This is a genomic window from Flavobacterium sp. IB48 (assembly GCF_016405855.1).
Classification (GTDB): Bacteria; Bacteroidota; Bacteroidia; order Flavobacteriales; family Flavobacteriaceae; genus Flavobacterium; species Flavobacterium ginsengisoli.
This window is the reverse complement of record NZ_JAEFCA010000010.1, coordinates 57,672-115,342: the sequence shown is the minus strand read 5'-3', so window position 1 is coordinate 115,342 and position 57,671 is coordinate 57,672. Positions and strand designations below refer to the sequence as shown.

Annotated in this window: 54 protein-coding genes and 1 riboswitch (2 of these 55 cut by a window edge); of the genes, 21 read left to right on the top strand and 33 right to left on the bottom strand. The window is 32.8% G+C overall.

The window, feature by feature from the left end:
* Positions 1 to 690, top strand: partial view of an aminotransferase class IV gene (locus tag JC605_RS21945; RefSeq protein ID WP_198858223.1) — the 3' portion only. The gene continues 147 nt to the left of window position 1, outside the view; 690 of the gene's 837 nt are visible here — the last part of the coding sequence; its start codon lies beyond the left edge, outside the window; it ends in the stop codon at positions 688 to 690.
* Here JC605_RS21945 and JC605_RS21940 read toward each other — a convergent pair.
* The 7 genes from JC605_RS21940 to JC605_RS21910 all read right to left on the bottom strand — a co-directional run bounded on the left by JC605_RS21940 (position 687) and on the right by JC605_RS21910 (position 7,217).
* A complete protein-coding gene (locus JC605_RS21940) occupies positions 687 to 1,247 on the bottom strand; it encodes a YqgE/AlgH family protein (RefSeq protein ID WP_008464759.1) in 561 nt (186 codons plus the stop codon). The genes JC605_RS21945 and JC605_RS21940 overlap by 4 nt on opposite strands.
* A 128-nt stretch (positions 1,248 to 1,375) precedes the next feature.
* Positions 1,376 to 1,648 carry an HU family DNA-binding protein gene (locus JC605_RS21935; protein ID WP_008464760.1) on the bottom strand — a complete coding sequence of 91 codons (273 nt, stop codon included), beginning with the start codon at positions 1,646 to 1,648 and terminating at the stop codon, positions 1,376 to 1,378.
* Positions 1,649 to 1,828: 180 nt separating this feature from the next.
* Positions 1,829 to 2,776, bottom strand: coding sequence for a methionyl-tRNA formyltransferase (gene fmt / locus JC605_RS21930; protein ID WP_198858222.1), 948 nt, complete (start codon positions 2,774 to 2,776; stop codon positions 1,829 to 1,831).
* Positions 2,776 to 4,671: an ATP-dependent DNA helicase RecQ gene (locus JC605_RS21925; protein ID WP_198858221.1), complete on the bottom strand. Its 1,896-nt coding sequence runs from the start codon at positions 4,669 to 4,671 to the stop codon at positions 2,776 to 2,778. The genes fmt and JC605_RS21925 overlap by 1 nt, the downstream gene beginning before the upstream one ends.
* A gap of 66 nt (positions 4,672 to 4,737) precedes the next feature.
* On the bottom strand, positions 4,738 to 5,271 hold the full coding sequence (locus JC605_RS21920; protein WP_198858220.1) for an ATP-binding protein: 534 nt from the start codon (positions 5,269 to 5,271) through the stop codon (positions 4,738 to 4,740).
* 451 nt (positions 5,272 to 5,722) lie between these two features.
* A complete protein-coding gene (locus tag JC605_RS21915; protein ID WP_198858219.1) occupies positions 5,723 to 6,289 on the bottom strand; it encodes a hypothetical protein in 567 nt (188 codons plus the stop codon).
* Positions 6,290 to 6,305: 16 nt separating this feature from the next.
* Entirely contained in the window at positions 6,306 to 7,217 is a 912-nt protein-coding gene (locus tag JC605_RS21910; RefSeq protein WP_198858218.1) for a S9 family peptidase, read from the bottom strand.
* A gap of 398 nt (positions 7,218 to 7,615) precedes the next feature.
* Here JC605_RS21910 and JC605_RS21905 point away from each other — a divergent pair, with 398 nt between their 5' ends.
* The 4 genes from JC605_RS21905 to JC605_RS21890 all read left to right on the top strand — a co-directional run bounded on the left by JC605_RS21905 (position 7,616) and on the right by JC605_RS21890 (position 11,152).
* Complete coding sequence (locus JC605_RS21905) at positions 7,616 to 7,912, top strand: DUF493 family protein (protein ID WP_111285800.1); 297 nt, start codon at positions 7,616 to 7,618, stop codon at positions 7,910 to 7,912.
* Between the two features lie 4 nt (positions 7,913 to 7,916).
* Entirely contained in the window at positions 7,917 to 8,639 is a 723-nt protein-coding gene (locus JC605_RS21900) for a DUF4290 domain-containing protein (RefSeq protein ID WP_198858217.1), read from the top strand.
* A gap of 188 nt (positions 8,640 to 8,827) precedes the next feature.
* Positions 8,828 to 10,141 carry a UDP-N-acetylglucosamine 1-carboxyvinyltransferase gene (gene murA, locus JC605_RS21895; RefSeq protein ID WP_144338813.1) on the top strand — a complete coding sequence of 438 codons (1,314 nt, stop codon included), beginning with the start codon at positions 8,828 to 8,830 and terminating at the stop codon, positions 10,139 to 10,141.
* Positions 10,142 to 10,276: 135 nt separating this feature from the next.
* Positions 10,277 to 11,152, top strand: coding sequence for a cation diffusion facilitator family transporter (locus tag JC605_RS21890; RefSeq protein WP_198858216.1), 876 nt, complete (start codon positions 10,277 to 10,279; stop codon positions 11,150 to 11,152).
* 246 nt (positions 11,153 to 11,398) lie between these two features.
* Here JC605_RS21890 and JC605_RS21885 read toward each other — a convergent pair whose 3' ends face one another.
* The 3 genes from JC605_RS21885 to JC605_RS21875 all read right to left on the bottom strand — a co-directional run bounded on the left by JC605_RS21885 (position 11,399) and on the right by JC605_RS21875 (position 15,157).
* Positions 11,399 to 13,888, bottom strand: coding sequence for a DUF5686 and carboxypeptidase regulatory-like domain-containing protein (locus JC605_RS21885; RefSeq protein ID WP_198858215.1), 2,490 nt, complete (start codon positions 13,886 to 13,888; stop codon positions 11,399 to 11,401).
* A 158-nt stretch (positions 13,889 to 14,046) separates the two neighbouring features.
* Positions 14,047 to 14,460, bottom strand: coding sequence for a type II 3-dehydroquinate dehydratase (aroQ, locus tag JC605_RS21880; protein ID WP_198858214.1), 414 nt, complete (start codon positions 14,458 to 14,460; stop codon positions 14,047 to 14,049).
* Positions 14,461 to 14,596: 136 nt separating this feature from the next.
* Complete coding sequence (locus JC605_RS21875) at positions 14,597 to 15,157, bottom strand: porin family protein (RefSeq protein WP_198858213.1); 561 nt, start codon at positions 15,155 to 15,157, stop codon at positions 14,597 to 14,599.
* Between the two features lie 289 nt (positions 15,158 to 15,446).
* Here JC605_RS21875 and JC605_RS21870 point away from each other — a divergent pair, with 289 nt between their 5' ends.
* The 4 genes from JC605_RS21870 to JC605_RS21855 all read left to right on the top strand — a co-directional run bounded on the left by JC605_RS21870 (position 15,447) and on the right by JC605_RS21855 (position 19,373).
* Entirely contained in the window at positions 15,447 to 15,962 is a 516-nt protein-coding gene (locus JC605_RS21870) for a hypothetical protein (protein ID WP_198858212.1), read from the top strand.
* A 190-nt stretch (positions 15,963 to 16,152) separates the two neighbouring features.
* Positions 16,153 to 16,731, top strand: a complete 579-nt coding sequence (locus JC605_RS21865; RefSeq protein ID WP_198858211.1) for a porin family protein — start codon at positions 16,153 to 16,155, stop codon at positions 16,729 to 16,731.
* A gap of 78 nt (positions 16,732 to 16,809) precedes the next feature.
* Positions 16,810 to 17,706, top strand: a complete 897-nt coding sequence (gene xerD / locus JC605_RS21860; protein ID WP_198858210.1) for a site-specific tyrosine recombinase XerD — start codon at positions 16,810 to 16,812, stop codon at positions 17,704 to 17,706.
* A gap of 218 nt (positions 17,707 to 17,924) precedes the next feature.
* Positions 17,925 to 19,373, top strand: a complete 1,449-nt coding sequence (locus tag JC605_RS21855; RefSeq protein ID WP_233074203.1) for a PAS domain-containing protein — start codon at positions 17,925 to 17,927, stop codon at positions 19,371 to 19,373.
* 70 nt (positions 19,374 to 19,443) lie between these two features.
* Here JC605_RS21855 and rny read toward each other — a convergent pair whose 3' ends face one another.
* The 3 genes from rny to JC605_RS21840 form a co-directional block, all read right to left on the bottom strand.
* The gene (gene rny, locus JC605_RS21850) at positions 19,444 to 21,003 is read right to left on the bottom strand and encodes a ribonuclease Y (RefSeq protein WP_198858208.1); all 1,560 of its coding nucleotides are present in this window, start codon (positions 21,001 to 21,003) and stop codon (positions 19,444 to 19,446) included.
* Positions 21,004 to 21,212: 209 nt separating this feature from the next.
* Positions 21,213 to 21,506, bottom strand: a complete 294-nt coding sequence (locus JC605_RS21845) for a cell division protein ZapA (RefSeq protein WP_198858207.1) — start codon at positions 21,504 to 21,506, stop codon at positions 21,213 to 21,215.
* Positions 21,507 to 21,510: 4 nt separating this feature from the next.
* Entirely contained in the window at positions 21,511 to 21,801 is a 291-nt protein-coding gene (locus tag JC605_RS21840; protein ID WP_198858206.1) for a hypothetical protein, read from the bottom strand.
* 180 nt (positions 21,802 to 21,981) lie between these two features.
* On the opposite strand from JC605_RS21840, the gene JC605_RS21835 reads away from it, so the two are divergent.
* The 3 genes from JC605_RS21835 (at position 21,982) to JC605_RS21825 (ending at position 26,956) form a co-directional block, all read left to right on the top strand.
* Entirely contained in the window at positions 21,982 to 23,664 is a 1,683-nt protein-coding gene (locus tag JC605_RS21835; protein WP_198858205.1) for a M23 family metallopeptidase, read from the top strand.
* A 12-nt stretch (positions 23,665 to 23,676) separates the two neighbouring features.
* Positions 23,677 to 26,142 (top strand): TonB-dependent receptor plug domain-containing protein, encoded by a 2,466-nt coding sequence (locus JC605_RS21830; RefSeq protein ID WP_198858204.1) that lies wholly within the window; start codon positions 23,677 to 23,679, stop codon positions 26,140 to 26,142.
* 88 nt (positions 26,143 to 26,230) lie between these two features.
* The gene (locus JC605_RS21825; protein ID WP_198858203.1) at positions 26,231 to 26,956 is read left to right on the top strand and encodes a hypothetical protein; all 726 of its coding nucleotides are present in this window, start codon (positions 26,231 to 26,233) and stop codon (positions 26,954 to 26,956) included.
* A 440-nt stretch (positions 26,957 to 27,396) separates the two neighbouring features.
* On the opposite strand, the gene JC605_RS21820 is transcribed toward JC605_RS21825, so the two are convergent.
* The 5 genes from JC605_RS21820 to JC605_RS21800 form a co-directional block, all read right to left on the bottom strand.
* A complete protein-coding gene (locus JC605_RS21820; RefSeq protein ID WP_111380149.1) occupies positions 27,397 to 28,098 on the bottom strand; it encodes a DUF2971 domain-containing protein in 702 nt (233 codons plus the stop codon).
* Positions 28,099 to 28,228: 130 nt separating this feature from the next.
* Complete coding sequence (locus JC605_RS21815) at positions 28,229 to 30,058, bottom strand: ABC transporter ATP-binding protein (RefSeq protein ID WP_198858202.1); 1,830 nt, start codon at positions 30,056 to 30,058, stop codon at positions 28,229 to 28,231.
* A gap of 241 nt (positions 30,059 to 30,299) precedes the next feature.
* Positions 30,300 to 32,027, bottom strand: a complete 1,728-nt coding sequence (locus tag JC605_RS21810; RefSeq protein WP_198858201.1) for a phospho-sugar mutase — start codon at positions 32,025 to 32,027, stop codon at positions 30,300 to 30,302.
* Between the two features lie 53 nt (positions 32,028 to 32,080).
* Positions 32,081 to 33,037 carry a glycosyltransferase family 2 protein gene (locus tag JC605_RS21805; protein WP_198858200.1) on the bottom strand — a complete coding sequence of 319 codons (957 nt, stop codon included), beginning with the start codon at positions 33,035 to 33,037 and terminating at the stop codon, positions 32,081 to 32,083.
* An 18-nt stretch (positions 33,038 to 33,055) separates the two neighbouring features.
* Complete coding sequence (locus JC605_RS21800; RefSeq protein ID WP_198858199.1) at positions 33,056 to 33,589, bottom strand: DUF4199 domain-containing protein; 534 nt, start codon at positions 33,587 to 33,589, stop codon at positions 33,056 to 33,058.
* A gap of 245 nt (positions 33,590 to 33,834) precedes the next feature.
* Here JC605_RS21800 and JC605_RS21795 point away from each other — a divergent pair, with 245 nt between their 5' ends.
* The gene (locus JC605_RS21795; RefSeq protein WP_111363726.1) at positions 33,835 to 34,089 is read left to right on the top strand and encodes a type B 50S ribosomal protein L31; all 255 of its coding nucleotides are present in this window, start codon (positions 33,835 to 33,837) and stop codon (positions 34,087 to 34,089) included.
* A gap of 161 nt (positions 34,090 to 34,250) precedes the next feature.
* Positions 34,251 to 35,426, top strand: coding sequence for a GlmU family protein (locus tag JC605_RS21790; RefSeq protein ID WP_198858198.1), 1,176 nt, complete (start codon positions 34,251 to 34,253; stop codon positions 35,424 to 35,426).
* Positions 35,427 to 35,569: 143 nt separating this feature from the next.
* Here the strand turns inward: JC605_RS21790 and JC605_RS21785 are convergent, their stop codons facing one another.
* The gene (locus JC605_RS21785; protein ID WP_198858197.1) at positions 35,570 to 36,013 is read right to left on the bottom strand and encodes a PepSY-like domain-containing protein; all 444 of its coding nucleotides are present in this window, start codon (positions 36,011 to 36,013) and stop codon (positions 35,570 to 35,572) included.
* Between the two features lie 245 nt (positions 36,014 to 36,258).
* Here JC605_RS21785 and JC605_RS21780 point away from each other — a divergent pair, with 245 nt between their 5' ends.
* The 3 genes from JC605_RS21780 to JC605_RS21770 all read left to right on the top strand — a co-directional run bounded on the left by JC605_RS21780 (position 36,259) and on the right by JC605_RS21770 (position 40,734).
* Positions 36,259 to 37,893, top strand: coding sequence for an ABC-F family ATP-binding cassette domain-containing protein (locus JC605_RS21780; RefSeq protein ID WP_198858196.1), 1,635 nt, complete (start codon positions 36,259 to 36,261; stop codon positions 37,891 to 37,893).
* Positions 37,894 to 38,128: 235 nt separating this feature from the next.
* Positions 38,129 to 39,283: a porin gene (locus tag JC605_RS21775; protein ID WP_233074201.1), complete on the top strand. Its 1,155-nt coding sequence runs from the start codon at positions 38,129 to 38,131 to the stop codon at positions 39,281 to 39,283.
* A 20-nt stretch (positions 39,284 to 39,303) separates the two neighbouring features.
* Positions 39,304 to 40,734 (top strand): anion permease, encoded by a 1,431-nt coding sequence (locus JC605_RS21770; RefSeq protein ID WP_198858195.1) that lies wholly within the window; start codon positions 39,304 to 39,306, stop codon positions 40,732 to 40,734.
* Here JC605_RS21770 and JC605_RS21765 read toward each other — a convergent pair.
* Positions 40,731 to 41,033, bottom strand: a complete 303-nt coding sequence (locus tag JC605_RS21765; RefSeq protein ID WP_233074199.1) for a GNAT family N-acetyltransferase — start codon at positions 41,031 to 41,033, stop codon at positions 40,731 to 40,733. The genes JC605_RS21770 and JC605_RS21765 overlap by 4 nt on opposite strands.
* Positions 41,034 to 41,325: 292 nt before the next feature.
* Here JC605_RS21765 and JC605_RS21760 point away from each other — a divergent pair, with 292 nt between their 5' ends.
* A complete protein-coding gene (locus JC605_RS21760; protein ID WP_198858194.1) occupies positions 41,326 to 41,985 on the top strand; it encodes an alpha/beta hydrolase in 660 nt (219 codons plus the stop codon).
* Between the two features lie 173 nt (positions 41,986 to 42,158).
* Here JC605_RS21760 and JC605_RS21755 read toward each other — a convergent pair whose 3' ends face one another.
* Positions 42,159 to 42,674 carry a DUF2892 domain-containing protein gene (locus JC605_RS21755; RefSeq protein WP_198858193.1) on the bottom strand — a complete coding sequence of 172 codons (516 nt, stop codon included), beginning with the start codon at positions 42,672 to 42,674 and terminating at the stop codon, positions 42,159 to 42,161.
* 169 nt (positions 42,675 to 42,843) lie between these two features.
* Between JC605_RS21755 and rpmH the strand changes: the two genes are divergently transcribed.
* Positions 42,844 to 43,005: a 50S ribosomal protein L34 gene (gene rpmH / locus JC605_RS21750; RefSeq protein WP_008464848.1), complete on the top strand. Its 162-nt coding sequence runs from the start codon at positions 42,844 to 42,846 to the stop codon at positions 43,003 to 43,005.
* Positions 43,006 to 43,150: 145 nt separating this feature from the next.
* Positions 43,151 to 46,006: a carbamoyl-phosphate synthase large subunit gene (gene carB / locus JC605_RS21745; RefSeq protein ID WP_198858192.1), complete on the top strand. Its 2,856-nt coding sequence runs from the start codon at positions 43,151 to 43,153 to the stop codon at positions 46,004 to 46,006.
* A gap of 71 nt (positions 46,007 to 46,077) precedes the next feature.
* On the opposite strand, the gene yiaA is transcribed toward carB, so the two are convergent.
* From yiaA to JC605_RS21720, 5 genes are all read right to left on the bottom strand, one after another.
* Positions 46,078 to 46,476, bottom strand: a complete 399-nt coding sequence (gene yiaA / locus JC605_RS21740) for an inner membrane protein YiaA (protein ID WP_095929516.1) — start codon at positions 46,474 to 46,476, stop codon at positions 46,078 to 46,080.
* A 149-nt stretch (positions 46,477 to 46,625) separates the two neighbouring features.
* The gene (locus JC605_RS21735) at positions 46,626 to 47,165 is read right to left on the bottom strand and encodes a DUF4252 domain-containing protein (protein WP_198858191.1); all 540 of its coding nucleotides are present in this window, start codon (positions 47,163 to 47,165) and stop codon (positions 46,626 to 46,628) included.
* A 1-nt stretch (position 47,166) separates the two neighbouring features.
* The gene (locus JC605_RS21730; protein WP_198858190.1) at positions 47,167 to 47,694 is read right to left on the bottom strand and encodes a DUF4252 domain-containing protein; all 528 of its coding nucleotides are present in this window, start codon (positions 47,692 to 47,694) and stop codon (positions 47,167 to 47,169) included.
* 17 nt (positions 47,695 to 47,711) lie between these two features.
* Positions 47,712 to 48,173, bottom strand: coding sequence for a hypothetical protein (locus tag JC605_RS21725; protein ID WP_198858189.1), 462 nt, complete (start codon positions 48,171 to 48,173; stop codon positions 47,712 to 47,714).
* A complete protein-coding gene (locus JC605_RS21720; protein ID WP_198858188.1) occupies positions 48,160 to 48,669 on the bottom strand; it encodes an RNA polymerase sigma factor in 510 nt (169 codons plus the stop codon). The genes JC605_RS21725 and JC605_RS21720 overlap by 14 nt, the downstream gene beginning before the upstream one ends.
* A gap of 167 nt (positions 48,670 to 48,836) precedes the next feature.
* On the opposite strand from JC605_RS21720, the gene JC605_RS21715 reads away from it, so the two are divergent.
* A complete protein-coding gene (locus JC605_RS21715; protein ID WP_198858187.1) occupies positions 48,837 to 50,297 on the top strand; it encodes a S41 family peptidase in 1,461 nt (486 codons plus the stop codon).
* Positions 50,298 to 50,377: 80 nt separating this feature from the next.
* On the opposite strand, the gene JC605_RS21710 is transcribed toward JC605_RS21715, so the two are convergent.
* From JC605_RS21710 to JC605_RS21680, 7 genes are all read right to left on the bottom strand, one after another.
* Positions 50,378 to 51,403: a YncE family protein gene (locus tag JC605_RS21710; RefSeq protein WP_198858186.1), complete on the bottom strand. Its 1,026-nt coding sequence runs from the start codon at positions 51,401 to 51,403 to the stop codon at positions 50,378 to 50,380.
* Positions 51,404 to 51,406: 3 nt separating this feature from the next.
* On the bottom strand, positions 51,407 to 53,260 hold the full coding sequence (locus tag JC605_RS21705; RefSeq protein ID WP_198858185.1) for a TonB-dependent siderophore receptor: 1,854 nt from the start codon (positions 53,258 to 53,260) through the stop codon (positions 51,407 to 51,409).
* Positions 53,261 to 53,286: 26 nt separating this feature from the next.
* A riboswitch (cobalamin riboswitch) is annotated at positions 53,287 to 53,497 on the bottom strand.
* Between the two features lie 65 nt (positions 53,498 to 53,562).
* The gene (gene cobC / locus JC605_RS21700) at positions 53,563 to 54,096 is read right to left on the bottom strand and encodes an alpha-ribazole phosphatase (RefSeq protein WP_198858184.1); all 534 of its coding nucleotides are present in this window, start codon (positions 54,094 to 54,096) and stop codon (positions 53,563 to 53,565) included.
* Entirely contained in the window at positions 54,081 to 54,866 is a 786-nt protein-coding gene (locus JC605_RS21695; RefSeq protein ID WP_198858183.1) for an adenosylcobinamide-GDP ribazoletransferase, read from the bottom strand. The genes cobC and JC605_RS21695 overlap by 16 nt, the downstream gene beginning before the upstream one ends.
* 137 nt (positions 54,867 to 55,003) lie before the next feature.
* Entirely contained in the window at positions 55,004 to 56,683 is a 1,680-nt protein-coding gene (gene cobT / locus JC605_RS21690) for a nicotinate-nucleotide--dimethylbenzimidazole phosphoribosyltransferase (protein WP_198858182.1), read from the bottom strand.
* 113 nt (positions 56,684 to 56,796) lie between these two features.
* Complete coding sequence (gene cobU, locus JC605_RS21685) at positions 56,797 to 57,306, bottom strand: bifunctional adenosylcobinamide kinase/adenosylcobinamide-phosphate guanylyltransferase (protein WP_198858181.1); 510 nt, start codon at positions 57,304 to 57,306, stop codon at positions 56,797 to 56,799.
* 96 nt (positions 57,307 to 57,402) lie between these two features.
* A protein-coding gene (locus JC605_RS21680; protein ID WP_198858180.1) for a DUF5522 domain-containing protein crosses the window boundary here: on the bottom strand, positions 57,403 to 57,671 show its 3' portion. It continues 94 nt past the right edge of the window; only the last 269 of its 363 coding nucleotides appear in the window; its start codon lies beyond the right edge, outside the window — the gene reads right to left on this strand; it ends in the stop codon at positions 57,403 to 57,405.

Below are 57,671 nucleotides of genomic sequence, written 5' to 3'. Positions count from 1 at the left end.
GCTTCTATGCGAGTAGTGAGAATGATGATTCCGATGGATTTTACAATGGAATATTTTGAAGAGCAAATTCTGAACTTGGTAAAAGAACAAGGAATTGCATCTTCAGCTCGCGCAAGAATAACAGTTTTTAGAAATGATGGTGGTTTGTATCTTCCGAAAACTAATGATATCTCATTCTTAATCAATGCAACTCCAATTGAGGGTGTTTCTTATATTATAAATTCAAACGAATACGAAGTAGATTTGTATAAGGATTTCTATGTGACAAAACAGTTATTGTCGTCTCTTAAAACGACTAATAAAATGATTAATGTTACTGGAAGCATCTATGCGCACGAAAATGACCTTGCCAATTGCATTTTGCTAAATGACAGTAAAAATGTAGTAGAGGCGCTTCAGGGAAATATTTTCATGCTAACAGGTAAAAAGCTTATTACCCCTCCAGTTTCAGAAGGAGCTTTAAACGGAATTATGCGTAAACAAATTTTAGCGATTGCTAAAAAAATAGAAGGCATAGAAGTGCTAGAAGAAATAATTTCGCCATTTGATCTTCAAAAAGCAGACGAATTATTTCTGACTAATGTAATCATGGGAATACAGCCGATAACTAAATATCGAAAAAAAGAGTTTACAACAAATCTGGCTCATTTATTAGTGCAGAAACTAAATGAATCCATAGCAGAAAATTAATTCAGATATGGATTTTCTGGTGCGTTAGACCAAATAAGATAATCACCGCCTAGCTCAATAATCTGCTCTTTCCAAAAGTGAGTGGTAGATTTTCCGATAATTTTATTTTTATAATTATTATCAGCAATAATCCAAGAGTTTCCTTGCATCTCATTCTCAAGCTGATTTTCTTCCCAACCGGTATAACCTAAGAAAAAACGAATATTATTTTTGCTAATAGATCCGTTGTTTATAAGGTCTTTGGTGGACTCAAAATCGCCTCCCCAATAAATTCCATTTGAAATCTCCACACTGTTTGGAATTAACTCAGGAATATTATGGATAAAATAAAGGTTGTCTTGTTCTACAGGGCCTCCGTTATATATCTTAAAGTTAGCATCAATCTCAGGGATTAAGTCATTAATAGTATATTTTAATGGCTTATTAATTATAAAACCTATTGATCCTTCTTTGTTATGGTCTGCTAATAAAATTACCGATCTGTTAAAAGATAAATCTCCAATTATTGAAGGCTCGGCAATAAGCAGGTGTCCTTTTTTTAATTTTTCTGAAATCATACGGTTACAATTTTTATTAAATTTAATCATAAAAAAATTAAAATCACAAAAAAAATCGTTAAACCGCATAAAAAAACCTCCCATATGGAAGGTTTTAATTATATTATAAGTTTAGAGAACTTTCTTACTTAGTTCACTGCACCTTCTAATTCAGCTCCAGCTTTGAATTTTACAACGTTTTTAGCTGCGATTTTGATAGTTTTTCCTGTTTGAGGGTTTCTACCGTCTCTAGCAGCTCTTGAAGATACTGACCATGATCCGAAACCTACTAATGAAACTCTTCCACCTTTTTTCAAAGTAGTTCCTACATTACCTAAAAAAGACTCTAAAGCTAATTTCGCCGCAGCTTTTGTAATTCCTGCATCAGCAGCGATAGCATCGATTAATTCTGATTTGTTCATAATAATTAGTTATTAATTGTTGGTTAAAAAAAATTGTTAATACACAAATTTAGTAGGAAATCCGTTGCGTGCAAGTGTTTTCTTTATTTTTAGCAAAAATTGTTAATAACTTGCTTTTTTTGTTCATAAAGAGTGTTGTTTATCGATAAAAAGTAGGTGCAAACCCCTGTTTTACTGACCTTAATACACTTTTGCAGACTCCGAAAAACTCACTCCATTTAATAATTCTGAAGCAAGCATTCTCTTTTTTCCTGGAAATTGTAGACTTAATAACTGAATAAAGCCATCTTTTATTGCAATCTTGATTTCTTTTTTAGTACTAATTAGCTTTCCAATCTCATAAGAGTGTGATTCTGAGACTAGTTTTGCTTCATAAATTTTGATGTTTAATTCTTCATTTTGGTCTTTCAAAAAGCACCAAGAAGCGGGATAAGGACTTAAACCTCGAATTAAGTTGTTGATTTCTGTCCCAGATTTGGTCCAATCAATTTTGCAGTTTTCTTTATTTAGTTTGTAAGCCGTTTTAATATCGTCATTATCTTCTTGAATTGTTGTGGTAACATTTCCGTTTTCAATAACCTTTAAAGTGTCAATTACAGTTGTGCTTCCTAATTCCATTAAACGATCATGCAGTTGTCCTGCCGTTTCTTCTGGTTCAATATTGATTTCAGAATTTAAAATCATTGCACCAGTATCAATTTTATCATCTATAAAAAAAGTGGTAACTCCAGTTTTAGTTTCACCATTAATAATTGCCCAGTTAATTGGAGCGGCTCCACGATAATTTGGAAGCAATGAAGCATGAAGATTAAAAGTTCCTAAACTTGGCATTTCCCAAACCACTTTTGGTAGCATTCTAAAAGCAACTACGATTTGTAAATTAGCATTTAACGCTTTTAATTCTGCTAAGAAACTTTCATCTTTTAAATTGGTTGGCTGTAATAAAGTAAGATTGTTTGCAAGCGCATATTCTTTTACTGCAGAATATTTTATTTTTTGTCCGCGACCTGCTGGTTTATCTGCAGCAGTAATTACGCCCACGACTTCGTAGTTATTTTTGATAATGGTATCCAAAATGCCAACAGCAAATTCTGGCGTTCCCATAAATATAATTCTCAATTTCTCCATTATGATTTTAAAGTGTATTTATTATTCGCTTGTATAATGATATGATTATTTTCGAGTAATTCCTGAAGAACCGATAGAATATCTTTGCTATTCATTTTTATCTGGTTTTCAATTTCTCTCGAAGTCAGCGAAGCGTTTTTCAATAGAGATAAAATCCTATCTGCAATCGAATCGGCTTCGGTAATTTTTCCTTTTAGTGTAATGCAGTACGAACAAATGCCGCAATTTTCTCTGGTTTCTTCTCCAAAATAGTTTAAAACCAATCTGTTTTTGCAGGTTTTATTGTCTTTTATATAATGTAAAACAGACAAAAGCTGTTCTTTTTTAACTTCATTTTGTTTTTCTAAATACTTTGAAACCCTATTTATAGTAAGGTCGTCTTCACGGACTTCATTAAATAAAATGGTAGCGTCGTTGTTTTTAGATTTGTATTCTATAATTTCTTTTTCTTTCAGTTTTTCTAAAACCGCAATAATTTGTTCTTCAGACCGATTTGATTTTTTTGCAATTAATCCTAAATTCAAATTAGCTTTTACATCGTAAATGCCTGGATAAGTTCTTAAAATTGCCAAAATAATTTCTTCATCATTCGGATTCAAGCTCATATATCGAATCACTTCTTTAGACTCAATCAAAAATTGTACGCTAATTTTTTCTGAAAATTCCTGAGACATTGTAATAATTCCTTGCTGGCTCAAAAACTGCAAAGCATTGTATGTTTTGAGAGTAGGGAATTCGTATTTATTGCAAAAATGATTCAATTTGAACGAGAAAGTTTCGTCTAAACCTTCTCCGTATGCAATCTGAAAATAATTGCAGAGTTTGATGTACATCGTTTTTAAAAACTTCTTATCAGGAAGAATATTTATAAACTGCTGTTCGGTCTGGATCATGTCTGAATTATTGTAAAGCAAGACCGAAAAAGCTTTTTCGCCATTTCGTCCAGCCCTGCCAGACTCTTGATAATAATTTTCTATATTTTCTGGAAGCTGTGTATGAATAACAGTTTTAACATTGTCTTTGTCAATTCCCATTCCAAAAGCATTTGTTGCCACAATAACCTGAGCTTGTTGTGACATCCATAATTGCATGTTTTTGTCTTTTTCTTTAGCCGAAAGACCACCGTGATAATAAGTCGAAGTGAATCCTAAAGATTGCAATTGAGAAGACATGTTTAAACACGCTTTACGATTTCGTACATATATAATAGAAGGCTGCGGATTTTTTTTAAGAATTTGTTCAGTTCTATAAAGTTTATCTTCAACTTCAAAAACCATATAAGCAATGTTTTTTCGCTCAAACGATTGTTGAAAATGTCTTGGATTTTTTAATTCTAATTGTGTTCTGATATCTTCAATAACTCTCGGAGTTGCCGTTGCTGTTAAAGCCAAAAAAGGAATTTTCGGAAAGTGTTTTTTAAGTTCTGAAATTTTAAGATAAGCAGGTCTAAAATCATGACCCCATTGCGAAACACAGTGCGCTTCGTCAATAGCAATTAAATTTATGGGTAAATTTTTAATACGCTCCAAAATCCAGTCCGATTGTAATCTTTCTGGAGATAGATATAAGAATTTGTAATTTCCGTATTGGCAATTGTCTAGAAGATCGATCAATTCTTCGGTATGAATTCCGCCTGTAAGAGCAATTGCTTTAATGTCTCTTTTTTGCAGATTAGCAACCTGATCTTTCATTAAAGCAATTAAAGGAGAAATAACAAGACAGATTCCTTCCTGCATCATGGCGGGAACCTGAAAACAAATCGATTTTCCGCCGCCCGTAGGAAGTACGGCAAAAGTATCCTGTCCTTCAAGAACAGAGTCAATAATTTCTTTTTGCAACGGTCTAAAACTGTCGTGTTTCCAGTATTTTAGAAGAATATCCTGCGCTCCGAGCATTGCTTTAGTTTTAAAGTTAAAAATTTAGAAAAACAGTTTCTAGTTTTACAACTTTAAACCATACCGCTAAATTTTGTCTAAGATATAAAGAATTCTGTTTTCAACCGTATCTTTAGGAACTTCAATCAGTTCGTAACCGTATTTTTTATAGGTTTCAATAAGATGATCTTGAATTTTTACTGCCTGATCAAAATTTTCATAACGTTCAGAATCACTTTGGTAAATCTCTTCCCAAGGCGGTAAAATAAAGGTTTTAGAATATTTGAAATCTTCGCAAGCTTTTGTAAAGTGCTCCGGATATTCATCGCCAATATAATCCATATAAGCTACAACATCTGGAATTCCTCTATCAATAAAAACTACATTATCAGGTTCTTCAAGAGCATTTTTATATTGTTCAATACGACCTTCCAATAACATTTCGCTAAACAAAAGAGGTTGTTCTAGAAACAACTGTTCAATGCCTTGTTCTTGCGCTTTCATGGTAACCTGTCTAGAGATTTCAGGATAGCAGCAAAAGCCACGAGCTACCAATTCGTTAATAAGTGTTGATTTTCCAGTACCAGGTCCGCCAAGCAAGACTATAATTTCTTTTTGCACTATTCTAAAAATAAAGCGCAAATTTACCTAAACTTATTTATAATTAAAAAGAATATTTGCTTGAAGCGAAAGATTTAGCATTTTTAGCAGTCATGGGTTCCTGCTGTCCGCTGCAATCTTTTGCTTTTTAAAGGAAAAAGCAAAAGGATTTCCGCTTCCATCAGGGCTAAAAAGGAGAGATGGTTTTGTTTTTGGAATTATTTTGTATTTTTTTCTCCTGCAAGGTTTTCAAAACCTTGTAGGTATTATTTTTTCTCTTTTCACCTAATTAATAATTCGTATTTAGAAACCTACAAGGTTTTGAAAACCTTGCAGGAAACCAAACTCTAAATGTAATATTTTGCTCCAGCGGAGCAAATTTTATTTGAATTGCCGTTGGTTTTAACTAACGGATTTAAATGGTTTTAAAATCTTGGCTTTAGCCAAATATCTGTAGCTATTTCTTTTTTTATTATTTTGAGATGTCTTCTAATAAATTTCCATCAAAATCAAGAATGTATCTGTTCGATTCAAAATCTACTAAAAGTATAACATTATCTTTAATAATAAGTTCTTCACTGCCTTCAGAATTTACCCAAATATCTCTTCCTCCAAAACGCCAAATAATCTCTCCATTTTTTGTTATTCTGAAAATTTCTAATTCTCCATGAATAAGAAAATCTTCTTCAAGTTTGTAAAAGCAAAAGTTAGTGAATTGATCAAACTCTTTTTGCCATATAATTTCTAATGAAGGAATTTTTAAACAGTAAATTTTATTGGAGACTCGAATCCATATTTTATCATTTTCAATGATGTATGAGTTTTCATATATTCCTGTTGCGCCCTCAGTTTCACAAATTATTGCATTTGAAATCTCGATTCCATGTTCTTTAATAATGACAGCGTGCTTACTACTACAGTGAAATTCACTTTCTTCATAATAAACTTTTTGATATTGACGTAAATTATTGCTTGAATTCAAAATGTAATTTTTATCATCAATAACTTCAATTTCAAAATTTTTATAATCAACTTTCATTGTTTTACTTTAAGAATTATTCACAAAATGAATACTTCCCAGAATTTTTGCCATTTTTAGAAGGAACAATCAAATGCGATTGGAATTTTTTACCATTCAAAACATCATTCACAAAATCCAAAACATACTGCTGTCCTTCATGAAAAAGATAACCCGAGAATTCATGTCCGCCACCGCAGAAAGTAATCAGTTCGATGTCCTTATGTAAATCGTTCATTTGATTGTAGACTGCATAAGAGCCAAAAAGAATCAGCCAGCCAGAAGCATTTGTCGGGCAAGAACGATGTGAACCTGCAGCGTACGGAACTGTATCATCATTGCTTCCATGAGCCAACAACATCGGAATTGCTTTTTCTTTTGTAATCAGATTAATATCCTGAATCGCTCCTGAGCCTCCAATGAAACCTTTGTATTTAAAGTTTTCTGGGAGATTTTTTTTGTATAAATTCATTAATTTATAATCCCAAAACGAAGCATGGAAACCAATTTCGGCTCCCGCACTAATTCCAGAAATGAAGATTTTTGAAGTGTCAAGATTATATTTATCTGCATTTTCAATTAAGAAAGCCGTTGCTTGCCACATATCGCTCACGCCAATTTGTATTGCTTTTATTTTTTCGGTTAAAGTTCCTTTACAGCCAAAATCTTTTCCTTTCATGTATAGGCTGTACGAAATGCTTGCAACTGCATAACCATTTTTAGCCATGAATAAACCAAAATCTTTTTCGCTTGTACGCTCTCCGCCAGAAAATCCGCCACCGAAAGCGAACATAATCAACGGGATTTTTTCACCAGCTTTTTTCTTTGGCAGATATAAATCTAAATCAAGTTTTAAAGTGTCGTTTTGGAAATAAGTCAGTGTTTTGACTTCTTGTGCTTGAATCGAATTTAAGGTAAGAACGATAAAAAGTAAAAGGAGTTTTTTCATTGTAATGTGTTTTTAATCTCGCAAAGTCACAGAGACGTAAAGTTTTTCCACAATATTGTCATTTCGACGAAGGAGAAATCTCCACGAGAAGCTCGACAAAGGTTGGCGAAATACCGTGAGGAGTTACTTACGGAGATTTCTCCTTCGTCGAAATGACAAACAGTACGTTGTATGAGTCCTTCTAGTAAACTTTTTGAGAAATATTTTAAGGATTATTTTCTCAAATATAAGCGTAAATTTTACAAAGAAATAATCTTCGATTGCTTTTTTCTCTGCACCTTTGCGCCTTTGTAACTTTGTCCCTTTAAAACAAAGTTTTAAGTACAGAAAAAATCTAAAATCGAAACTCAAAAATCTAAATTCAAAAACCGTATATTTGCGTTTATTTTTAATTACGAATGGAGAACGATAAAGAAAAAAACACCGCCGAATTTTACGAAAGATTAAAAGTAGAACTTGATAACGCAAACACTTGGCCAGCAGAATATTTGTATAAGTTTATTGTGCCTTCTGTAGGTGATAATGTAGAGCGTGTTGAAAAAGCTTTTGATAGAATGGGAGCGGTTATTAAAACAACAAAATCTAAAACAGGTAAATTTACCAGTGTTTCTGTAGATGTTACGATGCACAGCTCAGACGATGTGATTAGTAAATACAAAGAAGTTTCTACAATAGAAGGTATAGTTTCATTATAAACTTATGATCGAAAAATATAAAAGAGAAGCCGCAAGTGACGTTGTGTATAATTTGGAATACAATTCTGAAAGACAACGTTTAATTATCCCAGAATATGGGCGTCATTTACAAAAATTGATCGATCAGGCAACTGCAATCGAAGATGATGAAACGCGCAATAAAGCCGCGAAATATATCATTCAGGTTATGGGAAGCCTAAATCCGCATTTGCGTGACGTACCAGATTTTCAGCATAAACTTTGGGATCAGCTTTTTATTATGTCTGATTTCAAACTGAATGTAGAATCGCCATACCCAATTCCGTCTCGCGATGTATTGCAGTTAAAACCTGAAACTTTGCAATATCCGCAGAACTTTCCAAAATATAGATTTTATGGCAATAACATCAAATATATGATTGAAGTTGCTAATAAATGGGAAGAAGGCGAAATGAAAAATGCGCTGATAATGGTAATTGCCAATCACATGAAAAAGTCGTTTTTAAGCTGGAACAAAGACACAGTAAAAGATGATGTGATTTTTGAGCATTTATATGAATTATCTGGCGGTAAAATTAATTTACTACACAGTACAGAAGAATTGTTGAATACAACAGATTTAATGCGCACTAATAAACGCATGTCTAATAAAACAGCTTCTGGAACACAGCCAAAAACGCAGAATAACAAAAACAATAACAAAGGCGGTCAAAAAAAGACATTTCAAAAAAACAATAATCAAAAGTAAGAAAAAGCGACTAAGAGGCTAAGCTCCTAAGTTGCTAAGTTTTTTTTACTTAGATGCTTAAAAAATAAACAAAAACAAAAATAAAAAAAAGCTGCTAAGCTGCTAAGCTACTAAGTTGCTGAGTTTTTTTACTTAGAATCTTAGAATCTCAGAATCTTAGAAACTTTGAAAGAACCTAAACAAGATCTATGGGAATTTTTAAAATCGAAGGAGGAACTCCTTTAAAAGGAGAAATCACTCCGCAAGGAGCAAAGAATGAGGCATTACAAATTTTATGTGCCGTGCTTCTAACAGGAGAGAAAGTAAAAATTAATAACATTCCTGATATTATAGACATCAATAAATTAATCACTTTGTTGGGGAATTTAGGGGTGAAAATTCAACGTAACGAACCAGGTTCAATTACTTTTCAAGCTGATGAAGTTAATGTTGGATATTTAGAAACTGAAGCTTTCAAGAAAGAAGGAGGAGCGCTTCGTGGTTCTATTATGATTGTTGGCCCTCTTTTGGCTCGTTTCGGAAAAGGATATATTCCAAAACCAGGTGGAGATAAAATCGGTCGCCGTAGATTAGATACTCACTTTGAAGGTTTTATTAATCTTGGAGCAAAATTTAGATATAACAGAGAAGATCATTTTTATGGAGTAGAAACTCCAAAAGAAGGTCTTAAAGGAACAGATATGCTTTTGGATGAAGCATCTGTAACTGGAACTGCAAATATTGTAATGGCTGCAGTTTTAGCAAAAGGAACAACTACAGTTTACAATGCAGCTTGCGAACCATACTTACAGCAATTGTGTAAAATGCTGAACTCTATGGGAGCTAAAATCACTGGAGTTGGATCTAACTTATTGACTATCGAAGGTGTTGAAAGTCTTGGAGGTTGTGAGCATAGAATTCTTCCAGATATGATCGAAATTGGTTCTTGGATTGGTCTTGCAGCTATGACAAAAAGCGAAATTACTATCAAAAATGTAAGTTGGGAAAACTTAGGTTTGATTCCAAATACTTTTAGAAAACTTGGAATTACAGTTGAAAAACGTAATGATGATATTTATATTCCTGCTCACAAAGACGGGTATGAAGTAAAAACCGATATTGACGGTTCTATCTTAACTATTGCCGATGCGCCATGGCCAGGATTTACGCCAGATTTATTAAGTATCGTTTTGGTTGTGGCAACTCAAGCAAAAGGAGATGTTTTAATTCACCAAAAAATGTTCGAAAGCCGTTTATTCTTCGTGGATAAATTGATCGATATGGGAGCAAAAATCATGTTATGTGATCCGCACAGAGCTGTGGTTATGGGACATAATTTCGAATCTCAATTAAAAGCAACTACAATGTCTTCTCCTGATATTCGTGCGGGAATCTCATTGTTGATTGCTGCGCTTTCTGCAAAAGGAACTAGTACAATTCAGAATATTGAACAAATCGATCGTGGATACGAGCGTATCGACGAGCGTTTGAGAGCAATTGGAGCTAAAATCGTGAGAGCTTAAAAGTTTATAGCCACGAATTACACGAATTGCACTAATTTTTATTTTGCGAATTTAATTTTTAAAAATTAGTAAAATAAAACACAAAGCTAATCTTCGTGTAATTTGTGTAATTCGTGGCTAAAAAAAATAGTCTAAATGACAAACGAACAAAAAGCTATAAAAGCTACTATTTTTAGTATAATAGGAAATACCTGCCTGGCCATTATAAAAGGTCTCGCAGGTTTTTTTGGCAATTCTTATGCCTTGATTGCCGATGCAATAGAATCAACGACAGATATATTTTCGTCTTTTTTGGTACTTTTTGGAATCAAATATTCGAATAAACCAGCAGATGAAAATCATCCTTATGGACACGGTCGTGCAGAACCTTTAATAACATTTTTAGTTGTTGGTTTCCTAATTACTTCAGCAACAATTATTGGATATGAAAGTATTGCCAATATTGGAAGTGATCATGATTTGCCAAAATCTTGGACGCTTTATGTTTTGGGAGCTATTATAATTTGGAAAGAGTATTCATTCCGTTTGGTTATGAAGCGAAGCAAGCAAACCAATAGTACCTCTCTTGCTGCTGATGCTTGGCATCATCGTAGTGATGCTATAACCTCTGTTGCAGCGTTTATCGGAATTTCGATTGCACTGATTATGGGAAAAGGTTATGAATCTGCAGATGATTGGGCAGCGCTTTTTGCAGCTTTTTTTATTCTCTATAATAGTTATAAAATCTTTAGACCTGCGCTTGGTGAAATTATGGACGAAAATCTTCATGAAGATTTAGTTGAAGAAATTCGTGTAAAAGCTTTATTGGTTCCAGGAATTCTTGGAACAGAAAAATGTTTTATTCGTAAAGCAGGAATGAAATACCACGTAGATCTTCACGCAATTGTTTCTGCAAAAATTTCAGTAAAAGAAGGACATGATTTAGCACACGAATTAAAAGACACTTTGAGAAAAGAAATCCCAGAACTTGGGCACGTTTTAATACATGTTGAGCCAGATGATTATTCTTAAGACACTAAGGTTCTGAGGTGCTAAGATTCTGAGCTTTTCCTTTGTTAAAGTTCTAAAGTTTGACAAAGTTTAATTTAAAATCCGCTTAATTTATGATCTGCTTGAAACCAGATTTTAAATTAAGCTTTTTTTTTAAGATTGAAAATCTTTGCTCGGTCTTCTCCTGAAGTCTGTAGATTGCTCAGCCTGATCAAGTATTAAAAGAAAAACTTAGAAGCTTAGCATCTAAGAATCTTAAAACCTTTTTTAATCTAACGCATTTAAAATCTTCAATCCAAATACAACGCCATTTTGTTGGATGCCACCTTGGTAAGAATGAATATAATCGATTCTGAATAATTTGAATTTTCCGAAACCTAAATTGTCTAAACCAATTGTAAATTCAGAATATGGTTTTTTGTCTGGAATTGCCAAAGCATGAAATCCGATATTCATAGTTGATTTTAAAAGATTCAATAACGGAATTTTATTCATAATAAAGCCCGTATCATTGTATTCGGTATGCATTTCAAAATAACTATCGTTTGTGCTATTAGAATAATATGGCATCATGTTGAAAACATTTAGATAGCGTTCACTTGTTCCAATATGAGTTTGGTTTCCGTTAAAATGTCTGTAATCAATAAACGAAATATTCTCAGCATTGAAGAATTTTCCTCCTCTAAAATTGGTTCCTAAAAGACCTTTATTACCAAGCGATAAATCATATTGAACGGAAGCTCCAATTCGTTCATATTCGTACTTTTTTTCGCTTGCCGCAAATGTTTTCTCGAATGCTAAATAAACCGTCGGATATCTATCGTCTTTAAAATTAAATCTTCCGTCAGGTCTTGAAATATATTTGTTTCCAAAATTGATCTTCGTCGTTAGAAGCGCTTTAAACAAATGATGCTGATCAAAAGCTGGAGTTGTAAAATCGTTTGGCGCTAACGGATTATTTGAGGAGTAAATATCATCTTTTTTAAAGAATGAATAGTCGGTTGTATTCAAAAGCGGTTTTCGCTGCTCGTAACCAATTTTTCCAGTAAGATTTATTCCATTAGCAATATCTTGTCCGTAATTAATTTCAGCAAATTCTAAGTTATAAAGCTTCATGTAGTTGTCTTTAAAAAATAGAGAGCTTATAGAATTAATAAATTTTGAAATTGGTTCGGCACTATTAAATTGAGCAGTTTTTGTTCCTCCAGAACCCCAAATTGTAGCATAATTAATAGTGTTGAATCGATGACTGAATTCTCCAATTGCGCGAAAACGTTCGTCAGAAAATCCATAATTAAAAGTAGTACTTATCGAAGTGCTTTTTCCTTCTTCTTCATTCCATTTTTTAAAAGAGAAGCCAGAATCCAAATTAAAACCTTGAACAGTATTGAAACTTAATGAAGAAATATTCAATAAGCCTTTATAATCAAAAGAATATTTCTTAAAAGTATTTTTATAATCGTAACCCATTAAAATATCCCAAACCTTGAATTTGTTGTTTTTTGCATCAATAGAATCGGTATATTTTTTTGATTTTCTAATAGTCTGTAAACTATCTTTTTTTGCATAATCACTGCTTTCTTCAATCGTTAACGGAATGGGACGAATTTCATTCCAGAAAGTATCATCTTTTTTATTGGCATTTAGATCAAAAGCTACGAGCTCGTTTCCAAAAGTTTTCTTTTCAAATGAGGCAGGAAATTCATAATTAGAATAAACATAATTGAAATTTCCAGAGAACTTTACGCCAAAAATTCCAGCATTAAAAGAAAGTGTCTGTGCATTTTTTGACCAGATTTTATTTTTGGTGTTGTAGCTGAAACTCTGTTTTAAAGTCATTATTTCTGTAAATTCATTTTTCATTCGATACCCTTTGATGTCTAAATCAATGGCATAAATGGCAAAACTATCATCTACAATATAAATGTATCCTTCAAAAACAGGTTCTTTATCTCGTTTCGGAATGACTTTGATTTTATAAATCTGCTGATTGTTGTCGTCGTAAAAAGTGCTTTCTAATTTGTATTTGTAATAATTGAAAGCATTGTCAGCGATAGGTGAGATGAGTTTTACATCAAAATCTAAAGTGTTGTCATAAAAGTCGTAATTTGACAATGCTGCTGTATTATAACTATAACCACGATTGTTTCCAGAAACTTTAGAAGCAATAATGTTTTCTTTAAACTTGTTTGGTTTTTCAAGGCTAACTTTAGATATCGTTTCAGATAAATATAAGATTCCAGTTCCCGTAGAATCTAAATTTGAAGCCATATCATCGCCAAGTTCTACTTTTTTGCCCAGTATTTTTTTGGGAAGATCTTTTACTTTAAACATTCCTTTTGAATAAAAATCGGCTGTATATCTTTCAGTTTTATCCGAGTTTTCTTTTTTATGAGCTATTGCATTTTTTATGATGGCATTTGCTGGATTGTTTTTAGGATCGATAATTACTTCATTTAAAGCAAAACTTTCTTCTTGGAGCTGAATGTCTAAAGTAACGGTTTTGCTTCCGGCAGCGACGGCTATTTTTTGAGTTTTGAATCCTAAATATTGAAAAGTAATTTTGTTTTTTCCAATTTCTTTTACATTAAGCTGATATTTTCCCTGCTCATTTGAAGTGGTTCCTGCATAAGTGTTTTCTTCAAAAACGGATACAAAAGGAAGCGGATTTCCTTTGTCATCTGTTATAGTTCCTTTAATTTGTGAAAAGGTGGTAATAGAAAAAAATAAGAAGGAAAATAAAGTAAAGTTTCTCATGTAGTATGGCTTGTCTTACAAAAATATAATAAGTTAAATCTGAGCTTATTAATAATTTGTTAAATTCTAAGACATTAGATGAGATAACATATCAAGTTGAACGAAGTTGAAATTCTTTAGTTTTTGGTAATTCCAACTTCGTGCAATAAAATTGTTTTTTATAGAAAGGATTGAATAGCCAATTCGTAACTTTTAAGTCCGAAACCTAAAATAACACCTTTTGCATTTCCAGATAAATAAGATTGGTGTCTGAAGCTTTCTCTAGCATAAGTATTAGAAATATGCACTTCGATTACAGGAGTTGTAACGGCTTTCATAGCATCTCCTAAACCAATAGAAGTATGTGTATAAGCACCTGCATTCAAAATGATTCCGTCAAAAGTAAAACCGCATTCTTGAATTTTTCCAATCAGTTCACCTTCAATATTACTTTGATAATAGGAAAGTTCAATATTTGGAAATTTTTGTTTCAACGTTTCAAAATAATCTTCGAAAGTTTGGCTTCCATAAACTTCAGGTTCTCTTTTTCCTAAAAGATTCAAATTTGGTCCGTTGATAATGCAGATTTTCATAAAGTAATTTGTTTTTTAATTAAGCGATGTGAATGCATTTTACATTTTTACAAATGACATTTCACATGTAAGTGTAAAAATAAAAAAAACCGCACTAATAAATAGGGCGGTTTTTGTAAAAGTATGTGATATATTTTTAGAACATGTATCCAGCTGAAAGTTGGAATACAGAGTTTTTAAAATCAGCTTCTTTTGAAATTTCTGTCAAACCAATACCATAACGAGCTTGAACGAAAAGACCTCCAACAACTTTTAATCCTAAACCTGCGTTAAGAGAAAAGTCAAATGTTTTTGGATCTGCAACATCAAATTCTTTTTTATTGCTAACAAGGAATGATGCCTGTGGACCAAGTTCTAAACTAAGAGATTTAGTCATATAGATTTTTGCCATTACTGGAATAGCAATATATCCCATTTCATTTTTAAATTCTGAAACAGCATTTTTATAAGTTGCTCCTTGAGTAGTATATAAAAGTTCTGGCTGAATTGAGAATTTTTCTAATAATTTAAGTTCTGCTACAAGACCTGCGTGGTAACTTGTAATTCCTTCTTTGTCAACAGAAATTCCATTAAAGTCAGAACCTCCAGTTTGATTAGCAAAGTTAACCCCTGCTTTTACCCCGATTTGTACAAATTGTGCGTTTACTGCCGCTGATGTTGCGATAAACATAACAGCTGCTAAAAATATTTTCTTCATAAAAAGGTTTTTAAAAATTGGTATTTTAAATGTTATTTATAGATCAAAACTACATATTTAGCATTTTATTGCATTATATTTTCGATTAAATAATTAATAAAATTCCCACCGAAAAGTAAATTTTAAGGTTTTAAAGCGGTTTATAATCTTTTACTAATCTGAAAATCAGCTCTTTTTTTGGTAATTTTTTTCTGTCTTATTTTAATACTTTTTAAGCTTGTTGTGGAGTTTATTTTGTAAGTGTAATCTTAGTTTTGCGAAGTATTAATCAAATAATATTTTAAAAATTATGAAAAAAATTGTTTTAGCTGCTATTGCAGTATTATCTTTTGGATGGGCTAATGCTCAAGAACAGACAGCAAAAGGAAAATGGTTAATTGAAGCTAATACAGCTTTCGGTGGTGCTGATGCAAATGTTGGCAATACTAGTTTTCATTTGTCATCTAGAGATGGAGAGACTGAATGGGGTTTAGGAGCTGAAGCTGGTTACTTTGTTGCCAATAATTTAGCTGTTAAAGCTGGTTTAGGTTATAATGACTTTGGTCATAGCTCAAATGCATTTTCTTATAAAGTGGGAGCGAAATATTATTTATTAAATAAATTTCCTCTTGAAGCTTCTTACACAGGAGCAAGTATTAAAGATGCTAATGAAAATCCTTCTTACTTAGGTTTACAAGGAGGATATGCTTGGTTTGTTGGAAAAAACATATCTATTGAACCAGGTCTTCGTTACAATATTACTTTAAATGAAGATTACGGAAAAGATGTTTTCCAATTAAACATCGGTTTTGCATTACACTTCTAATATTTAGTTAATAGTGTTTTTTAAGAGCCTTTCCAGAAATGGAAGGGCTTTTGCTTTTATTTTAGTTTGCTTAATCTAAAATTAACAAATAATGTAATAGTTACTATTTTATTTGTTAAATTCCTAATATAGATTTATGAAGAATATTTTTATATTTGGCTAATTAAATTTAACCCAAAACAAATTTAGAATGAAAAAAATTATTTTATCTGCCATTGCAATTATGGCTTTTACATTTGCAAATGCTCAGTCAACAAGATTTGGAGTAAAAGGAGGTCTTAATATCACAACTTTTGCTGGTGGAAATTATTGGGATGCTAGCTCTTTAGTAGGTTTTCAAGTTGGAGGTTTCGCTGAGATTAAAGTTATTGAAAGATTAGCTATTCAGCCAGAGGTTTTGTTTTCTACGCAAGGTGCTAAATTGAAATTTGCTGGTGATAAGTATGATACTAAATTAAATTATATTAACGTTCCTGTTTTAGCGAAGTTTTATATAACAAAACAATTTACTGCTGAGGCGGGTCCACAAATAGGATTTTTAGTTTCTGCGAAAAGTGATGGAGAAGATGTTAAAGATGGTTTCAAATCTGTTGATACAGGATTTAACTTTGGATTAGGATATAACTTTACAGATAATTTCTCAGTTGGTGCACGTTACACAGTAGGTTTGTCTAATATAGCAGATAACAATGCAGACACTTGGGATGAATATTATGATAGCCCAAAAAATAGTGTTTTTGCTATAACTGCAGCTTATAAATTTAATTAAGAAATTAAAAAATATTTGAAGAACCTTCCTTTTTTAAGGAAGGTTTTTTTATGCCAAAAAATCACTTACTTTGTAGATATGAATTGGAGTAGATATATAAAAGATTATCAATCATACTTAAGGATTGAGAGAGGTTTGTCTAAAAATACGATCGAAAACTACGGCTTTGATATTGAACGTTTATGTCTGTTTTTAGAAACCAATCAGATTGATGTTTCTCCAATAAAAATTTCCGACGAAACTTTACAGCAATTTATTTATTCGGTAGCCAAAGAAGTTAATCCGAGGTCGCAGGCAAGGATTATTTCTGGACTTAAAAGTTTTTTTAATTATCTGGTTTTTGAAGATTATAGAAACGATAATCCGTTAGAATTAATTGAAGCTCCAAAGACTGGCCGTAAGCTACCAGATACTTTATCACTTCAGGAAATTGATGCTTTGATTGAAACCATCGACTTAAGTACTAACGAGGGCGAACGAAATAGAGCGATGCTCGAAACTTTATATGGCTGTGGCTTACGTGTTTCTGAATTGATTTCGCTTAAAATTTCTGATCTCTTTTTTGATGAAGGATTTATTAAAATTACTGGAAAAGGAAATAAAGAAAGATTTGTTCCAATTGGACCTCTAACTCAAAAATATATTGATATATATAGAAATGCGATTCGTTGCAATCTCATTATAAAAAAAGGAGCCGAAGATACTTTATTCTTAAACAGAAGAGGAAATCAGTTAACACGTGCAATGGTTTTTACTATAATAAAAGATCTTGCAGAGAAAGTGGGGCTTAAAAAGAATATAAGTCCGCATACGTTAAGGCATTCTTTTGCTACACATTTGCTTGAGAATGGTGCAGACTTAAGATCTATTCAATTAATGTTGGGGCATGAGTCTATTACAACAACAGAAATCTATGTGCATTTGGATCGCAGTTTTCTAAAAGAAGTAATGCATAGTTTTCATCCTAGGAAATAATTTTTGTAGAATTGTGTTTTTTTGTTCTATAAATTTATATATTGTGTTAAAATTTTGTTTTTAACTGGAGTAAAATAAAGCATTGCAGTTTGTTTTTGCTTTTCCAAATAAGTTCTGAATATTTTATTTACATAAAAAAGTAGCATATGGTTTTTGATTTGTATGGAAATGACGATTGCTTGGAGGTAAATAATTTTTATAAAAAATTGTTGGCCGAAATGCCCGACCTGCTTTTTCAATTTAGTATTGATCCCGATAATAATTATACTTTTCCTCTCGTAAGTAAATCGGCAGATGAGATATTTGAACTTTCTGCCGCGGATTTTAATAATGATATAAAGTTTGTAATCTACGATCGAATTCTTCCGCAGGATCGTGAACTTTTTTTTCAGTCTTTGGTCAAAGCTAGGAAAGAAATAAAGCCATGGGAAATTGAGTTTAGAGCTGTGCTTCCAAAAAAAGGGATTCGATGGTTTAAAGTTACCTCTAAAACGGAATCTTCTATAAATGGAAATGTAATTTTCTATGGTCATGTTTCGGATATTACCGAAATAAAGGATAAAGAAGAAAAACTTAGAATTTCTGAAGAGCGTTTTCAATTTGCTTTAGATGCTTCTACAGTCGGAATTTGGGATTGGGATATGGTTACAAATAGTGTCTTTTACTCTTCTTTGTCTCTTAAAATTTTAGAATTAGAATCGACTGATATTTTTGATGATCCTGAGCGTTGGGATAAAATTGTACATCCTGATGATCTTCCCAAATATTACTCTGATATTCACGAACATTTTGATAATAAGATTCCGTTTTACGAAAATTATCATCGTGTAATGACTTCTAGTGGTAACTATAAGTGGATTTTAGATCGAGGAAAAGTAATTAAACGTGATGAAAACGGAAGGCCTTTGCGTGTAATTGGAACTCATACTGATGTTTCGGCTCAAAAAGAGAAAGAACTCGAACTTGTGAAAACAATGAAATTGTATAGTGATCAGAACAGTCGTTTGCTGAACTTCTCTCATATTGTTTCTCATAATTTAAATACGCAGGCTGGAAACATAAAATCAATTTTAGATTTTATAGATGCTGATGTGAATAAGCAAACTGTAGCCGAAATGCTGGAACATTTGAGAACCGTTTCAAACGATTTGAATGAAACGATTTCAAATCTTACTCAAATTGTAAAAACACAAAGTAATATTAATATTGCAGTTGTTCCGCTAAAACTTTGCGAGTATATCGAAAAGACGATATCGACTATTAAAGGTTATGATAAGCAGCGAAAAGTGACTATTGTGAATAACGTTCCAAAGTACCTCACGATTAATTTTAATCCGGCGTATATGGAAAGCGTTTTGCTCAATTTTACGACAAATGCAATTAAATATGCACATCCAGATCGAGATCCAGTAATTACTTTTGATTTTGCTATAGAGCCAGAAGGTTTTAAATCGCTTACAATTACAGATAACGGACTTGGAATCGATTTAAAAGTATATGGTGATTTAATGTTTGGAATGTATAAAACATTTCATAAGCATGAAGAAGCTCGCGGAATAGGATTGTATATTACGAGAAATCAAATTGAAGCCATGAAAGGAACGGTTGAAGTAGAAAGTGAAGTAGGAGTGGGGACCAGCTTTAAAATCATTTTTAATGATATGTAAAACTTGAAATAGAGATAAAAAACAAAAGGCTGTCATTGACAGCCTTTTGTTTTATTTATGATTCCTTAGATTATTTAGCAATATTTACAGCTCTAGTTTCTCTAATAACTGTAACTTTTACTTGTCCAGGATAAGTCATTTCTGTTTGAATTTTTTGCGAAATTTCGAAAGATAAGTTTGCAGCATTATCATCAGAAACTTTTTCGCTTTCTACAATTACACGAAGCTCTCTACCGGCTTGGATAGCGTAAGCATTTTTAACACCGCTAAATCCGTAAGCAACATCTTCAAGATCTTTCAAACGCTGAATGTAAGAATCTAGAACTTGGCGTCTTGCACCTGGTCTAGCTCCAGAAATAGCATCACAAACTTGAATAATTGGAGATAGTAAAGATTTCATTTCAATCTCATCGTGGTGAGCTCCAATGGCGTTGCAAACTTCTTCTTTTTCACCGTATTTCTCTGCCCATTGCATACCTAAAAGTGCGTGAGGTAAATCACTTTCTGTATCTGGCACTTTTCCGATATCGTGTAATAAACCAGCTCTTTTTGCAAGTTTTACATTTAGTCCTAATTCTGCTGCCATGATACCGCAAAGTTTAGAAACTTCTCTTGAGTGCTGTAATAAGTTTTGTCCGTAAGAAGAACGGTATTTCATTCTACCTACAACTTTAATTAATTCTGGGTGTAAACCATGAATTCCTAAGTCGATAACAGTACGTTTTCCAACTTCAATAATTTCGTCATCAATTTGTTTTGCTGTTTTAGCAACAACTTCTTCGATACGAGCTGGGTGAATACGTCCGTCAGTAACTAATTTGTGTAAAGACAAACGAGCAATTTCTCTACGAACAGGATCAAAACAAGAAAGAATGATAGCTTCTGGTGTATCGTCTACAATGATTTCAACTCCAGTTGCAGCTTCCAAAGCTCTAATGTTACGACCTTCACGACCAATAATTCTACCTTTTACATCATCAGATTCGATATTGAAAACAGAAACGCAATTTTCAACTGCTTCTTCTGTTCCAACTCTCTGAATAGTGTTGATGATTATTTTTTTAGCTTCTTGCTGTGCAGTCAATTTTGCCTCTTCAATAGTTTCTTGAATATGAGACATTGCTTTTGTTTTAGCTTCAGCTTTTAAACCTTCTACCAATTGCTCTTTTGCTTCTTCAGCAGAAAGACCAGAAATTACTTCTAATTGCTGTAATTGGCTTTTGTGAAGTTTGTCAACTTCAGCTTGTTTTTTATCTAAAACTTCAATTTTGTTATTGTATTCAGCTGTTTTAGATTCGTAATCTTCGTTTACTTTTTTAGCTTTAGAAAGTTCGTTAGAAACTTGAGATTCTTTATCGCGCACGCGTTTTTCTACTTCAGCAACTTTTTTATCACGTGCTAAAATAACTTGTTCGTGCTCAGATTTAAGTTCGATAAAACGCTCTTTTGCTTGAAGAATTTTATCTTTTTTGATATTTTCGGCCTCCAAATTAGCGTCTTTTAAGATAGAAGCTGCTTCTTTTTTAGCGTTTTTAATTAGGTTTGAAATATTACTTTTCTCGATAATTTTAGCTATCGCAAATCCTGCTGCAATACCTACAATACCAATAATGATCGTTATGATGTCCATGTTTGTTAGGGTTTATATATAAAAAAAGCCTACATTAATTGCTTGTATAAACTCGTAAAGACAAGTTTTGAGCTAACTCACTGTTCAAGTTTCCCAGCCAAATGGAGGGCATACTATAGTAGCGACGATTTGCTCATTCTAAATTGTTAGTGTTGAGTTTACCAATTGTGAACTAATGTAGGCAGTATCTTAGTTTCTGTAAAGAACGTTTATTTTTCGAGATATTGATCTAAAAGCGTATTTAATCTTTTAATTCTTTCGATAGTCTCTTCTCCATCGATTGTATTGTCAATCTGTTTTTGTTCTACTTGCGATGCAAATTGTAATGCACACATTGCTAGAACATCTTGTTTGTCACGAACCGCGTAATTTTCTTCGAATTGCTTGATCATGGCATCAATTTTTTTAGAAGCACTTCTAAGTCCTTCTTCTTGAGCGGGTTCAACCGTAAGTGGGTAAACGCGGTCGGCAATTGATATTTTAATTCTAAGCTTTCCGTCCATGTTATTAATCTGATAGTTGTGCTATACAGTAATCAATTTCGCGAATTAATGAATTTATTTTAAGCTTTGTCTCTCTCTTATTATTGTCGCTGCCAAGCAACGAATTGGCTATCTTAAGTGTTTCATTTTGCTTCTTCAAAGCTTCCATTTCCTCAGATTGTTTCTGGATAATTTGCGCAGCTTTGGCTAATTCTAATCGTAATACTTGATTGTTTTGCTCCAAGCCTTTTGATTTCTCAAAAAGCTTTTCAACTTTATATTCAAGAGTATCAATTATTTCTGCAATTACACTCATTATACATCCTATTCATTACTTAATCATACAAAGTTAATATTCCTTTTTATTAATGCAATTTTTTATCGATTTTTTTACATTAAAATAGATAAATATATGTAATTCAATTAATTGTGAAATTGTAAATCTTTTCCTGCTTTTATTGGCTTATTTTTATTTATCTTAGCAAAAATGTTGCTTATGAGATTCGCTGTACTTACCCTTTTGATTTGTAATTCTATATTTGCTCAAACGCAGTATCCTAAAGACTATTTTCGCCCTCCGCTAGATATTCCAATGCAACTTTCTGGTAATTTTGGAGAATTAAGACCAAATCACTTTCATGCTGGTTTTGATTTAAAAACCAATCAAAGAGAAGGATTAAGCGTGCACGCAATTGCGGATGGATATGTTTCGAGAATCAAAATTTCGACTTTCGGAAACGGAAAATGTATTTATATTACACATGCAAATGGTTATACTTCTGTTTACGGGCATTTGCAAACTCCAGTTGGGCCAATTTTAGATTATGTAAAAAAAACGCACTACAAAGAAAAAGCGTATGAAATCGAAATGTTTCCAAAACCTGACGAGCTTCCTGTGAAAAAGGGAGAAATAATAGGTCTTTCTGGAAATACTGGATCGTCTGAAGGTCCGCATCTTCATTTTGAAATAAGAGACACTAAAACGGAGTTTGTTATCAATCCAATTTTCTTTGGCTTTGACCAAAATATAAAAGATACCAAAAAACCTACTTTGTCAAGTTTGTATGTTTATCCGCTAGATAACGCAACGGTAAATCTTTCGAAACAGCCTTTGTTGGTTAATATGACGCTTCAAAAAGACGGAACTTATTTGGCTTCTAAAGTAAAAGCTAACGGAAAAATTGGTTTCGGAATCAATGCGGTGGACACTGATGATGTTTCGCATAATAAAAATGGAGTTTTTAATGTTTCGACTTTTTTAAACGGAAATCAGAATTATAATTATCAGTTTAATACCTATTCTTTTGATGAAATGCGTTATGTAAACGCTCTGATCGATTATCCTCGATATAAAAAATCAGGACAGCGTGTGCAGAAACTTTTTATGAAAACGCCTTTTGCTTTGAGTATTATCAAAACAGATTCTCTTCGAGGTATTGTAAAAGCAGAGCCTAATCTGGCTTCAAATTATAAAATTGAGGTTTCGGACTATTTTGGAAATATGAATTCGATTACTGTTCCAATCGAGTTTGATGCTGCGACACCGCTTGTAGAGGCTGAATCAGTTAACGGAAAATATTTCATTAAGTATAATAGAGATACTAATTTCGAAAAAGATAATATGTCGGTTTTCTTTCCTGCAGGGACATTTTACGATGATTTCAATATGAATTTTGATGTTAGGAATAATAAAATTTTCATTCATGACGATACAGTTCCTGTGCATTCCAATTTTACGATTACTATAAAAGACGACACTTATCCAGAATCTTTAAGAGATAAACTTTATATTGGTAAGGGAACAAGCTATAACGGAACAATTAGAAAAGGAGATGTTTTTACTGCTAAAGCAAAAATATTAGGGACATACGGCTTGGTTTTGGATACAATTGCGCCTGTCATAAAAATTGCAAAACCTATTGAAGGAAAGTGGATCAGCGATCAAAATAAAATTGATTTTACAATTAACGATGCATTGTCTGGAATAAAATCTTATAACGGCTATTTAAACGGAAGTTGGGTTTTGTTTGAATACGAAAATAAAGCAAGAAGAATAACTCATACTTTTGATGATCAATATTTGGCAGAAGGAGAAAACGTTTTAAAAATTGAGGTAGTTGATAATGTAGGAAATACTGCTATCTTTGAAACACGTTTTTTTAGAAGTCAAAAAAAATAAAACCCAAAATCTTTGAGTCAAAATAGGTTTACATTCGCTTTTCTTTTTTTATTTATCAGCTGTATTGCATTGGCTCAAAACGCTCATATTAAGGGGCTGATTTTAGATGCAGAAAAACATCCTGTTTCTGGGGTTAATGTTTCTTCACAAGATGCTTTTGTTCAGTCTGATTCGAATGGCTTTTACGAAATTGTAATTCCGTCAAACAAAAAGGTTTCTTTGATATTTACTCACGTTTCTTTAAAAATGATGAGTTTGACTGTTAGTTTGAAAACAAACGAAGTTTTTGTTTTTAATCCGATTATGAATAATTCTGAGGAACAAATGGGTGAAGTTTTTGTTTCTTCTGGAAATAGAAAAAGAGTTCAAGGGATTACATCAGTAGATACTGAAACCATTAAGAAAATTCCAGGTGCAAATGCCGGAATCGAAAACATTCTAAAAACACTTCCGGGCGTTAATTCAAATAACGAATTAAGCACGCAATATATGGTGCGAGGCGGGAATTATGATGAAAACTTAGTTTATGTAAATGAAGTAGAAGTGTATCGTCCGTTTTTAATTCGTTCGGGACAGCAGGAAGGACTAAGTTTTACCAATACAGATTTAGTTCAGAATGTTGAATTTTCTGCTGGTGGATTTCAGGCTAAATTTGGTGATAAATTGTCTTCGGTTTTGGATATTACGTATCGCAAACCAACTCAATTTGGAGCTGCTTTTGAAGCAAGTTTTTTAGGAGGAAGTGCTGCAGTCGATTTGGTTTCAAAAAATAAAAAATGGTCTGCCGTAACTGGAGTCCGTTATAGAAATAACAGTCTTTTAGTAAATAGCCAAGATACACAGACAAATTACAAGCCAACTTTTGCCGATATTCAGACTAATATCAATTATGATATTTCTGAAAAATGGCAGATGAGCTTTTTAGGGAATATTTCTCAGAATAAATATTCGTATGAGCCTTTGGTGCGCCAAACTAATTTTGGAACAATAGATCAGCCAATGGCGCTTTCGGTTTATTATGAAGGACAGGAAAAAGATCAGTACGATACTTATTTCGGAGCTCTAAAAACTACTTATAAAGCGTCGCCTACACTTACTTTAAAATTAATCGGTTCCTTATTTCATACCACAGAAAAAGAACATTTTGATATTTTGGCTCAATATCGTTTAGGAAATGTAAACGCTGAGAGTTCAGAAGACGCTTCGGCAATTGATTTTACACGTGGAATCGGTTCTCAGTTAAATCATGCTCGAAACGATTTAGATGCTTTAATTGCAAACATTGAGCTTAAAGGAATTAAAGACTGGAAAGAAAGCCAATTAGAGTTTGGTTTAAAATATACCAGAGAATCTATTAGAGATCGAGTAGTAGAGTGGGAAGTAATTGATTCTGCGGGATTTTCTATTAATCCGCCTTTGGTAGTTATTCCTAAAAATAATGAACCTTACACGCCTTATACAGGTCCGCTTTTACCTTATCAAAATATTCGCGCTACAAATTTTAATACTATAAATAGATTTTCGGGTTACGCACAATGGAACAAACAATCAGAAATTGGTTCAAGCCAAATCTGGTATCATTTAGGAGCGCGTTTTCAAGGATGGAATGTTGCGGGAGCGGTAGAAGAAGGAAAAACACAATTTGTCGTAAGTCCGCGTGCACAATTTGCAATAAAACCAGATTGGGATCGCGATATGGTTTTTAGAATTTCCGGAGGATTATATCATCAGCCTCCATTTTATCGAGAATTGAGAGATTTGGACGGAGTTGTGAACCCAAATGTAAAAGCTCAAGAAGCTATTCATATTGTTTTAAGTAACGATTATAACTTTAAAATGTGGAATCGTCCTTTTAAATGGGTGACAGAGCTATATTATAAATCGCTTTCAGATGTCAACGTTTATTCGATAGACAATGTTCGAATTCGATATGTTGCCAATAACAATGCAAAAGCCTATGCACAAGGTCTTGATTTTAGATTAAATGGCGAATTTGTACCAGGAACCGAATCTTGGATAAGTTTTGGATACATGAAAACCGAAGAGAATTACGAAAATAGAGGCTATATTGCTCGTCCGACAGATCAGCGATTGAAATTTGCAATGCTGTTTCAGGATTATATGCCGAATATTCCAAGTGTAAAAGTGTATTTGAACTTGGTCTACAATACAGGATTGCCAGGAGGAGCGCCAGCGTATTCAGATCCATATTTATATCAAAATAGACTGAATGATTATAGAAGAGCTGATATTGGTTTTGCAAAGGTTTTTGTAGATGCAAGTACGCAAAATACAAAAACAGGCTGGCTGAAAAAGTTTAAAGAGTTGTCTCTAGGGCTAGAAATTTTTAATCTTTTCAACAATCAAAACGCAATTACAAATACTTGGGTTCGTGATGTCTATTCAAAAAATCAATATGCGATTCCAAATTATATGACTTCGAGAGTTTTTAACGTTAAATTAAATGCGAGGTTATAAACTGCTTCGATGTTGGTTATAAAATTCAATAAAACTCAAAAATACAATCAAAAATAGTATATTTGATAATCGTATATAATCATTGTAGATGAAAAAGTATTTTAAATATATTGCCCTTATACTTGTCGGGACGGTTATAAGTTGCCGAGAAGAAGTTCAAAAACCAAAAGTAACTTATGGTGCTTCTAATAAAGTAAGCACAGGCGCAGTAAAAACAGACTCAACACAAATTGAAATTGCAGATCTTCCTATTCAAATGGAAGGTACTAATTATTTGATTCACCCCGTTGGAGATTTAAGAGTTTACGAAAGAGGCTCTAAAGCAAGATTTGGTTCTTCTAGTGTAAACGATGTAAGTTTTACAATTTCTAATTTAGGAGAATATGAAATTACAGGATTTCTTCAGAATTTAAAATTTCAAAAAGTAGATTCAGATTCTATCCGACCTTTATCTGATAAACCAGTTTTAATTTTAACGGCTACTTATTTAAAGACTGTTGCAGATAAAACGCATAATAATGTTATGGTTTATACACTAACAGATTCGGATACAAACAAAGATGGTAAAATAGATACCAGCGATATTAAAACTTTATATTTAAGCGATATAAGTGGAGAAAATTTCACAAAAGTTTCAGCAGAATTAGAGGAATTGGTAGATTGGAGTTTAATTGAATCTAAAAACCGTCTGTATTTTAGAACAATTGAAGATACCAACCAAAATGGTCAGTTTGATAAAAATGATGTTTTGCATTATAATTATATAGATTTAGCTTCTAAAAAATGGGAAGTGAAGAGTTATAAGCCTATCTAAGATTCTGAGTTTCTAAGATGCTAAGGATCTAAGGTTTTGCCACAGATTAAAAGGATTAAAAAGATTTTTATTAAAAAGAGAGGCTGTTTCAATAAGTTGATACAGCCTCTCTTTTTAAATTACTTTTATTAATTAAAACAGCGTTTTTCATTTTTATGCATCAGGTCATCATTCCGTAGGAATGTCTGGTCGGTAGAAAAAAAATGACGTTCAACCAATTTACGTTCCGTAGGAACGTTTGATGCTTTGCATTGTTAAAAAAATATCTAAATCAAACGTTCCTACGGAACGTAAAATAACTGTAACTATATAATTTTCTACCAATGAAATGTTCCTACGGAACATAATCAAATCAGAAACGGGAAAAAATCTTTCTAATCCTTTTAATCCGTGGCAAGAAAAAAAACTTAGAATCTTAGCATCTCAGAACCTTAGCAACTTCAAATCAATATATCACTTTCCAGATCAGATTTTTCGATTTCAAAACCAAATCCTAGACGTTCAACTAATTCTATTACCAGTTTTTTGTACCAGTTTTCAGATTTTGGATGAATGTATATTTTTTCGATCAATTGATTAATGTCGACGTTGATTTTTAATCCGTCGTTTAACTTGATGTCACTTTTTGAAGTGTCACTTAGAATTCGGACTTCTCTTTCGTACTGAAAACTTTTTCTTTTGAATAAAAAAGGAAAGAATAGATCGTCAAACGGAATGTATTCTTTTTTGTAATCAATATAGTTTACTTCGCCAATATATTGATCAAAATTATTCTCCGGTTTTACAGCTTTCTGTAGTCTTTTGATAGTAGACTGAATGGCTAAACCTTCATTGTTTTTGGTGAAAATCTGCCACATAGCAAACGATTCGTATTCGTTAATATGCCAACTGCTAATGGCTACTTTTTCACGATGCGTTTTGTAGTAATTTAAAAACTCCGGATTGTCTGCGGCAAGTTTTTTTATCTCTTCATAAGTTGGTTCGCTAAAAGTGCCTTCGTATTGGTCTTCAAACTTGTCTGAACGCGACATAAAAAGCTTCTTAGAGAGTAATAAATCAAGAAATTTAGATAAGTCCAGATATTTCCAAACAATAGTATCGGGATCATCGGGAAGTTTTATGTTGGGGTTGTTAAGATACATTTTCTCTAGATTAAATGATTTCAATCTTTAACTAACCTAAAGTTATAAAAATAAACACAGATTAAAGAAATTAAAATTGAGTTTTAATATTTCCTTAATCTGTGTGTATTAATTTGGATTTAATGATTTCTTACGATTCGAAAGATTGCATTGTTACCAATTTATTGTAAGTTCCGTTGTGTGCAATTAGCTCTTCGTGGGTTCCTTGTTCAACGATTTTTCCTTTTTGCATTACTACAATTACATCTGCTTTTTGAATGGTCGAAAGACGGTGTGCGATTACGATCGAAGTTCTGTTTTGCATCATGTTTTCTAGTGCGACCTGAACAAATTTTTCGCTTTCTGTGTCTAATGCTGATGTTGCTTCATCCAAAATCATAATCGGTGGATTTTTCAATACGGCACGAGCTATAGATAAACGTTGTTTTTGTCCTCCAGAAAGCTTGTTTCCGCTATCTCCAATGTTAGTATAAATTCCTTGCGGAAGATCTTTTACAAATTCATAAGCATTTGCAATCTTAAGCGCTTCGATAATTTCGTCATCACTAGCATCTAGCTTTCCTAAAGAAATATTTGCTTTAATAGTATCATTAAATAAAATGCTGTCTTGCGTAACTAATCCCATCAAACTGCGAAGCGATTGCAAATCCATGTCTTTAATGTTAATTCCGTCAATAGAAATAGAACCGTCATTAACATCATAAAAACGTGTCAATAAATTAGCGATTGTACTTTTTCCGCTTCCGGATTGTCCAACCAAAGCAACAGTTTGTCCTTTTTTAATTTGAAGAGAAAAGTCTTTTAAAACGGTTTCTTCTTCATATTTAAAGTTTACATTTTGAACACTTATATTATTATCAAAAGTTGTTTTTTCAATTGCATTTTCTTTAGAAACGATGGTGTTTTCCTGTTCTAATATTTCAAGAACACGTTCTGCAGCGGCGTTTCCTCTTTTTACTCCGTAAGAAGCTTTAGAAATTGCTTTTGCAGGAGTTAGAATATTATAAGCTAATCCCATGTAGGCAATAAATGCTGCGCCTTGTAATGTTTTATCAATCAAAACCATTTGACCTCCATACCAAAGTAAAATGGCAATTACAGTAATTCCCATAAATTCACTTGCAGGCGAAGCTAAGTTCTGGCGGTTTCCGATGCTGTTTGATAAAGTGAAAAAACGCTCTGTCGAATTTTGGAAAACTTTATTAAAATAGTTTTCAGAATTATAGCCTTTTACAACTTTTAATCCTCCAATTGTTTCTTCGATTGTAGAAAGAAATCTTCCTTGTTCTTCTTGCGCTTTAGTAGATTGCTTTTTAAGCTGTTTTCCAATCAACGAAATAATATATCCAGAAACAGGAATGAAAATGAATACAAATAAGGTTAGTTTAGCACTAATGATAAGCATAGTGGTGATTGTAAAAATAATCGTTAAAGGCTCTTTTACGATAAGCTCTAAGATGGCTAAGAAAGAATTTTGAACCTCGTTTACGTCAGCTGAAATCCTAGAAATTACATCTCCTTTTCTTTTTTCAGAATAAAATGCCAAAGGAAGCTCCAAAGTTTTTTTGTACAATGCATTTCGCATGTCTTTTAAAACACCATTTCGAAGGAAATTAATAAAAAACATTGCCAAATAATCGGCTAAGTTTTTAAGCAAAAAGATCGAAATAATAATGGCTACCATTACCGATAAAACATAACCAGGTTCGTGGTTTTTTTGTGCCGTGGTAATGTAATAGGCCAAATAGTCTTCGGCATAATCTTTTATTTTAAAAATACCTTGATAAATTGGTTCTATTTCAACTTTTTTTCCTTTTTCGAATAATACCTGAAGCATAGGTATTAAAGCGACAAACGAAAGTGTGCTGAAAAGCGCATACAAAATATTAAAAAAGATATTTAAGAATGCGTATTTTTTATACGGATATATAAAAGGAATTATTTTTTTGAAATTACTCATTTATTTTTTTTGATATTGTTTTCTTTTAATGCGATAACTCATTTCTAGATTAAAGTTATTTTGAGCAAGCAAATTTTATTGCACAAAATTAATCCAATTGAGGTGTTTTCAATTTCTTTTTAGTTTTTTTTTATAAAAGAAACTCTGATTTACTTTAGAGATTGTAAATCAGAGTTCAAAGATATCTAACTTGTTAATCTTGCATGTTAGGTGCAAAATTGTACAATTGAGAAAAGCAGATTTAATTTAACTGCATGTCTGCAATGATATTTTGTATTTTGCTGTCTAAGAATTTCTCTGCTTCATCAAAATCTAAAACCGATTCGATTTCAGCATTTACGCTGATATAGAATTTAATTTTAGGTTCAGTTCCACTAGGTCTAGCGCAAATTTTAGATCCATCTTCTGTGTAATAAATCAATACGTTTGATTTAGGAATATCCATTGTTGATTCAGATCCATCCAATAAATTTAATGCAATAGAAGATTGGTAATCCTCAACCATGATAACTCTTTGTCCGTTTATTTCTTTTAAAGGATTTTCACGTAAATCAATCATCATTTGGTTGATTTCTTGTAAACCTTCCATTCCTTTTTTAGTCAATGAAACTAAGTGCTCTTTGTAGAAGCCATTTTCTACATAAAGCTGTAAAAGTTCTTTATAAACAGAGCTTCCAGCAGCTTTAGCTTGAGCCGCAACTTCGCAAATTAATAAAGTAGCCGCAACAGCATCTTTATCTCTCACGGCATCTCCAACCATAAATCCGAAACTTTCTTCACCACCTCCAATAAACTCAAGTTCAGGAAAATCTTTAATCATTTTAGCGATCCACTTAAAACCAGTTAACCCAACTTTGCACTCAACACCGTAACTTGTCGCCAATTCCATAATCATTGGAGTAGAAACTATTGTTGAACCAATGAATTGTTTTCCGTTTAGTTTACCTGCTTTTTTCCATTGTTTCAATAAGAAAGAAGTCATTAAAACCATAGTTTGGTTTCCGTTCAACAAAATCATTTTGCCGTCATTGTTACGAACAGCAACTCCTAAACGGTCGCAATCAGGATCTGTTCCAACTACAATATCAGAATTTGTTTTGTCTGCCAAGGCTAGAGCCATTGTTAAAGCTTCTGGTTCTTCTGGATTTGGAGATTTTACAGTTGGGAAATTCCCATCTGGAATAGCTTGTTCAGGAACAATGTGAACATTTTTATATCCTGCTTGTGATAAAGTATCTGGAACTGATTTTATAGAAGTTCCGTGCAATGAAGTAAAAACAATTTGAAGATTGTCTTTAGCTTCAGCTGGAGTGTTAAAACTTGCATTTTCGATAGACGATTTTATAAAAGCTTTGTCTATTTCGGTGTCAATGTACTGAATCAAATCTTCGTTTGGGCTAAATTTGATTTTGTCATAACTTAAGTTTTCAATTACATTAACAATTTCTTTGTCTTGTGGAGGAACAATCTGTCCGCCATCTTGCCAGTATACTTTGTAACCATTGTATTCTGGTGGATTATGAGAAGCTGTTAAAACAATTCCGCACTGACATTTTAAATATTTAAGAGCAAAAGATAATTCTGGAGTTGGTCTTAAATCAGAAAACAAATAAACCTGAATACCATTTGCAGAGAAAACATCAGCAACCACTTTTGCCAAAGTGTTGCTGTTGTGGCGACAATCGTAAGCAATAACTACTTTTAAAGGCTCGTTTGGAAAAACCTTATGCATGTAATCAGATATTCCCTGAGTATTTTTTCCAAGCGTATATTTATTGATTCGATTGTTTCCAATACCCATTACACCGCGCATTCCTCCAGTTCCAAATTCTAAGTTTTTGTAAAAACTCTCTTCAAGTTCTTTTGGCGAAGTTGTCATTAATTCTTTAACGGCAGCTTGCGTTTCCTGGTCAAAGGTTGGAGTCAGCCATTCGTTTACAGCGTTTAATATGTTTGGTGCTATGTTCATTGTAAATTTTGTTTTTGTATAGTTAAAAGGTTTTAAAGATGATTAAAATATTTTTAGAAATTAACCTCTCGAGCTACTTTATAACGAGCTTCATTGTTTTTAGTTCTTAGAATAATTTCGCCTAAGAAGCCTGCTAAAAATAATTGAGTACCAAGAATCATTGTGGTTAAAGCAATGTAAAACCATGGATTATTGGTAACCAAAGTGTATTTCATTCCAGTATACATATGGTATAGTTTAGAAACCCCAATGTATCCAGCAGATAAAAATCCGATGATAAACATTAAAGAGCCCATAGCGCCAAATAAGTGCATAGGTCTTTTTCCGAATCTTGATAAGAACCAAATTGTAATTAAATCTAGGAAACCGTTTATAAAACGCTCCATTCCGAATTTAGTTTCACCATATTTTCTAGCTTGGTGAATTACCACTTTTTCGCCAATTTTTCCAAATCCTGCATTTTTAGCTAAGACAGGAATATAGCGGTGCATTTCGCCAGAAACTTCAATGTTTTTCACTACGACATTTTTGTAGGCTTTCAATCCGCAGTTAAAATCGTTTAACTCAACGCCAGAAGTTTTTCTAGCGGCCCAGTTAAATAATTTTGACGGAAGATTTTTTGCTACAACAGAGTCGTAACGTTTCTTTTTCCATCCAGAAACCAAATCGTATTTTTGATTTGTAATCATTTCATACAATTCAGGAATTTCATCTGGACTGTCTTGCAAGTCGGCATCCATAGTAATAATGACATCGCCCTTTGCTTTTGCAAAACCAGCATGTAAAGCTTGAGATTTTCCAAAGTTTTTCATGAAACGAATTCCTTTTACATTTGGATTTTCGTTAGAGAAACCTTCAATAATTTGCCAAGAATTATCTGTACTACCATCATCTACAAAAATGATTTCATAAGAGTAATTGTTAGATTGCATCACTTTAATGATCCATGTATAGAGTTCTTTAAGTGATTCCTCCTCGTTTAGAAGCGGTATAAGTATAGATAAATTCATTTATATTTTATTATGGACTTAAGGTTTTTCATTTTTTACTATTCCTCCAATTATTAAGGAATATATTAATCCAATTAATGCATACATAACAAGTGTTACTGGAAAAACAATAAATGGATTCATAAATTTTTTAACCATCCCAAGTCCCATTTCAAGTTCTTTTGATGTTATATTTGGATTTTGTTTAATCATTTGTTCTTTGGTGATATCCATCATTTCATTTATAAAATCAGGAAAAATGAAATTAAAAATAACACTAAAGACGGCATATGTTAAGCCAGCAATAACCGTAATAGAAACGCCGGTTTTTAAAGATTCAGAGAAGGATATAAATCCATTGTTTATATTTTTTTTGTAATTTGTGCAACCTAAATATATAAACAATAGTGGCAAAATCAGATAATTTGCAATGTTTACAATTGTTCCTACGCTTGTATTTACTAGCGATTTCATGCCTATAACGTACATGATAACAAATTCTAAAATCATAATAACACCGAACAAAAGACCATAAGGCGTGCCTGACTTTGCAGGAGATACTTTTACATCCATAAACTTATGTTTAATTAATCCACAAATATAGTAATTCCCACTATAATCGAATATAAAAAAAGCTTTTCGAAATAAACTAAAAAAAAGTAAGCTAACTGTTTGTTTATTAAAAAAGAATTGTAAATTTGCACACTCAAAAATAATTAAATTTTTAAACAAAAAAGAGTAGTATTTGTTTACACCTTTTTCTAGCCATGAAAAAGCTTCAAAATGAAAATGCTCTAAAACAATAAATAAAAGAAAAGATGAAAAAAGGAATTCACCCAGAAAATTACAGATTAGTTGCATTTAAAGACATGTCTAACGATGAGGTTTTTATCACTAAATCTACTGCAGATACAAGAGAAACAATTGAAGTTGACGGAGTTGAGTATCCAGTTGTAAAAATGGAGATTTCTAGAACATCTCACCCATTTTATACTGGTAAATCTAAACTTATCGATACTGCAGGACGTATTGATAAATTCAAAACTAAATACGCTAAACACGCTAAAAAATAATAGCTGTTTTGCATTATACAAAAGCCTTCCAAACTCTGGAAGGCTTTTTTTATGCGTTAAATATTACTTTCCGTTAATATGGTTTTGAATTAAAACAGTAAAATATTTGTAACTTTGAAGCCAGGTAACCAAATCAAATTTTAACAAACACTCAATTATTTATGAACTACATTCTTTTCGACGGTCCCGTTCGGAATGCTTTATTACCTTTTACTTTTACTAGACCTGTAGCTGATATTTTAGTCGGAATTATGACGATTCGCCAGAAATGGGAAAAATACCTAGGTTCGACAATCACTACCATAACAGAGGAATATTTATCGGAGAAATTTCCAATGGTCGAATTAGAAGAAAACGTAATGATCAATGCAGCGTATTTGCCAAATGATACTCTTGCAGAGATGGTTTCTAATTTAACAGAAAACCAAGCAATCTTTAAAGGCGAAGATGTAATTGCATTTTTTGCAAGCGAAAATCAGGAAGAAGTCGATTTTGATTCTTATGAAATTATTCAATACAACGAAGATTGTATAACAATCGAACATACTTGGGATATTTTCTCTAAAAATGATGCCGCAATCCGTCAGGATTTTAAGTGCTTGACTGAAGATCGCACTTCGCAGCCAATTCCTAAAAGTGTAAATGTAATAGCGCCAGAAAATATTTTTATCGAAGAAGGAGCAAAATTAGAGTTCGTAACTTTAAATGCTTCAACGGGTCCTATATATATAGGTAAAAATGCTGAAATTATGGAAGGAACTGTAATTCGCGGGCCATTTGCTTTATGCGAAAACGCTATGGTAAAAATGTCGGCTAAGGTTTATGGGGCAACAACTGTTGGGCCAGGATCTAGAATAGGCGGCGAGGTTAAAAACTCAGTTCTTTTTGCTAATTCTAACAAAGGACACGAAGGGTTTTTAGGTGATTCTGTTTTAGGAGAATGGTGCAATATCGGTGCAGATTCTAACAACTCGAACCTAAAAAACAACTATGAAGAAGTAAAATTATGGAGCTACGAAACAGAAGGTTTTGCTAAAACAGGGCTTCAGTTTTGTGGTTTAATGATGGGAGATCATAGTAAATGCGGAATCAACACCATGTTTAATACAGGAACTGTTGTTGGTGTAAGCGCTAATATTTTCGGAAGCGGATTCCCTCGCAATTTTGTTCCAAGTTTTTCTTGGGGTGGCGCGGCAGGATTTACAACTTATGTGACTAAAAAAGCTTTTGAAACTGCAAGGTTGGTAATGAGTCGAAGAAATATAGAGTTTGATGCAACAGAAGCTGCAATTATGGAACATATTTTTGAAGAAACTAAAAAATGGAGAAAAGACTAATTAGATAATTGGTCAATTTGACAATGAGATAATTTTTGTAACCCGACAGGTTTTAGAGACTTGTCGGGTTTATTTTTTTCAGCCACAGATTAAAATTAAAAAGATCAAAAAATCTGTGGAATCCTATAATCTGTGGCTAAAAATTATTTGTCAATCTTAATAAAATCTTCTTTCAGGTTGAACTTTAATTCTAAGCCGTTAGTAAGTTTAGCTTCATAACCAGAACTTCCAATTTCTAATTTGGTTACTTTTTCCTTAGGAAAGTTTGATTTGATGTAAGAAGCAATTTTTTTAGGAACAATAGATTTTGGAATTTTAGAGCTATTGCCGTCAACTTCTTTCCAGTTTCCTTTTTTATCGAATTCAATTTCTATTTCATCTCCAAATTTAACTTTGTATTCTGTAGAAAGAATTTCTTTGTCTTCTAATATGTAGCTCGGTTTTTTTGAGCCAAAATGCGTCTTTAAAAAAGCTTGAGCATTTGCTGGTAAAGCTTCTTTTTTGATTACGGTTTTTTGTGCATTTGCAGAAAGTCCAAATATTAATCCTGCAATTAAGTAAATAGTCAGTTTTAATTTCGTTTTCATATTTTGCTGATTTTTAAAATTATAGTACAAGGTAAGATTAAAAAATTGAAATATGAGAAAACCATTTGGGTTTCGTTTGCTGCGATTTAGGTATTATTTAAGAGGTCAGATTATCTAATTGGCACATTTTCAAAATTATCTAATTATCAAATTGGCACATTATCTAATTAAATCTATCTTTGCAGCACGAAAAAAATGGGTAGTCTACTAAACGATTAACCGATTAAACAAATTAACAAAGACAAATGATTACAGTTAACGATATTTCGGTTCAGTTTGGCGGAACTACACTTTTTAGCGATGTTTCTTTTGCTATAAATGAAAATGATAAAATTGCCCTTATGGGTAAAAATGGTGCGGGAAAATCTACACTTTTAAAGATAATTGCTGGTGTAAATAAACCTTCAACAGGAAGCATTTCGGCTCCAAAAGAAGCTGTAATTGCTTACTTGCCACAGCATTTGCTTACTGAAGATGGCGCAACAGTGATGGAAGAAGCATCTAAAGCGTTCAGTGAGATTTTTACAATGAAAGCAGAGATAGATGAAATCAATGAGCAATTGACAGTTCGTACTGATTATGAAAGTGATGAATACATGAAATTAATCGAAAGAGTTTCTGACTTAAGCGAGAAATTTTATGCTATTGAAGAAGTGAATTACGAAGCTGAAGTTGAGAAAATTCTAATTGGTTTAGGTTTTGAGCGTGAAGATTTCGCACGTCAAACTTCAGAATTTTCAGGAGGATGGAGAATGCGTATTGAGTTGGCTAAGATTTTGTTGAGAAAACCAGATTTGATTTTGCTAGATGAGCCTACTAACCACATGGATATTGAAAGTATTCAATGGTTAGAAGATTTCTTATTGACTCAAGCAAAAGCTGTTGTGGTAATCTCGCACGATAGAGCGTTTGTAGATAATATTACAAACCGAACTATCGAAGTTACGATGGGAAGAATTTACGATTACAAAGCGAAATATACTCATTATTTAGAATTAAGAAAAGACCGCCGTATACATCAGCAGAAAGCGTATGATGAACAACAGAAAATGATTGCTGAAAATCGTGCTTTTATTGAGCGTTTCAGAGGAACATTTTCTAAAACAGATGCAGTTCAGTCTCGTGTCAAAATGCTTGAGAAACTTGAAATAGTAGAGGTTGATGAAGTTGATACATCTGCATTGCGTTTAAAATTCCCGCCAGCGGCACGTTCTGGTCAATATCCTGTTATTGTAAAAGAAATGTCTAAAGCTTACGGAGATCACGTAGTTTTTAAAGATGCAAACATCGTAATCGAACGCGGACAAAAAGTGGCTTTTGTTGGAAAAAATGGTGAAGGTAAATCGACAATGATTAAAGCAATCATGAAAGAAATTGGCGTTGATTCTGGAAGTGTTGAAATCGGTCATAATGCGCAAATCGGATATTTTGCTCAAAATCAAGCGGCATTATTAGATGAAAATGCTACAATTTTTGAAACAATTGATAGTATTGCGGTTGGAGATATTAGAACGCAGATCAAAAATATTTTAGGCGCTTTCATGTTTCAAGGAGATGATATTACAAAGAAAGTAAAAGTGCTTTCTGGAGGTGAAAAAACGCGTTTGGCAATGATTAAATTATTGTTGGAGCCAGTAAACTTGTTGATTCTGGATGAGCCTTCAAATCACTTGGATATGAAAACCAAAGACATTATTAAAGATGCTTTACGTGATTTTGATGGAACTTTAATCTTAGTTTCTCACGACCGTGATTTCCTTGACGGATTAGCTACTAAAGTTTTCGAATTCGGGAATAAAAGGGTTAAAGAGCATTTTGAGGATGTAGCTGGTTTCTTAGCACACAAGAAAATGGATTCTATGAGAGAAATAGAGAAATAGTATCTTTTCAATAAAAAAATTAAAGGGCATAAGTTTCATTACTTGTGCCTTTTTTTTGCTGTAATATTAATAACAGTATTTTAATGCAATTTTTTTTACATAAAATCTCTTTTTTTGTTATTTTAGTATTCCCATTTCGCATTGACTATAAGCAGTTAAGTTTTTTGATCTCAAGAATAAAGAGCTGATTTTTAAATCACTATATAAGCATTACTGTTTCATTTAATTTAAGCCTATGAATAAAAGTCTACTAATGCCATTTTTGTTCCTTTTCCTTACAGCTCCATTTTTTTTGCATGCCCAAGGAGATTTGAATCAGGGAGCTGATAAAAAAGAAACCGAAGAAGTAAAATATCCGCAATTTCAATTAAAAGGCCTTCTTCAAGCAAGATATTTAGAGAGTTTTGGAGATAATGTAGACGTTTTAGGAACGCATCATTCAACAGGAGATGCAGTTCAAAGCTCTTTTGATATAAAAAGAATGCGTGTCGGATTGAATACCAAATTAAGCGAAACTACAGAAATTGTAATTCTGGTCAATTTAGCCGATTTTAAATCAGATCCAAAAGGTAAAGTTCTGGAGAATGCCTACGGAAAATATACTTTTAATAAATATATAGCCTTAACAGGAGGGCAGTTTCGACCTGCCTTTGGTATTGAGGAGCTTGTTCCTGTAGATATTATTAAATCTTTCGATTTTTCAAATCAGTATTATGAATTTGGAAAAAATGGATGGACAAGTTTTCAGATAGGGGCATCGGCAACAGGAGCTTTTGATGTAGGGAAAATTCCAGTGAATTATGCTGTTTCGATTTTAAATGGAAATGGAAAAAATACGGAAATGGATAAAGACAACGGAAAACAGTATTCTTCAAGATGGGTTTTTGGTTTGTCAAAAGAACATAAAATTAATCTAGGTTTAAATGGAGGTTTCGGAAAAGTCTTTAAAGAAGATGTTTTTGCATTTGGAGCCGATATTACCAGCGATTTTAAATTGACCGATAAACTTAGTTTTGATTTACAGATAGAATTTAAGCAGGGAACAAACCATAATTTATATTATTCTTTGCCAGTTGAGGCTCGAACAGACAATGTAGCCGATTATCAAATGCGAGGAATATATTTTCTGCCAAATTTTAGATACGAGATAAATTACAATAAACTTACAGCGCTTGAAGTATCTTGTCGCTATGAATCTTTTGATCCGAGTTACAAAATAGATTCAAATGTTCGAAAAACTTACACGCCAATGGTTAGTTTAGAATTCGGAAAATCGTACACAGGCCGTATCGAAATGGGATTTGAAATTGACAGATTTGATAAAAGTATTCCAGATACATCAACCTATAACGATAACCTGTTTTTAATTCAATTGCAGCTTAGAATTTAATTCACTTAATTTTTGTTTTTATGAAAGAAGTAAAAATTCCTCAGACTTTAATTACGCTGGCAGTTTTAGTTGCCATTTGGTTTATTCCAGCGCCAGAAGGTGTTGTTCCAGAAGCTTGGCATTTATTTGCCATTTTCGTGGCTACTATTTTAGGAATCATCTTAAAAGCGGCTCCAATGGGAACTATGTGTATGATAGCAATTGCTTTAACTGCAATGTCTCAGGTTTTGGCTCCTGGAGATCCTGGAAAGTCGATAACAATGGCATTAAGAGGATTTGGCGATAAAGTAATCTGGCTGATCGGAATTTCGTTTTTCATTGCAAGAGGATTTATAAAAACAGGTCTTGGAAATAGAATTGCTTTTCTATTCATAAAAATATTCGGAAAAAGTTCTCTCGGACTAGCTTATGGTTTAGGCTTGGCAGATTTGGTTTTAGCGCCAGCTGTTCCGAGTAATACCGCTAGAGGAGGAGGAATCGTTTATCCGATTATGAAATCAATGTCGATGAGTTTTGGATCAATGCCCGATAAACCAGAAACACATAGAAAGCTCGGAGCATATTTAACTTTGAATAGTTATAATATGAATTTGATTGCATCTTCTATGTTTTTAACAGGAACGGCAAGTAATCCGATGTGCCAGAAATTTGCACTTAATTTAGGGATAAAAATAACTTGGATGTCTTGGGCAGCAGCGGCGATTGTTCCGGGATTATGTGCTTTTATTGTAATTCCTTTTGTTTTGTATAAAATTTATCCGCCAGAATTAAAGAAAACCGGTGATGCTCCACAGCTTGCTATGCAGAAATTGAAAGAAATGGGAGCCATTACAAGAGACGAATGGATGATGTTGCTGACATTTTTTATTCTGCTTTTCTTATGGATGACAGGAGATTTGTTTTCTATTGATGCCACAACAACAGCTTTTATCGGATTAGTGATTTTGCTCTTAACTTCAGTTTTAACTTGGGAAGATGTAAAAGCTGAAAAAGGAGCGTGGGATACAATTGTCTGGTTTTCTGTTTTGGTAATGATGGCGAGTTCGCTTAACGAATTAGGTTTTATAGCATGGTTCAGTGATTTAGTAAAAGCGCAAATTGGCGGATTAAGCTGGCAAATGGCTTTTCCGATTATTATATTGGTCTATTTCTTTAGTCATTACCTTTTTGCAAGTGCAACTGCGCACGTTGCAGCAATGTACGCAGCCTTGCTTGGTGTTGGGGTTTCGCTTGGAATTCCAGGACTATTGCTCGCATTTATGCTTGGTTTTGTCGGATCTCTTTACGGAACTCTAACTCATTATGGTCACGGTCCGGCACCCGTATTTTTCGGGAGCGGCTACGTTGACCTAAAGAGCTGGTGGGTCAAAGGGCTTATAACCGGTTTGGTTATGCTCTTAATTTATATGGTAATTGGAGGATTATGGCTCCGACTTATTGGATATTTTTAAATTCTAATTCCAGGAGGAAGTAGTTCTTTATATCTAGGATTTTTTTTAAAAAACGAAACAATTTTTGGGTGAATAGGAACTACTCTGTAATTTTTTTCAGAACTTAAGTCTAAAACATTTTTAAGTAAAGTGTTAATTGTTTCTTCGTTTTCGTACGAATCAGGCTTTTTGATTTTGGTTAAGAAGATTTTTTTCTCTTGAAATTGATACTCAACTGCTAACATTCCTTCAGGGATGACAGTTTCGAATTGGCGTGCAAATGTGTTGTCTTTGATTTCCATAGTTACAGATGTTTCCATAGTAATTTCTTGTTAGGTTATTGGTAAATAGTGAATTTGGGATCCAAAACATTCTTGAAAGAAAATTCTTTATAAGGTTTAAAATCAAAAAATATTTGGAAATGCAAAGGTAATCATTTGATTTTCAATATTGAATTATTTTTTGCAGCTATAAAGTTTAAGTTATTGTTTCAAAGTTTTATTTTTTTCGAATCTCTGTAAAATAGGTCTGAAATTTGATTATCATGATATTAAAAAAAGTAACTTTATTTTTTTAGAATAAATGTATTAATGGTAATTTCATTTTAATGTTATGAGTAAAATTCCAGTTTATTTTATGCCAGGTTTGGCGGCGAGTTCATCTATTTTTGAAAGAATAAAATTGGATGAAACTGTTTTTGAAATGCATCTTTTGGAATGGGAAATTCCGAATCCGAAAGAATCTTTATCTGATTATGCGCTTCGAATTAGTAAAAATATAAAAGATGAAAATCCTGTTTTAATTGGAGTTTCTTTTGGCGGAATTCTAGTGCAGGAAATTTCTAAACATATAAAAACACGAAAAGTAATTATTATATCGAGCGTTCGAAGCAATCTGGAATTTCCGAGAAGAATGAAAATAGGAAAGACTACTAAAGCTTATAAGTTAATCCCGATGCAATTAATTTTAAATATTGAAAAATTGGCTAAATTTTCTTTTGGCGAAAAGGTTAATAAGAGGATTAAATTATACGAGAAATTTTTATCTGTGCGCGATTTAGGTTATCTGCAATGGGCTGTAGAAAGTGTAATTCTATGGGATCGCGATAAAATTGATGAAAATGTAGTACATATTCACGGAGATAAAGATGATGTTTTTCCGATTAAATATATTGATAAATGCATTTTGGTAAAAGGAGGAACTCATATTATGATTCTCAATAAGTATAAATGGCTTAATGAGAATTTGCCTTCTATTATATTGGAAGATTAATCGAAATGAAATTCCAAATTCCAATTCTTTCTAGATTTTAGAGCAATCTTGTCATTTCTCCTTCGTCGAAATGACAAACTAAGTTTTGACCTTGTGTTATAAAGAAAATTTAAAATAAAAAAATCCCAAACTCCTTTTGGAATTTGGGATTTATAATATTGTAATTTAGAAAATTAGATTTTCTTCATTTGTTCTTTCATCATCGTGATTTGCTCTTTCAGCATTCCTTGCTTGTCTAATTTTTTAGCTTCGTTAAGTAAATTAGTCGCTTCCAATTTTCTTCTGCGTGACATTGCAACTCCCGCAAGGTTTAATTTAGCTACTGCTAAATCCATATCCATTGATAGTCCAAGTTCGATTGCTTTTTTGAAATGTTTCTCTGCTTGGTTAATATTGGTTTGAGATAACATAATGCCTTGTAAGTAATTTAAGTATCCTTGCTGTTTTCTTACTAATGCACCTTCTGGATTTTTGATATATGATAACCATTTATTAGCCCCTGCAAAGTCTTGTTTTCTTAATTTAAGGAAAGCTAAAAGGATAAATTCGTTTTTAAAATAAAGAAAAATTGGAATTGCAGTCAGTAAGATAAGGAATATACCATTCCCAATATTACTCTCTGTAAATTGCCAAATGCCCGCCACTACAAGAAGTCCGGCCAAAATAAGTTTAATATTCTTGTGAAACATAATTATTGTAAATTTGTGATTGCAAAGATAGTAAAAGGAATTAAAAATATTTTTATAAAAGTGCTTGCCAGAAAAAAAAGTCTTTGTATATTTGCACTCGGTTTTTGAACAACGATATCCAAAACCAAATAAACGAGTTAATAGATACCATTTTTAAAGATACAAAGCAATGAGCAAAAGAACATTTCAACCATCGAAAAGAAAAAGAAGAAATAAGCACGGATTTATGGACAGAATGGCTTCTGCGAATGGAAGAAAAGTTCTAGCGCGTAGAAGAGCAAAAGGAAGACATAAATTAACTGTTTCTAGCGAGCCTAGACACAAAAAATAATGTTTGTATAAACATACATAAGGCGATTACTTTTTTAGTATCGCCTTTTTTTATACCTTGTCGGTAAAAATTTTCTCAACTTTCTAGTTTTTAACGCACTAGAACAGTTTTTTAAAATCGTAAATAACTACACAATACATACAAAATGCCTAAAGACACATCAATAAAATCAGTTTTAATTATAGGTTCAGGACCTATTGTTATTGGCCAAGCTTGCGAATTCGATTATGCGGGATCTCAATCTGCACGCTCGATTCGTGAAGAAGGAATTGAGGTTATCTTGATTAACTCGAATCCAGCGACGATTATGACCGACCCATCTATGGCCGATCATATTTATTTGAAACCTTTAACGACAAAATCGATTATTGAAATTCTTAAGGAACATCCACAAATTGATGCAGTTTTGCCAACAATGGGAGGACAAACTGCTTTGAACTTGTGTTTGGAAGCTGAGGAAAAAGGAATCTGGCAAGATTTCGGAGTGAGATTAATCGGTGTTGATGTAAATGCTATTAATATTACTGAAGACAGGGAACAGTTTAAACAGCTTTTAGAAAGAATTAATGTGCCAACTGCACCTGCAAAAACAGCTACTTCTTACCTTGAAGGAAAAGAAATTGCTCAGGAATTTGGTTTCCCGCTTGTAATTCGTCCTTCATTTACATTAGGAGGAACTGGAGCAGCTGTGGTTTACAAAAAAGAAGATTTTGATGAGCTTTTAACTCGCGGACTAGAAGCTTCTCCAATTCACGAAGTTTTGATCGACAAAGCTTTAATGGGATGGAAAGAATATGAGTTGGAGCTTTTAAGAGATAAAAATGACAACGTTGTAATTATCTGTTCTATCGAAAATATGGACCCAATGGGAATTCATACTGGAGATTCTATCACGGTAGCACCAGCGATGACATTATCTGATACAACTTTCCAAAAATTACGTGACTACGCTATCTTAATGATGAGAAGTATCGGAAATTTTGCTGGAGGATGTAACGTACAATTCGCAGTTTCACCAGACGAAAAAGAAGATATCGTAGCAATCGAAATTAACCCTCGTGTATCTCGTTCTTCTGCATTAGCATCAAAAGCGACTGGATATCCAATTGCTAAAATTGCTTCTAAACTAGCTTTAGGATACAATTTAGATGAATTACAAAACCAAATTACAAAATCGACTTCGGCTCTTTTCGAACCAACTTTAGATTATGTAATCGTAAAAATACCACGTTGGAACTTCGATAAATTTGAAGGTTCAGACAGAACTTTAGGTCTTCAGATGAAATCTGTAGGTGAGGTTATGGGAATTGGACGTTCTTTCCAAGAAGCACTTCATAAAGCAACTCAATCTTTAGAGATTAAGAGAAATGGTTTAGGTGCTGACGGAAAAGGATACAAAAATTACGAACAAATTATCGAAAAACTAACTTATGCAAGTTGGGATCGTGTATTCGTAATCTACGATGCAATTGCAATGGGTATTCCATTAAGCACAATTCACGAAATTACAAGAATCGACATGTGGTTCTTGAAGCAATACGAAGAGCTTTATACTTTAGAAAAAGAAATCTCAAACTACAAAGTTTCTGATCTTCCAAAAGAATTATTACTTGAGGCAAAACAAAAAGGTTTTGCAGATAGACAAATCGCTCACATGATGAGCTGTCTGGAAAGTGAAGTGCACACTTTACGTATGAACATGAACATCAACCGTGTATTCAAATTGGTTGATACGTGTGCGGCTGAGTTTAAAGCAAAAACACCATACTACTACTCAACTTTTGAGGCAGAAATTGAAAAAGCAAATGGAGAGCGTTATGTAGATAACGAAAGTATCCTGACAGATAAAAAGAAAGTAATCGTTCTAGGTTCTGGACCAAACAGAATTGGACAAGGAATTGAGTTTGATTATTCTTGTGTACACGGAGTTTTAGCTGCAAAAGAATGCGGTTACGAAACAATCATGATTAACTGTAATCCTGAAACGGTTTCTACAGACTTTGACACAGCTGATAAATTATACTTCGAACCAGTTTTCTGGGAGCATATTTATGATATTATCCAACACGAAAAACCAGAAGGTGTAATCGTGCAGCTTGGTGGCCAAACAGCTCTTAAATTAGCAGATAAATTATCTAAATACGGAGTAAAAATCATCGGAACTAGTTTTGATGCACTTGACTTAGCAGAAGATAGAGGAAGATTCTCAGATTTATTGACTGAATTAAATATTCCTTTCCCAAGATTCGGAATCGCTGAAACGGCTGATGAAGCTTCTAAATTGGCTGATACTTTAGATTTCCCACTTTTAATTCGTCCTTCTTATGTATTAGGAGGTCAGGGAATGAAAATTGTGATCAACAAAAAAGAGCTTGAAGAGCACGTTATCGATTTGTTGAAAGCAATTCCAGGAAACAAATTGTTACTAGATCATTACTTAGCTGGAGCAATCGAAGCTGAAGCTGATGCAATTTGTGATGCTGATGGAAACGTTTACATCATCGGAATTATGGAGCACATTGAGCCTTGTGGAGTTCACTCTGGAGATAGTAACGCAACATTGCCTCCTTTTAACTTAGGAGAATTTGTAATGCAACAAATTAAAGATCATACGCATAAAATTGCTAGAGCTTTAAAAACTGTAGGTTTAATCAATATTCAGTTTGCGATTAAAGATGATACAGTTTACATCATCGAGGCAAATCCAAGAGCTTCAAGAACGGTTCCGTTTATTGCGAAAGCTTACGGAGAACCTTATGTAAACTACGCTACAAAAGTAATGTTAGGTCATAATAAAGTGACTGACTTTGATTTCAATCCACAATTAAAAGGATACGCAATTAAACAACCAGTTTTCTCTTTCAGCAAATTCCCGAACGTAAACAAAGCATTAGGGCCAGAAATGAAATCGACAGGAGAAAGCATCTTGTTTATTGATGACTTAAAAGACGATCAATTCTACGAATTGTACTCTAGAAGAAAAATGTATTTGAGTAAATAATCTCAGATTTTAATATAAAAGAAAAGCTCCAATGAAAATTGGAGCTTTTTATATTTTAATCTGTTTTAAACTTATTCGCTTTGACCAAAGTTCATATTGTCTCTAGTATTTTTCTGAACTGAAATCGCTCCGAATAATGCTAGTAGAAAAGCAAATGCATAGAAACCTTTTTCACTTGGAAGGATAGTTGCGTTCCATAACCCAACTACTAAAAGTACAATTGAAAGTAAAGTTCCAAACCAGCAGATTCCGTAGTAAATATCTGTTACGGGAAGTTTTTCAAGACGGTCTCTTACACTTTTTTGTAATGAAACTACAGCAAAAAGTCCGAACATTAAAACAGTGAAATAATATCCTTTTTCGTTTAAAAGCATTTCAGCTCTGGCAAGTCCAACAATAAAGCCAACTGTTCCTGCTCCAAGGGCAACCCAAGATGCCGCGATAAAGGCATTTGATGTTTTTTGTATCATAATTTATTATTTTGGTAAGAAGCAAATATAATTAAATTAGATTCAGGACAAAACAAATAGCAATTGTTTTGTTCAGTAAAATCTCTCAAATAAGCAAAAAGAAAAAGCTCCAATTATGGAGCTTTTCTCATTTAAAAAGTAAGATGATTTTATTTTTTAAGCAATTGTTCTAAGGGTTTTAACTGTTCCATGTCTATTTTAGATTTTTGTAAAACAGACATTAAAGTCATAATATTATTCGGATTCATATTTTCTCCTAAAACACGAACTACTGCAAAGCCATTTTCTTTTCTGTTGGCGAAAATAACAAACTCTTTAATATTGTCATCACTTCCAACATAGCTTACAGAAGCACCATCTTTTCCGGAACCAATTTTCATTAATTCTTGATATTTCGGATCTTTTAATATGGCTTTTACTTTATTTCTTTCTGTTTCAAATTCTGCCTGATTGTTTTGGTCGGCTTTAAAAGCAAGAATATTCATTTTGTCAAATGAGTTTAAAGCTTTACTTTGTTCTGCTGATAAAGACGTTTGATCAACATTTAGAATAGTTGGTGAAACATCTAATGTTATGAAATCTTTTTTCTCCGAATTCTCAACAAAATATTTTTGTAATGTTGGTTCAGAATTACAGCTTCCTAATGTTAGGAGAGCTGTAACTGCTATGATGAAAATATTTGTTCTCATGTTATTTTTTGCCTTTAGAAGCTTTCTTTAAGTCTGTTCCTCCAGGAAGTTGCATTTTATCTGTTAATACTGAAATTTCGTTTAAATCAAAATTACCAGTTAAAGATAATAAAACAGTTTCATCGTTTTTTGCACCGTCAACATACATTAAAAGCTCTTTTATTTGAGTGTCTGTAGCTCCAGATTTTACCATTATTCTAACGTTTTTCCCGCTATCATTTACACGCATTAATTCTTCTAAACCAGCAGTTTTTACATACTTATCGGCAGTAGCTTTCATATCGGCTTCGATTTTTGGGTTTTTAGTGGTAAAGACTTTTAAGTAATCTAACTTTTTGATTAGGGCAATATATTGTTGCGTCTCTTTATCAGAAGCGTCAACTTTTACTTTACTCATTAAATCAAACATTTTTTTATTTACAATTACCGAAGTCACATCATCTTGACCGTCAAATTTGTCAAAAGCACCTTGTGCGTAAAAAGTTGTGGTAACAAATGCGAATACTAAAGTTATAATGAAATTTTTCATGACTATTTTTTGTTTAATTACTGTTTAAAAATTTTGTTTTTTGATTGTTCATATTCGTTAATGTATTGCACACTTTCAATACCTACATTAACATGTGTTGATAATAAGGCCAAAGCTTTTTGCGTAGCTTTCAAGGCTTCTTCAGGATTATTATAGGTTCCTAATTCTGTTTGCGAAGCTACTGCAGTTGTATCTTTTTGCTCGCTCATAAAAAAGTAGGTTCCAATTCCTAGCAAAACAACAACTGATGCCGCAATCGATAACCACGCTACATTGCGTTTCTTAGATTGTAGTGGAATTTCATACGTTGATTTTTGTTCTTTTGCTTGAGAGAAATAGTCAAACATAGGTTTGTATTGCTCCAAATGCTGCGCAACATTGGATGAAGAAAAATATTCTTTTAATTGATTTTCTTCGGCAATAGAAGTTTCTCCCTGAAAGTATTTTTCTAATATCTCTTCTATTTTATTTAGTTCCATAAAGGTGTGTATTTGTCATTGATTCTCTAATTTTTTTTCTCGCTCTCGAAAGCGCCACTCGTATTGCCGTTTCGTTCATATTTACGATTTTGGCTATTTCTTCAAATTCATATTGTTCTACATCTCGAAGCTGAATTAATAATTGCAGTTGCTCTGGCATTTCATTTATAATTTTTTCGACCCATTCTAAACTATCTTGGTCTTCTAGTTTTTTATCCAATTGTGGCTGCCGATCGGTAAAATTATTATGAACAATCTGCAGATTACTGGCTCTTTTAGATTTTAATTGATCAAGACAATAATTTTTGGTCATGGTCATTGCCAATGCTTCGACGCTATTATAGCTTTCTAAATTGTCTTTTTTGTTCCATAATTTTACCATTACTTCCTGAGTTGCATCTTCTGCTTCTTCAGTACTTGTAAGCAATCTTTTTGCCAGACGAAAAACTTTGTCTTTAAAAGGATTTATTAATTCTATAAATACAACTTGGTTCATTAATCTGATGGTTAATCGTTAGCTTATATATTCAAGACGAGGTGTAATTATATTTGTTACAACAAAAAAGAAAATATTTTTTATATAAAAAAATACTGCTTGATCGATGAAGCTAAAACTAAAGATACTACTTTTACGTTATTCATAATATAGATAACCTACACGATATGAAAACAACTTTAAAGAGCGTTCTTTTTCTCTTTTTATTCGCATTTTCCTTGCAATCTTGTGAAGATCAGGATGATGTTGCAGCTCCAGCAGACTTACAGATTAATAATTTTATTTGGAGAGGATTAAATGAAGTCTATTTATGGCAACAAGATGTGCCAAATCTAGCCGATGGCCGTAATCTGCAACCCGATTTTAATCAGTTCTTAAGAGGGTATTCTAAGCCCGAAGATTTATTTGAAGCTTTATTGAACAAACCGGTAAGTAAATATCCAAATGGAGACGCAATTGATCGTTTCAGCTGGATTGTTGAAGATTATACTGTTTTGGAACAGGAACTAAGCGGTGTCACAAAAAATAATGGTGTAGATTTTAGATTGAGTCGCGTATCTTCAGGATCCAATGATGTGGTAGGTTTTGTGCGATATATTATTCCAAATTCAGATGCTTCAACTAAGGCAATTAAACGCGGTGATTTATTTACAAGTGTGAATGGAGTAAAACTTACTGTTTCTAATTATCAAGATTTATTGTTCAATAAGGATAGCTATACGCTAAACTTGGCTGATTATAATGGTAGCGGTTATGTTTTGAACGGAAAATCGGTTGATTTGACAAAAACTGTTTTAGAAGAAAACCCGATTTTAATTAGCAAAGTGATTCCTTCTGGAGGTCATAAAATAGGTTATTTAATGTATAATGGCTTTTATTCAAGCTATGACGATAAATTAAATCAGGCTTTTGGCGAATTGAAAACACAAGGAGTTACCGATTTAATTCTAGATCTTCGATATAATGGAGGAGGAGCCGTGCCTTCAGCAATTAGACTTGCTAGTTTGATTACAGGGCAATTTGATAATCAAGTTTTTGCTAAAACGCAGTTTAACACAAAGTGGATGAAAGATATGACTGCTGATGATTTAGAAAGTCTGAATTACAGATTTGTAAATAATATTGATGGTAAAGCTTTAAACAGTTTAAATTTAAGTACGGTTTATATTATCGCAACTGCAAGTACAGCATCTGCAAGTGAATTGGTTATTAATGGATTAGCACCTTATATTAATGTAGTTCAGATTGGAGAAACTACAACAGGTAAAAATGTTGGTTCGTATACTATTTATGATTCTGAAACTTTGTTTACTAAAAAAGGAATCAATGCAAATCATAAATATGCAATGCAACCTTTGGTTTTTAAAATCTCAAATTCTGCCGGTTTTGGAGACTATACTCAAGGTTTACAGCCTACTTATCCGCAGAAAGAATATTTGGATACTTATGGTGTTTTAGGAGAAACATCTGAGCCTTTGCTTAATTTGGCTATTTCAAAAATTACGGGATCTACTGCTAAAACAATTTCTAATGATTCTGGACTGGATCTGCCTTATTTAACAGATTCAAAAATCATAAACGGATTAAGACACGGAATGTATTTTCAAAATGCTCCAAAGAATTTTTAATAAAAATCTAATAAATAGAAAAGGCTTTCAGAAATGAAAGCCTTTTCCATAAAAAACAAAAACTAATTCTAAGGATAAAATTAATCGTTAAAGTAGAATCCGTTCGTACCTATACCAGTAGTCAATTCTTTTTGTAGAGTTCCCGACAAATTGTAGATGTAAGCTTTACTATCTTGAGTAAATTTCCCATCAGCAAAGAAAGCACGGTTGTTTTTTACTGCAAATCCGTAAAGGTATCCAATCTCAGGATTAGCTGTAAAAAGCGGAGTAGTAGCTGCTGTTGTTGCAGAAGTTGTAATTGAATACACAGAGCTTCCTACTGTATAATAAACTTGGTTGTTTTCTATGTCTAAAAACCCAGCAACCCCTTGAGATTCTGGAATTGTAATTTTAGAAACAGATTTGTCAGAGATTTTAACTTTTATAATTTCGCTGCTTTCAGTAAAAGAAGGACGTAAGATAAAAAGAGTTCCATTTTCTTCTTCAATAGAATCTGAACCAGAACCAATTGTTATTGGAGTTTCTAAAGTTTTTGTGTTCAGATTGTAAATAGAAAGTTTGTCAGTTCCAATTGGATCTGTAATGTATAATTTTCCGCCTTCTTCTACAATTCTGTTTGCCGTTGTGTTTAATGAAATTTTGGATTCAACAACATTAGTTGCCAAGTTAATTACAGCAATATAATCGTCTGTAACAGAATCGTATGAATTTGCATTTGTTACATAAGCTTTACCGTCTTTTATAACACCATATCTAGGATTAACTAAGCCGCTGTCAATTTTAGTAATTAACTTAAAAGTATAACGATTTACAATGTTTATTACGTTTGATCCGCCAGCAATAATATATGCTTTGTCTCCATCAAAAAAGATATTCTGAATAAATTTCCCAAGTACATCAGATCCGTTTTCTGTTTCATAAACGTCTTTTGTAAATATGCTGAAATCATTGCTAGAGAAAGATACTGTTCCAGAAGTAGAACCGCCTTCATTAACAATAAAAAAACCATTGTCGTAAGCGCCTTTCGGACCATCGTTGTCATCACTTGAACAAGAAGCGAATAACGAAATGCTTAACGCTATTAAAAGTAATTTGCTAAACTTCATATTTTAAAATTTTAAGGTTAAATACATATTGAAATTTCGACCTGGCATTGGTCTGCTTTCTAGACTTTCGTAGTTTTTATTTAAAAGATTCAAAACTTGAAAACCTATTTTGAAAGAATCTAAAAATTTAAGATCATAATCGATTCCGACATTAGAAATTGTATAATCATTAATGATTTCATCAGGATTATTATCGGCTCTTGTATAAACAAATCCGTTGTAAAGAATTTGATAATAAGCGCTTATTTTATTTCTAGAATATGAAACTGCTCCTGTTGCTTTGTTAAACGGAACAAAAAAGATCTGATTTTTAGTTTTTTCATCCTGAGAAACCGTGTAAGCATAAGTAGCATTTGTAGCAAAAATGTTTTTGCCATAACTTTTTTTCCAACTCAGCATGGTTTCGGTTCCATAACTGTTTACTTTATCTTGGTTTTTAGGAGTCCAAATACCGTTTGCGCCTGGAACCCATTGCAGCATATCGGTAATTTTCATATAATAAAAATTCTGCGTCCAAGTCAGGTTTTTGAATGTAAAAACATTACCAATTTCTCCCTGATAAGAACTTTCGGGTTTTAAGTCTAGATTTCCTCCTGGATTCCAATACAAATCATTGTAAGTTGGAATTCTAAAGTTTCTAGAAACATTCAGTTTTAAATTGTACCAATTATTGAATTTATAAGAAGATCCTAAATTGAATAAAACTGGAGATTTGTAATTGTCTGTAAATTCTTTTCTAACCCCAAGTTCGTTCTTCCAGTTAGCGCCAAAATCTTGTCTAACCAACAAAGCAGCAGAACTGATTTCACGAATATGGCTTCCAAAACTAGTTCCGTAACCATTTGTTCGACTGTAATCTACAATTCCGTTTACATGTGTCTCTTTAAATAAATGATAATCGACATCAAGCTTAGTAATTAAGTTCTCCGTTTTTCCGTATGTGTAATTTTTTAAAGAATTATCGGCAAAATATTGATAGTTTTCGAAAATGTAAGCGGTTTTGAAATTGGTCTTTAGTTTTCCAAAACTTCCGTCATATTCCAATAAATTTCGGTTAAAACCATTTATGTATTTGCTTTTCGTTTCAGATTCTGTAACCAAAGAAGTATTGCGGTCAGTGTTTGAAGTCTGACTGTACAGTTTTAAAATATGATTTTGATTGAATTTATAACCCACATTGGCATTTAACGTAATAATATCGTATTGCCCATTTTGGTTCCATCGCTGTTCACCTCTCCATGTGTAGCGATCTAAGTATTTATAATCGTTTGTTGAGCTGTTTTTAGAAAAGCCAATTTGGGTACTCCATTTTTTATTTGAAATAGAAGTTTTGTAATTAATCCCAATTGTATTAAAACTGCCGTAATCTAGTCTTAAATTATTCTCAAAACGATTAAAAAACAACAAATCGTTGTTTAAATGCACCGTACCTCCAACTGCGCCGCTTCCGTAAATTACACTTCCACCACCTGCTTTTACACTTATTGAATTATAATCTGAGCCCGAAATAGTATTAAAATCGGTACTTCCGTTCATTTGAGAATTAATATTTATTCCGTTCCAGATAACAGCTGTTTGCGAAGAAGTTGTTCCTCTAAAAGAAACCGTAGAAAGCATTCCTCGTCCATATTCTTTAAAATATAAAGTCGAATTAAAGTTCAATAAATCGGTTAGGAGCGCCTCGTTTTTATTGATTATAGAATCATTCAGTTTTAAAACAGATTGTGAAGCCGAATAGGTTTTTAAATTCTTATCTGAAACAAAAACTTCTTTCAGACTGGTAATAGAATCGTTCTGCGCCGAAATAATCTGGCACACAACAAATAAACAAAAAGTAAAAAATCTTTTTAAAGTCATAATTTCTTCACTCTTTTTCCCGAGAGTTTGATATTTGTTATAAAGGCAGGTCTCCTGGCTTGCGTCTTGCTGTTTACCTTCCCATCGCGCGCGGCGTGACAGTGGTTTGTAGTTTACAGCAAGCGTTCGTTTTTTTGAACTTAGCTTACAGTTGCGGGTACAGCTCAAGAATTATACTTGATTCCCTTTTAATGTATTTTTTAAATTAAAAACACAACCTTAATTTGTCGCAAAGATAAAGTTAAAAATATTGATTATTCAAATTTGTTTTAGGTTTCATGAAAAATTATAAATAATTAGCATTAAAAACTGATTTTTATAACTTCTCCGAAATCAACTTTATTATTGAAGGCGTCTTTTAATGGAAGCGAACTCTGATGGCATAAAATGCTTCTGATGATTCCTGCATGTGCAACAATTACAGTTGGCTGATTTATTTTTGAAAGTGTTTCCGACAAAAAATGGCCAACTCTTTCATGTAATTCAATAAAAGATTCTCCGTTTGAAACCTTGATATTCACGAAATCTTCCATCCAAGGATTGAGATCTTCTGACGGAATTTCGTTCCAGCTTTTCAATTCCCAATCACCAAAATTCATTTCTTTTAAGCGTTCGTCTTCCTTATACGAAATGGTTTTGATATTTTCTTGAATGTGCTTGGCTAAAATAACACAACGTTTTAATGGACTAGAAAAGATAATCGCCTCTGAAGGTAATTCTGAAATGATTCTGCTAAAAATTTCCTCAAAAGGTTTTGCAATATCAACATCTGATTGTCCGTAACAAATTCCTTTTTCACAAACTGTTTCGGTATGACGAACTAGATAAATTTCCATAAAAATAAAATGCTTAAGTAAAATACAACTTCGCAAACTTGCTGTGTTGCGCCAAGGCAATCTCCAGTATAACCATCAATCCATTTCTGAAAATAGCGCGCTAGAAAATATCTCGTTATGAAAACAGGAATAATAGCAAGCAGAAATTTCAAATCGAAAGAAGAAAATACAATTAACGGAACTAAGCCAAAAAAGAAAGATCCAAAAACTTCTTTCCAAGTATATTGTTTTGCAATTGGTTTGCTTTTGCTCGAAGCATCGTCACGAGAATATTCGTGTGTGAAAATAATGCTTATTGCGGCAAGTCGACTCAATGAATGAGCAGAAATAAACAAAAGGAAAATGAGAAGAATATTATTTGCAAAAAGTAAAACGGATTCTGCAAGCAATTTAAATTTTAGTAAAAAAAGCAAAACCAATCCGATTGCTCCGTAGGCTCCAATTGCACTGTCTTTCATTATCATTAAGATTTTTTCTTTAGTCCAGCCTCCGCCGAAACCATCACAGACATCTGCAAAACCGTCTTCGTGAAAAGCGCCTGTGGTTAAAATAGAAGCAATGATTGCTAGTATGACAGCAATTTCTGAAGAAAGAAAAAATGAAAAAAGATAAAAAGCGAAAAAAGAAATACCCCCAACAATCCATCCAATAAATGGAAAATATCTTGTGGCTTTATTTAAATAATCTGGATGATGCGTAATGTTTTTTGGACATGGAATTCTGGTGTAGAACATTAAACAGGTGAAGAAAATGTGTAGTTCTTTTTTCATTTATATAATTGGTTTTCTATTTATTTTGTCATTTCGACTGAAAGGAGAAATCACACAAGATTACGCAAAGAAAATCGTCAATCTTTGTCGAGTTTCTAATGTGATTTCTCCTTTCAGTCGAAATGACAAATAGTAGTTTATTTACGACTTACTCCCGCGCTCTCAAAACTAGCCATTTCATTCAAAAAAGCTTCAGCTGATTTTAAAATTGGAAAAGCAACAGCGCAACCAGTTCCTTCGCCTAAGCGCAAATCGAGGTTTAAAATTGGTTTTGCTTCTAAATGATTTAATAATTCTGAATGTGCTTTTTCGGCAGAACAATGACAAAAAACAGCATTTTGCTGTATGTTCGGATTTATTTTAAAAGCAATCAGATAAGCAACAGTGCAAATAAAACCATCAACTAGAATTAGCATTTTATTTTCAAAAGCTTCTAATATTGCTCCAGACATTTGAAGAATTTCAAAACCGCCAAAATAGGACAGTTGTGCTATTAATTCGGTTTGACCGGAATAATTATCAATTGCTTTTTTGAGCAAGTTTTGTTTTAGAAGCAGTTTTTCATTTTCAACTCCAGTTCCCTTTCCGATGCATTCTTCAATAGGAAAACCTGTTAGAATACTCATTAAAACAGAAGCAGTTGAAGTGTTTCCGATTCCCATTTCGCCAAAACCAATACAATTCGAACCAGATTTTACAATATTTTGAACAATCGATTTTCCTTTATCCAAACACAACCAAACTTCAGATTCGCTCATTGCAGGAACATGTAAAAAGGATTGAGTTCCTTTTGCAATTTTTGCATCGATTAATTTTGCATTGGTTGGAAAATCGTAATTGACGCCTGAATCTACAATTGATAATTCAATATTATTCTGATTGCAAAAAACATTTATGGCAGCGCCGCCATCTAGAAAATTATTGACCATTTGGCGTGTAACATCTTGCGGATAATCACTTACACCGTGATTGGCAATTCCGTGATCGGCTGCAAAAACTACAATATTAGGTTTTTCGACTTTCGGATTCAAAGTTTCGAAAACAGTTGCCATTTGAAAAGCTAGAGATTCCAGCATTCCTAAAGAACCAACGGGTTTTGTTTTTGAATCTATTTTTTCTTGTAAACGTTTATTGAAATCAGATTTGTTTTTGATTTCATTTTTCGATCTTAAATCAAACTCTGGAACATTTATTTGATGAATTTCTTTGATTTCATTACAAATGGGAGCTTCCAATTTTTGTTTCCAATGCAACTGTTGCAACATTGGCTGATTGTTATAATTGGTGGCTGGTTTTCCGATGCAGAAATAACCAAGCGGTTCTATATTTTCGGGTAAATCAAGTATTTTTTTAAACTGATAATAATTTAAAATCGAAACCCAGCCCATTCCGTAACCTTGTTCTGTAAGCGAAAGCCAAATATTTTGAGCCGCACAAACTGAACTAAATTTTACTGCTTCATTACTCCCAATTGTTCCAATCGTAAACTGATTTAAAACGGAGCGATCATAAGCAATAATAAGTCCGATTGGCGCTTCTTCGATCGCTTCTAGTTTTAGCGATCTGTAAAGTTCCTTCTGTTCTGCATTATCGGTACGCTCTTCGGCTTTTTTATTGTAATCTAAAAACAGTTTTTTAATAGACGTTTTTACTTCATCCGATTTAATGAGATAATATCGTGTAGCATCAGTAAGCCCAACAGAAGGCGCCCAATGTCCAGCCTGTAAAGCTTTCTGAATTACTTCGTCTGGAACTTCATCGTTTGTAAAATGGCGTGTGTCTCTGCGGGATTTTAATATATCGTCTAAATTACTCATGCTATAAAATTACAATTTTTAAATTCCAAACTCCAAGATCAAACTCCAAAAAAGAAAAATTCCAAATTGCAAAACTCACTATGTTTTGCAATTTGAAATTTTTGTATTGAAATTTATCCTTTGATTTTAACCGGAATTCCAGAAACCATAAGTACAACTTGATCAGCATTGGTTGCAAGAAATTGATTCATCCAACCTTGCAATTCAACAAATTTTCTGCCTACGTGCGTTTCTGCATGAACTCCCATTCCGATTTCATTTGTTACGATAATTATATTCGCATTTTCATGTTTAGCAATGGCAAGAAATTCTTTTTTAGCCTCTTCCAAACTTAATTCGACATCATTTTTAGTATCAATAAAAAAATTAGTCAGCCAAAGCGTTACACAATCTATTAAGGCAGTTTTTTCAGAAAAATCAATTTCACTTAAATATTTTTCTTTTTCGATATTCGTCCAATGTTCGTCCCTTTCCTTCTGATGGCGATCGATTCGGTTTTGAAAATCAGCATCCCATTTTCGTGCAGTTGCTACATATAAAGGAGAATCGGAAAGCTCTAAAGCAAGTTTTTGAGCATAACCGCTTTTTCCAGAACGTTCGCCGCCAGTTACCAAGTAAATCATTTTTGTTAATTATGAGTTTTGAATTATGAATTATGAGTTTGGCCAAGTTATAAATTAATTATGAAGACTAACTCATAAATTTATAATTCATAACTTCTAATAAGGGCAATGTCGGCAGTTATTTCCGCAGCAGACTCCTCTTTTTAGATGAAACCAAGCTTTAAAAACATAGTTGCCATTTTCGATGTAGTAATCGATTCCTTCAATTAAATTATCATTTTTAGGCAAAAACATGGCCTTGTTATTAAGAGCCTTTTTTGGGGTTACAGTTTCGACATAAGCATCAATTTTATCTTCACAGGCTTCTTTAAAGCATATAGGGCAAAGGCAATCGCCTCCTTCTGATAGATTGAAAATAGGTGGAT

Coding starts and splice junctions, on each gene's coding strand:
- JC605_RS21940 (WP_008464759.1), bottom strand. CDS start 1,247: ATGATTTCAGAAAAATTAAAAAAAGGACACCTGCTTATTGCCGAGCCT.
- JC605_RS21935 (WP_008464760.1), bottom strand. CDS start 1,648: ATGAACAAATCAGAATTAATCGATGCTATCGCTGCTGATGCAGGAATT.
- fmt (WP_198858222.1), bottom strand. CDS start 2,776: ATGGAGAAATTGAGAATTATATTTATGGGAACGCCAGAATTTGCTGTT.
- JC605_RS21925 (WP_198858221.1), bottom strand. CDS start 4,671: ATGCTCGGAGCGCAGGATATTCTTCTAAAATACTGGAAACACGACAGT.
- JC605_RS21915 (WP_198858219.1), bottom strand. CDS start 6,289: ATGAAAGTTGATTATAAAAATTTTGAAATTGAAGTTATTGATGATAAA.
- JC605_RS21910 (WP_198858218.1), bottom strand. CDS start 7,217: ATGAAAAAACTCCTTTTACTTTTTATCGTTCTTACCTTAAATTCGATT.
- JC605_RS21905 (WP_111285800.1), top strand. CDS start 7,616: ATGGAGAACGATAAAGAAAAAAACACCGCCGAATTTTACGAAAGATTA.
- JC605_RS21900 (WP_198858217.1), top strand. CDS start 7,917: ATGATCGAAAAATATAAAAGAGAAGCCGCAAGTGACGTTGTGTATAAT.
- murA (WP_144338813.1), top strand. CDS start 8,828: ATGGGAATTTTTAAAATCGAAGGAGGAACTCCTTTAAAAGGAGAAATC.
- JC605_RS21890 (WP_198858216.1), top strand. CDS start 10,277: ATGACAAACGAACAAAAAGCTATAAAAGCTACTATTTTTAGTATAATA.
- JC605_RS21885 (WP_198858215.1), bottom strand. CDS start 13,888: ATGAGAAACTTTACTTTATTTTCCTTCTTATTTTTTTCTATTACCACC.
- aroQ (WP_198858214.1), bottom strand. CDS start 14,460: ATGAAAATCTGCATTATCAACGGACCAAATTTGAATCTTTTAGGAAAA.
- JC605_RS21875 (WP_198858213.1), bottom strand. CDS start 15,157: ATGAAGAAAATATTTTTAGCAGCTGTTATGTTTATCGCAACATCAGCG.
- JC605_RS21870 (WP_198858212.1), top strand. CDS start 15,447: ATGAAAAAAATTGTTTTAGCTGCTATTGCAGTATTATCTTTTGGATGG.
- JC605_RS21865 (WP_198858211.1), top strand. CDS start 16,153: ATGAAAAAAATTATTTTATCTGCCATTGCAATTATGGCTTTTACATTT.
- xerD (WP_198858210.1), top strand. CDS start 16,810: ATGAATTGGAGTAGATATATAAAAGATTATCAATCATACTTAAGGATT.
- JC605_RS21855 (WP_233074203.1), top strand. CDS start 17,925: ATGCCCGACCTGCTTTTTCAATTTAGTATTGATCCCGATAATAATTAT.
- rny (WP_198858208.1), bottom strand. CDS start 21,003: ATGGACATCATAACGATCATTATTGGTATTGTAGGTATTGCAGCAGGA.
- JC605_RS21845 (WP_198858207.1), bottom strand. CDS start 21,506: ATGGACGGAAAGCTTAGAATTAAAATATCAATTGCCGACCGCGTTTAC.
- JC605_RS21840 (WP_198858206.1), bottom strand. CDS start 21,801: ATGAGTGTAATTGCAGAAATAATTGATACTCTTGAATATAAAGTTGAA.
- JC605_RS21835 (WP_198858205.1), top strand. CDS start 21,982: ATGAGATTCGCTGTACTTACCCTTTTGATTTGTAATTCTATATTTGCT.
- JC605_RS21825 (WP_198858203.1), top strand. CDS start 26,231: ATGAAAAAGTATTTTAAATATATTGCCCTTATACTTGTCGGGACGGTT.
- JC605_RS21820 (WP_111380149.1), bottom strand. CDS start 28,098: ATGTATCTTAACAACCCCAACATAAAACTTCCCGATGATCCCGATACT.
- JC605_RS21815 (WP_198858202.1), bottom strand. CDS start 30,058: ATGAGTAATTTCAAAAAAATAATTCCTTTTATATATCCGTATAAAAAA.
- JC605_RS21810 (WP_198858201.1), bottom strand. CDS start 32,027: ATGAACATAGCACCAAACATATTAAACGCTGTAAACGAATGGCTGACT.
- JC605_RS21805 (WP_198858200.1), bottom strand. CDS start 33,037: ATGAATTTATCTATACTTATACCGCTTCTAAACGAGGAGGAATCACTT.
- JC605_RS21800 (WP_198858199.1), bottom strand. CDS start 33,589: ATGGATGTAAAAGTATCTCCTGCAAAGTCAGGCACGCCTTATGGTCTT.
- JC605_RS21795 (WP_111363726.1), top strand. CDS start 33,835: ATGAAAAAAGGAATTCACCCAGAAAATTACAGATTAGTTGCATTTAAA.
- JC605_RS21790 (WP_198858198.1), top strand. CDS start 34,251: ATGAACTACATTCTTTTCGACGGTCCCGTTCGGAATGCTTTATTACCT.
- JC605_RS21785 (WP_198858197.1), bottom strand. CDS start 36,013: ATGAAAACGAAATTAAAACTGACTATTTACTTAATTGCAGGATTAATA.
- JC605_RS21780 (WP_198858196.1), top strand. CDS start 36,259: ATGATTACAGTTAACGATATTTCGGTTCAGTTTGGCGGAACTACACTT.
- JC605_RS21775 (WP_233074201.1), top strand. CDS start 38,129: ATGAATAAAAGTCTACTAATGCCATTTTTGTTCCTTTTCCTTACAGCT.
- JC605_RS21770 (WP_198858195.1), top strand. CDS start 39,304: ATGAAAGAAGTAAAAATTCCTCAGACTTTAATTACGCTGGCAGTTTTA.
- JC605_RS21765 (WP_233074199.1), bottom strand. CDS start 41,033: ATGGAAACATCTGTAACTATGGAAATCAAAGACAACACATTTGCACGC.
- JC605_RS21760 (WP_198858194.1), top strand. CDS start 41,326: ATGAGTAAAATTCCAGTTTATTTTATGCCAGGTTTGGCGGCGAGTTCA.
- JC605_RS21755 (WP_198858193.1), bottom strand. CDS start 42,674: ATGTTTCACAAGAATATTAAACTTATTTTGGCCGGACTTCTTGTAGTG.
- rpmH (WP_008464848.1), top strand. CDS start 42,844: ATGAGCAAAAGAACATTTCAACCATCGAAAAGAAAAAGAAGAAATAAG.
- carB (WP_198858192.1), top strand. CDS start 43,151: ATGCCTAAAGACACATCAATAAAATCAGTTTTAATTATAGGTTCAGGA.
- yiaA (WP_095929516.1), bottom strand. CDS start 46,476: ATGATACAAAAAACATCAAATGCCTTTATCGCGGCATCTTGGGTTGCC.
- JC605_RS21735 (WP_198858191.1), bottom strand. CDS start 47,165: ATGAGAACAAATATTTTCATCATAGCAGTTACAGCTCTCCTAACATTA.
- JC605_RS21730 (WP_198858190.1), bottom strand. CDS start 47,694: ATGAAAAATTTCATTATAACTTTAGTATTCGCATTTGTTACCACAACT.
- JC605_RS21725 (WP_198858189.1), bottom strand. CDS start 48,173: ATGGAACTAAATAAAATAGAAGAGATATTAGAAAAATACTTTCAGGGA.
- JC605_RS21720 (WP_198858188.1), bottom strand. CDS start 48,669: ATGAACCAAGTTGTATTTATAGAATTAATAAATCCTTTTAAAGACAAA.
- JC605_RS21715 (WP_198858187.1), top strand. CDS start 48,837: ATGAAAACAACTTTAAAGAGCGTTCTTTTTCTCTTTTTATTCGCATTT.
- JC605_RS21710 (WP_198858186.1), bottom strand. CDS start 51,403: ATGAAGTTTAGCAAATTACTTTTAATAGCGTTAAGCATTTCGTTATTC.
- JC605_RS21705 (WP_198858185.1), bottom strand. CDS start 53,260: ATGACTTTAAAAAGATTTTTTACTTTTTGTTTATTTGTTGTGTGCCAG.
- cobC (WP_198858184.1), bottom strand. CDS start 54,096: ATGGAAATTTATCTAGTTCGTCATACCGAAACAGTTTGTGAAAAAGGA.
- JC605_RS21695 (WP_198858183.1), bottom strand. CDS start 54,866: ATGAAAAAAGAACTACACATTTTCTTCACCTGTTTAATGTTCTACACC.
- cobT (WP_198858182.1), bottom strand. CDS start 56,683: ATGAGTAATTTAGACGATATATTAAAATCCCGCAGAGACACACGCCAT.
- cobU (WP_198858181.1), bottom strand. CDS start 57,306: ATGATTTACTTGGTAACTGGCGGCGAACGTTCTGGAAAAAGCGGTTAT.